Source organism: Dickeya sp. NCPPB 3274 (assembly GCF_000406205.1).
Classification (GTDB): domain Bacteria; phylum Pseudomonadota; class Gammaproteobacteria; order Enterobacterales; family Enterobacteriaceae; genus Dickeya; species Dickeya fangzhongdai.
Map to the genome: position 1 here is coordinate 396,869 of NZ_CM001979.1, position 57,671 is coordinate 454,539.

51 protein-coding genes, 1 tRNA gene, 1 pseudogene and 1 CRISPR repeat array (1 of these 54 cut by a window edge) are annotated in these 57,671 nt (G+C 56.6%); of the genes and pseudogenes, 33 read left to right on the plus strand and 20 right to left on the minus strand.

Annotation, left to right across the window (positions count from 1 at the left end):
* Positions 1-307 precede the first annotated feature (307 nt).
* Genes DXX3274_RS02480 through DXX3274_RS02490 form a run of 3 tightly spaced genes read right to left on the minus strand, consistent with a single transcriptional unit; the run spans position 308 to position 3,143 of the window.
* On the minus strand, positions 308-1,522 hold the full coding sequence (locus DXX3274_RS02480) for an MFS transporter (RefSeq protein ID WP_042858387.1): 1,215 nt from the start codon (positions 1,520-1,522) through the stop codon (positions 308-310).
* Positions 1,523-1,531: 9 nt separating this feature from the next.
* The gene (locus DXX3274_RS02485; RefSeq protein WP_042858389.1) at positions 1,532-2,827 is read right to left on the minus strand and encodes a dTDP-4-dehydrorhamnose 3,5-epimerase family protein; all 1,296 of its coding nucleotides are present in this window, start codon (positions 2,825-2,827) and stop codon (positions 1,532-1,534) included.
* A gap of 52 nt (positions 2,828-2,879) precedes the next feature.
* Positions 2,880-3,143 (minus strand): hypothetical protein, encoded by a 264-nt coding sequence (locus DXX3274_RS02490; protein ID WP_042858390.1) that lies wholly within the window; start codon positions 3,141-3,143, stop codon positions 2,880-2,882.
* 943 nt (positions 3,144-4,086) lie between these two features.
* On the opposite strand from DXX3274_RS02490, the gene DXX3274_RS02495 reads away from it, so the two are divergent.
* From DXX3274_RS02495 to DXX3274_RS02545, 11 genes are all read left to right on the plus strand, one after another.
* Positions 4,087-6,831 (plus strand): CRISPR-associated helicase/endonuclease Cas3, encoded by a 2,745-nt coding sequence (locus DXX3274_RS02495; RefSeq protein WP_050569788.1) that lies wholly within the window; start codon positions 4,087-4,089, stop codon positions 6,829-6,831.
* 548 nt (positions 6,832-7,379) lie between these two features.
* Entirely contained in the window at positions 7,380-8,915 is a 1,536-nt protein-coding gene (casA, locus tag DXX3274_RS02500; RefSeq protein ID WP_042858391.1) for a type I-E CRISPR-associated protein Cse1/CasA, read from the plus strand.
* Positions 8,908-9,573: a type I-E CRISPR-associated protein Cse2/CasB gene (gene casB, locus DXX3274_RS02505; RefSeq protein ID WP_042858392.1), complete on the plus strand. Its 666-nt coding sequence runs from the start codon at positions 8,908-8,910 to the stop codon at positions 9,571-9,573. Before casA ends, casB begins: the two co-directional genes overlap by 8 nt.
* Entirely contained in the window at positions 9,570-10,631 is a 1,062-nt protein-coding gene (gene cas7e / locus DXX3274_RS02510) for a type I-E CRISPR-associated protein Cas7/Cse4/CasC (RefSeq protein ID WP_042858394.1), read from the plus strand. Before casB ends, cas7e begins: the two co-directional genes overlap by 4 nt.
* Positions 10,632-10,638: 7 nt before the next feature.
* Positions 10,639-11,373, plus strand: a complete 735-nt coding sequence (gene cas5e, locus DXX3274_RS02515; protein ID WP_042858395.1) for a type I-E CRISPR-associated protein Cas5/CasD — start codon at positions 10,639-10,641, stop codon at positions 11,371-11,373.
* Complete coding sequence (cas6e, locus tag DXX3274_RS02520; protein ID WP_042858396.1) at positions 11,373-12,020, plus strand: type I-E CRISPR-associated protein Cas6/Cse3/CasE; 648 nt, start codon at positions 11,373-11,375, stop codon at positions 12,018-12,020. Before cas5e ends, cas6e begins: the two co-directional genes overlap by 1 nt.
* Positions 12,021-12,033: 13 nt before the next feature.
* Positions 12,034-12,957 (plus strand): type I-E CRISPR-associated endonuclease Cas1e, encoded by a 924-nt coding sequence (gene cas1e / locus DXX3274_RS02525; RefSeq protein ID WP_042858397.1) that lies wholly within the window; start codon positions 12,034-12,036, stop codon positions 12,955-12,957.
* Positions 12,954-13,247, plus strand: a complete 294-nt coding sequence (gene cas2e, locus DXX3274_RS02530; RefSeq protein ID WP_012883104.1) for a type I-E CRISPR-associated endoribonuclease Cas2e — start codon at positions 12,954-12,956, stop codon at positions 13,245-13,247. Before cas1e ends, cas2e begins: the two co-directional genes overlap by 4 nt.
* A gap of 84 nt (positions 13,248-13,331) precedes the next feature.
* A CRISPR array of direct repeats spans positions 13,332-14,276; the repeat unit is 29 nt; unit sequence GTGTTCCCCGCGCCAGCGGGGATAAACCG.
* A gap of 142 nt (positions 14,277-14,418) precedes the next feature.
* The gene (locus DXX3274_RS02535) at positions 14,419-14,880 is read left to right on the plus strand and encodes a helix-turn-helix domain-containing protein (protein ID WP_038917616.1); all 462 of its coding nucleotides are present in this window, start codon (positions 14,419-14,421) and stop codon (positions 14,878-14,880) included.
* Positions 14,880-15,455 carry a putative toxin-antitoxin system toxin component, PIN family gene (locus tag DXX3274_RS02540; RefSeq protein WP_042858398.1) on the plus strand — a complete coding sequence of 192 codons (576 nt, stop codon included), beginning with the start codon at positions 14,880-14,882 and terminating at the stop codon, positions 15,453-15,455. Before DXX3274_RS02535 ends, DXX3274_RS02540 begins: the two co-directional genes overlap by 1 nt.
* Positions 15,456-15,680: 225 nt before the next feature.
* On the plus strand, positions 15,681-16,133 hold the full coding sequence (locus tag DXX3274_RS02545) for a YhbP family protein (protein ID WP_042861814.1): 453 nt from the start codon (positions 15,681-15,683) through the stop codon (positions 16,131-16,133).
* A 108-nt stretch (positions 16,134-16,241) separates the two neighbouring features.
* On the opposite strand, the gene nrdG is transcribed toward DXX3274_RS02545, so the two are convergent.
* Together nrdG and nrdD are read right to left on the minus strand one after the other, a co-directional pair.
* Positions 16,242-16,706, minus strand: coding sequence for an anaerobic ribonucleoside-triphosphate reductase-activating protein (gene nrdG, locus DXX3274_RS02550; RefSeq protein ID WP_038917620.1), 465 nt, complete (start codon positions 16,704-16,706; stop codon positions 16,242-16,244).
* A gap of 98 nt (positions 16,707-16,804) precedes the next feature.
* Positions 16,805-18,943, minus strand: a complete 2,139-nt coding sequence (nrdD, locus tag DXX3274_RS02555) for an anaerobic ribonucleoside-triphosphate reductase (protein WP_042858399.1) — start codon at positions 18,941-18,943, stop codon at positions 16,805-16,807.
* A 378-nt stretch (positions 18,944-19,321) separates the two neighbouring features.
* Here nrdD and DXX3274_RS02560 point away from each other — a divergent pair, with 378 nt between their 5' ends.
* The 8 genes and pseudogenes from DXX3274_RS02560 to DXX3274_RS02590 all read left to right on the plus strand — a co-directional run bounded on the left by DXX3274_RS02560 (position 19,322) and on the right by DXX3274_RS02590 (position 26,992).
* Entirely contained in the window at positions 19,322-20,230 is a 909-nt protein-coding gene (locus tag DXX3274_RS02560; protein ID WP_042858400.1) for a homocysteine S-methyltransferase family protein, read from the plus strand.
* Between the two features lie 138 nt (positions 20,231-20,368).
* Positions 20,369-21,910 (plus strand): ABC transporter substrate-binding protein, encoded by a 1,542-nt coding sequence (locus DXX3274_RS02565; protein WP_042858402.1) that lies wholly within the window; start codon positions 20,369-20,371, stop codon positions 21,908-21,910.
* A 10-nt stretch (positions 21,911-21,920) separates the two neighbouring features.
* Entirely contained in the window at positions 21,921-22,925 is a 1,005-nt protein-coding gene (locus DXX3274_RS02570) for an ABC transporter permease (protein ID WP_042858404.1), read from the plus strand.
* Between the two features lie 27 nt (positions 22,926-22,952).
* On the plus strand, positions 22,953-23,774 hold the full coding sequence (locus DXX3274_RS02575) for an ABC transporter permease (protein WP_042858405.1): 822 nt from the start codon (positions 22,953-22,955) through the stop codon (positions 23,772-23,774).
* Positions 23,767-25,362: an ABC transporter ATP-binding protein gene (locus DXX3274_RS02580; RefSeq protein WP_042858407.1), complete on the plus strand. Its 1,596-nt coding sequence runs from the start codon at positions 23,767-23,769 to the stop codon at positions 25,360-25,362. The genes DXX3274_RS02575 and DXX3274_RS02580 overlap by 8 nt, the downstream gene beginning before the upstream one ends.
* A 112-nt stretch (positions 25,363-25,474) precedes the next feature.
* Positions 25,475-25,952: pseudogene (locus DXX3274_RS22575) on the plus strand (Hcp family type VI secretion system effector).
* Positions 25,953-26,015: 63 nt separating this feature from the next.
* On the plus strand, positions 26,016-26,615 hold the full coding sequence (locus DXX3274_RS02585; RefSeq protein WP_042858409.1) for a pesticin C-terminus-like muramidase: 600 nt from the start codon (positions 26,016-26,018) through the stop codon (positions 26,613-26,615).
* The gene (locus DXX3274_RS02590; RefSeq protein ID WP_042858410.1) at positions 26,612-26,992 is read left to right on the plus strand and encodes a DUF1311 domain-containing protein; all 381 of its coding nucleotides are present in this window, start codon (positions 26,612-26,614) and stop codon (positions 26,990-26,992) included. The genes DXX3274_RS02585 and DXX3274_RS02590 overlap by 4 nt, the downstream gene beginning before the upstream one ends.
* 124 nt (positions 26,993-27,116) lie before the next feature.
* Here DXX3274_RS02590 and DXX3274_RS02595 read toward each other — a convergent pair whose 3' ends face one another.
* The 7 genes from DXX3274_RS02595 to pyrB form a co-directional block, all read right to left on the minus strand.
* Positions 27,117-27,851 carry a proteasome-type protease gene (locus tag DXX3274_RS02595; RefSeq protein ID WP_042858411.1) on the minus strand — a complete coding sequence of 245 codons (735 nt, stop codon included), beginning with the start codon at positions 27,849-27,851 and terminating at the stop codon, positions 27,117-27,119.
* A gap of 28 nt (positions 27,852-27,879) precedes the next feature.
* On the minus strand, positions 27,880-28,701 hold the full coding sequence (locus DXX3274_RS02600) for a transglutaminase family protein (protein ID WP_042858412.1): 822 nt from the start codon (positions 28,699-28,701) through the stop codon (positions 27,880-27,882).
* Entirely contained in the window at positions 28,698-29,627 is a 930-nt protein-coding gene (locus DXX3274_RS02605) for an alpha-E domain-containing protein (protein WP_042858413.1), read from the minus strand. The genes DXX3274_RS02600 and DXX3274_RS02605 overlap by 4 nt, the downstream gene beginning before the upstream one ends.
* The gene (locus DXX3274_RS02610) at positions 29,621-31,060 is read right to left on the minus strand and encodes a circularly permuted type 2 ATP-grasp protein (protein ID WP_042858414.1); all 1,440 of its coding nucleotides are present in this window, start codon (positions 31,058-31,060) and stop codon (positions 29,621-29,623) included. Before DXX3274_RS02610 ends, DXX3274_RS02605 begins: the two co-directional genes overlap by 7 nt.
* Before the next feature lie 248 nt (positions 31,061-31,308).
* Positions 31,309-31,695: a 2-iminobutanoate/2-iminopropanoate deaminase gene (gene ridA, locus DXX3274_RS02615; RefSeq protein WP_042858416.1), complete on the minus strand. Its 387-nt coding sequence runs from the start codon at positions 31,693-31,695 to the stop codon at positions 31,309-31,311.
* Positions 31,696-31,808: 113 nt separating this feature from the next.
* Positions 31,809-32,273: an aspartate carbamoyltransferase regulatory subunit gene (gene pyrI / locus DXX3274_RS02620; RefSeq protein WP_042858418.1), complete on the minus strand. Its 465-nt coding sequence runs from the start codon at positions 32,271-32,273 to the stop codon at positions 31,809-31,811.
* A 16-nt stretch (positions 32,274-32,289) separates the two neighbouring features.
* On the minus strand, positions 32,290-33,225 hold the full coding sequence (gene pyrB / locus DXX3274_RS02625) for an aspartate carbamoyltransferase (protein ID WP_038662949.1): 936 nt from the start codon (positions 33,223-33,225) through the stop codon (positions 32,290-32,292).
* 408 nt (positions 33,226-33,633) lie between these two features.
* On the opposite strand from pyrB, the gene DXX3274_RS02630 reads away from it, so the two are divergent.
* The 3 genes from DXX3274_RS02630 (at position 33,634) to DXX3274_RS02645 (ending at position 37,598) form a co-directional block, all read left to right on the plus strand.
* Positions 33,634-34,101: a YhcH/YjgK/YiaL family protein gene (locus DXX3274_RS02630; protein WP_042858419.1), complete on the plus strand. Its 468-nt coding sequence runs from the start codon at positions 33,634-33,636 to the stop codon at positions 34,099-34,101.
* A gap of 569 nt (positions 34,102-34,670) precedes the next feature.
* A complete protein-coding gene (locus tag DXX3274_RS02640; RefSeq protein WP_050569789.1) occupies positions 34,671-36,095 on the plus strand; it encodes a PTS transporter subunit EIIC in 1,425 nt (474 codons plus the stop codon).
* Positions 36,096-36,161: 66 nt separating this feature from the next.
* A complete protein-coding gene (locus tag DXX3274_RS02645) occupies positions 36,162-37,598 on the plus strand; it encodes a 6-phospho-beta-glucosidase (protein ID WP_042858421.1) in 1,437 nt (478 codons plus the stop codon).
* A 178-nt stretch (positions 37,599-37,776) separates the two neighbouring features.
* On the opposite strand, the gene argF is transcribed toward DXX3274_RS02645, so the two are convergent.
* Positions 37,777-38,799 (minus strand): ornithine carbamoyltransferase, encoded by a 1,023-nt coding sequence (gene argF, locus DXX3274_RS02650; protein ID WP_042858422.1) that lies wholly within the window; start codon positions 38,797-38,799, stop codon positions 37,777-37,779.
* A 162-nt stretch (positions 38,800-38,961) separates the two neighbouring features.
* Between argF and rraB the strand changes: the two genes are divergently transcribed.
* Complete coding sequence (rraB, locus tag DXX3274_RS02655) at positions 38,962-39,390, plus strand: ribonuclease E inhibitor RraB (protein WP_042858423.1); 429 nt, start codon at positions 38,962-38,964, stop codon at positions 39,388-39,390.
* Between the two features lie 75 nt (positions 39,391-39,465).
* Here rraB and DXX3274_RS02660 read toward each other — a convergent pair whose 3' ends face one another.
* Entirely contained in the window at positions 39,466-39,969 is a 504-nt protein-coding gene (locus tag DXX3274_RS02660; protein ID WP_042858424.1) for a GNAT family N-acetyltransferase, read from the minus strand.
* A 345-nt stretch (positions 39,970-40,314) separates the two neighbouring features.
* On the opposite strand from DXX3274_RS02660, the gene DXX3274_RS02665 reads away from it, so the two are divergent.
* The 4 genes from DXX3274_RS02665 to DXX3274_RS02680 all read left to right on the plus strand — a co-directional run bounded on the left by DXX3274_RS02665 (position 40,315) and on the right by DXX3274_RS02680 (position 44,541).
* On the plus strand, positions 40,315-40,902 hold the full coding sequence (locus DXX3274_RS02665) for a helix-turn-helix domain-containing protein (RefSeq protein WP_042858425.1): 588 nt from the start codon (positions 40,315-40,317) through the stop codon (positions 40,900-40,902).
* A 27-nt stretch (positions 40,903-40,929) separates the two neighbouring features.
* Positions 40,930-41,412, plus strand: coding sequence for a GNAT family N-acetyltransferase (locus DXX3274_RS02670; RefSeq protein WP_042858427.1), 483 nt, complete (start codon positions 40,930-40,932; stop codon positions 41,410-41,412).
* Between the two features lie 282 nt (positions 41,413-41,694).
* The gene (locus tag DXX3274_RS02675; protein ID WP_042858428.1) at positions 41,695-42,762 is read left to right on the plus strand and encodes an alpha/beta fold hydrolase; all 1,068 of its coding nucleotides are present in this window, start codon (positions 41,695-41,697) and stop codon (positions 42,760-42,762) included.
* Positions 42,763-42,918: 156 nt separating this feature from the next.
* A complete protein-coding gene (locus tag DXX3274_RS02680) occupies positions 42,919-44,541 on the plus strand; it encodes a methyl-accepting chemotaxis protein (protein WP_042858429.1) in 1,623 nt (540 codons plus the stop codon).
* Positions 44,542-44,697: 156 nt separating this feature from the next.
* On the opposite strand, the gene DXX3274_RS02685 is transcribed toward DXX3274_RS02680, so the two are convergent.
* The 3 genes from DXX3274_RS02685 to pepA form a co-directional block, all read right to left on the minus strand.
* Positions 44,698-47,568, minus strand: a complete 2,871-nt coding sequence (locus DXX3274_RS02685; RefSeq protein ID WP_042858430.1) for a valine--tRNA ligase — start codon at positions 47,566-47,568, stop codon at positions 44,698-44,700.
* Between the two features lie 13 nt (positions 47,569-47,581).
* Positions 47,582-48,031, minus strand: a complete 450-nt coding sequence (locus DXX3274_RS02690) for a DNA polymerase III subunit chi (protein ID WP_042858431.1) — start codon at positions 48,029-48,031, stop codon at positions 47,582-47,584.
* A gap of 114 nt (positions 48,032-48,145) precedes the next feature.
* Positions 48,146-49,654, minus strand: coding sequence for a leucyl aminopeptidase (pepA, locus tag DXX3274_RS02695; protein ID WP_013316104.1), 1,509 nt, complete (start codon positions 49,652-49,654; stop codon positions 48,146-48,148).
* Positions 49,655-49,937: 283 nt separating this feature from the next.
* Between pepA and lptF the strand changes: the two genes are divergently transcribed.
* The 3 genes from lptF (at position 49,938) to DXX3274_RS02710 (ending at position 52,402) form a co-directional block, all read left to right on the plus strand.
* Complete coding sequence (lptF, locus tag DXX3274_RS02700; protein ID WP_042858433.1) at positions 49,938-51,056, plus strand: LPS export ABC transporter permease LptF; 1,119 nt, start codon at positions 49,938-49,940, stop codon at positions 51,054-51,056.
* A 1-nt stretch (position 51,057) separates the two neighbouring features.
* A complete protein-coding gene (gene lptG, locus DXX3274_RS02705) occupies positions 51,058-52,128 on the plus strand; it encodes an LPS export ABC transporter permease LptG (protein WP_042858434.1) in 1,071 nt (356 codons plus the stop codon).
* 189 nt (positions 52,129-52,317) lie between these two features.
* Positions 52,318-52,402, plus strand: a tRNA-Leu gene (locus DXX3274_RS02710).
* Between the two features lie 93 nt (positions 52,403-52,495).
* On the opposite strand, the gene DXX3274_RS02715 is transcribed toward DXX3274_RS02710, so the two are convergent.
* The 3 genes from DXX3274_RS02715 to DXX3274_RS02725 all read right to left on the minus strand — a co-directional run bounded on the left by DXX3274_RS02715 (position 52,496) and on the right by DXX3274_RS02725 (position 54,273).
* Positions 52,496-53,215, minus strand: coding sequence for a methyltransferase domain-containing protein (locus DXX3274_RS02715; protein WP_084478672.1), 720 nt, complete (start codon positions 53,213-53,215; stop codon positions 52,496-52,498).
* On the minus strand, positions 53,199-53,483 hold the full coding sequence (locus tag DXX3274_RS02720; protein ID WP_042858436.1) for a YjhX family toxin: 285 nt from the start codon (positions 53,481-53,483) through the stop codon (positions 53,199-53,201). The genes DXX3274_RS02715 and DXX3274_RS02720 overlap by 17 nt, the downstream gene beginning before the upstream one ends.
* 451 nt (positions 53,484-53,934) lie before the next feature.
* Positions 53,935-54,273, minus strand: a complete 339-nt coding sequence (locus DXX3274_RS02725) for a hypothetical protein (protein WP_042858437.1) — start codon at positions 54,271-54,273, stop codon at positions 53,935-53,937.
* A gap of 547 nt (positions 54,274-54,820) precedes the next feature.
* Here DXX3274_RS02725 and DXX3274_RS02730 point away from each other — a divergent pair.
* The 3 genes from DXX3274_RS02730 to DXX3274_RS02740 all read left to right on the plus strand — a co-directional run.
* Positions 54,821-55,624, plus strand: a complete 804-nt coding sequence (locus DXX3274_RS02730) for a hypothetical protein (protein ID WP_042858439.1) — start codon at positions 54,821-54,823, stop codon at positions 55,622-55,624.
* A 357-nt stretch (positions 55,625-55,981) separates the two neighbouring features.
* On the plus strand, positions 55,982-56,827 hold the full coding sequence (locus tag DXX3274_RS02735; RefSeq protein ID WP_042858440.1) for a DeoR/GlpR family DNA-binding transcription regulator: 846 nt from the start codon (positions 55,982-55,984) through the stop codon (positions 56,825-56,827).
* Positions 56,827-57,671 carry the 5' portion of a substrate-binding domain-containing protein gene (locus tag DXX3274_RS02740; RefSeq protein ID WP_042858441.1) on the plus strand. 136 nt of this gene lie beyond the right edge of the window, so only the first 845 of its 981 coding nucleotides appear in the window; it begins with the start codon at positions 56,827-56,829; its stop codon lies off the right edge, out of view. The genes DXX3274_RS02735 and DXX3274_RS02740 overlap by 1 nt, the downstream gene beginning before the upstream one ends.

A 57,671-nucleotide genomic window follows, 5' to 3' on the forward strand; every position in this document is an offset into this window, starting at 1 on the left:
GTATTTTAGTCCAATGAACCCGTACCACACTGAAATCAGGTACGGGTTTATCAACGTTGATAGTGTGGGGGCTCTCTATACCCGTCATACTTCAAGTTGCAGGTGCGTTGGCTGCGTTACTCGGCCCATTTCATGGGCCCCGCCCCTTCGGGGCCGCTGCCAGCAGCGTTCAAATCGGCTTACGCCAATTTGTCACTCACCCCAGTCTCTTACTTGAGTAAGCTCCTGGGGATTCGCTCGATTGCCGCCTTCCTGCAACTCGAATTATTTAGGGTATGGTCGTGGGGGTGTTCATACACAACGCTATTTAAGTAGCTTGGGGAGCATCTGGTTTCGCTTCGGGTAACATCATCCTTCTATATAGAAAAAATCCGGCTCCTGAGGAAATAACGATGCCGATAGCCATTAAAAGATAAACAAACTGTGTTGAATCGCCTGCGATATATAAGAGCAGACCGATAAGCGGGAGCACCGACTGGTTTAATAAAACGATCAATGACGATGTACTGGCAAACATGGCTGGATTGATAACTTCAATACGTATCATGCGACAAATATTTCCAGTAAAGACTTTACCTATAATTGATAATGCATAACAACCAATAAAGACGATAAACGATCCCTTAAATGCTATCAGTGATATTGAGCTGGAAGCTATAATCATAACAGCAAGCAGTAAAAGCACTTTCCTGCCGATTAGCGGTCTTAAATAACTGTAAAAATAAGTGCCTAAAACCCCGCAGAGACCGGCGGCAACATCTATCAAACCGAAATATTTGACGGGAAGGTTCATCCCCCTTTCAATTAAGGCCGCACCGCTTGATTCAACCAGACCATCAAACATGTTATTACCTACTGCCAAAAAAATGGTAAAGATAAGTATCGGTGTTGAAAGAAGATAGAATGCACAGTCTTTTATGCTATTTTTACTATCATTTGGCGCGGTTGCATACTGTTTAATATCAATGGCTGAAGAACTTAGGTTTTTCTTTTCGAGGAAAAAGAAAACCGCGTTCATGATATAAAATACACAGGGTAAGATGAGTGCTATCCTGAATCCGTAGTCAATTAATAACATACCCATAAGCGGGCCGACTATCATGCCTAAAAAATCCATTCTTGAAATCAGGTTGGCGTGATGTTCTTTAGCCTTACTGAGTGATGACACTAATTTTTCGTATGTAATAATCGTTTGGGAATTACCAATTGATATAATGCTCCCAATGATTCCAAATGAGACAGCTATCATCAAGTTGGATGAGAATTCTGTCAGTGCCAGAAAAACGCATCCCGCTGATTTAATGACATCAGACATGATAGATAATGGACGAATGCCCAGTTTATCAATAAACGTCCCGACTAACGGAATAATAATTACCCTGGGTAACCACCATAGGGCATATGATAATCCTGCATATCCAATACTTCCGGTAAGTTGATAGACAATAACGGGCGTCAGAAAAACCATCAGTCCATCTGCTGTTAAAACTAAAAACAACATAAAAAAGAATGGGGCGTTCATAGGTGACCTTTATACTTTTTCCTTTAAGAGGACCTTAACATACTTTCCTGAGCTTTCATCAAAAACAATGACAGACTTTGGCGTGTTATGTGTGGGTTTTTCACGAGCAATTTCCTTTTGTTGAGAAACCAGAAATTCATAGTACGCGGCATCAGCCTCTACATCATTCACGCTGTAGCTCATGTATTCCCTGTTATTGATTGGCCAGTCGATAACATCATGACCGGGGATATACTCTTTATCGTGATGGAGAAATATGATGGGCCGGTTGACGGTAATGATATTCGCCATGTTGAATAAAGCATGTGCAACCCCACAGGGTATGACTAATTCTACATTAGGGTGAGGTGTGAATGTTAATTCCTCTTCAACGAAAAGAGTGCCAGAACCTTTCCTCATATCAACCAGTTTTAATATGATTTCATGATCCATTTTGCCTAAAAAGGTTAGATGATCCTCCTGACCTAAATGTAAACCATAAGAATCAAAATCATAGTGCTCATTACCATGCTCAACAATATACATTGGAGACTTTCTGGTTAGCGGTACAATACAGCTCTCTTTTCCGGTTTTTATCGATGGAATTTCTCTGAATTCGACACCAATAATTTTCGATTGAGGCAGTTTTACTGTTGCGCTATCGTCAACTTTTTCTCTGATCCTTAGATTGATTTTACTTCCATCATCTAATATAAATTCTCTGGTTTCTGAGTGTTGGAATTTGTGTTTTTTAAGGTTTTCTTGTTGAAACTCCCCGATACGATAATAGACAATGCTGGCTGCTTCCTCGGTCATCGGGTGAAACCCAGGCACCTCTGCTGGAGAAATATCTTCAGGGATGTTTATCACATCATTTCCTGGCGACCAGCTCAGGTTAGCACTGGATAATATGTCAAAATCTGGAAGGAAGAGTGTATATGAATTTAGCGTGAAGATATTTTCCAAATTATGGAAAGTATGAGCGACACCAGGCGGAATGATGAGGGTCTTTGAGGACGATGGGTTGATGTTAAATGTTAAGGCTTGCCTGAATGTCGGCGAGTCCACCCGGCAATCAATAAACTTAGCCAAAATGACCTGGTTTTCATTTCCCAGGAATGTGAGTGTATCTTGTTGTCCTAAATGAATACCATATTGTCCATATTTAAACTCACTCTCACCGTGAAATACGATATTTATTGGGTAGGTTGTTGCAAAAGGTACGACAAATGAATCCGATTTACCATTATTAACTCTCCAGCGAGGAACCCAACGGAGTCCATCGATAGTTATTTTCTGGTTAATCGCATCAATTTCATTGTTCATTTAACGGCCTCTCCAATAAAATCGGGGCAATCATAAAGATTGCCCCTGGTCATCAGATATTCACGATTTCAACATCGTACCCGGCACTTTTAGCGCTTTTCATCAGCTCGCTGAGGCTGCTGGTATTCAACTGTGCATACTTATCGTCTGCCGGCGCATTTTTGATGCCAGCTAAATAAGCGAGTTTATCAAAAGCAGCCGATGCGGTTGCTTTCGTCTGTAAAAGCATATCGGTAAAACTATTACCCTCTACATCGTTGCTATTAACCATTTTCGGTGTTTTATACAGACTCGCGATTTCGTTAGCTTTGCTCATAAAAAACCTCACTTCCTATTGAATGGTTTTAATAAATGCAGGTGAATTGTTAATGAGATGTATTGCAATATCATCTCGATAGCATGAATATCATTAGTTAAGTTAAACTGTCAACGAGGAAAGTAACGAATAAGAAAAAATGATTAAAATCAGTTTATACGAATTTTGATATGTAAATAATGTAATTACGTTATATGCAATGATTTTTTTTGTGATTAGATTTTGTGTGTCGATTTTCTTATCATAGTGGCAATATGACGTTGATCAGAAACAGCATTATATACCCTAAATAATTCGAGTTGCAGGAAGGCGGCAATCGAGCGAATCCCCAGGAGCTTACTCAAGTAAGTGACTGGGGTGAGTGACAAATTGGCGTAAGCCGATTTGAACGCTGCTGGCAGCGGCCCCGAAGGGGCGAGGCTCATGAAATGGGCCGAGTAACGCAGCCAACGCACCTGCAACTTGAAGTATGACGGGTATATCATTTCTATGACTCACCCACAGTGAGTAAAACGGTTGATAATTCGCCTTGAATTTCGGATTTACCTCCCGCCAATATTGTGTTTATGGATTTTGTACGCCGTTCAGGTGTTCGCCATACGGATGAACCGAGTTGGACTTTACTTGCTGCCAGGTAAACCGCATCAAAAAGCGAGGGGGGATCGTTTTTGATATTGGCAGGAAATGTGCTACGGCATTAGCACTGAGTTTTGTGGGTAGCTCTCGGGCTGAAGAGTGAGACCCGTGAAATGGGTTGAATAACGCAGTCAACGGAGCCGAAAAAATAAGCATGAAAGATATAACTTATAGATATTATTACTTCGATAAGTAAATTGACGGTTTTGTTAAGTCGCTTTTTTATTTATAAAAATTATCTTGTCACCGCCTATTTGTTTTCCATACTTAATAAATAGTCACGTGTTTTTAGTGGTGAGGTAAGCCGATGCCCGAGGCAGTCCATTCGGAACTGTTGTCTGAGTCCTATTTTCGTTACTGGGGAAAAGCCCGAACGTTTTCCAATAACGAAAACGGCGCGCCTTATCATTTATTGCCTTATCACTGTCTGGATGTGGCGGCCTGTGGCTATTGGCTGGTGAAAAATAACCGTTTTCATGTCCGTGACCATTTGCAGGCGTTGGGACTGGATGAAGAGTGCGCCGCATTATGGCTGGCCTGGTTTCTGGCCTGGCACGATATCGGCAAGTTCGCCCGTGGTTTTCAACAGCTCTACCAGAACCCTGCCGCGCCGCTGGTGCGTGGGGCGGGGCAGGCTTATTCAATGCGCCATGACTCGCTGGGGTTGTGGTTGTGGCGTTTTAAGCTGCATGACAACTGGCGAGAGCAAACGAACTGGTTGCCCGCCGCATCCCGACCGGAAAAACTGCATTACGCGATGGATATATGGTTGCGGCTGGTATGCGGCCATCATGGACAGCCGCCGCTGGAAGAGGACAAAGGTGCGCTGGCTTTCCATCCTGACGATATTCTGGCCGCACAGGCTTATCTGACCGATCTGCACTCCGTGTTTCCTGAACTGACGGCATTTCCCGATGGTTTTAGCGACAAAAACTGGCGTGTGTTGTTGCAACAGAAAAGCTGGCCGCTGGCAGGCAGCGTGGTACTGGCGGACTGGCTTGGCTCATCGCAGGACGATTTTCCCTACCGAGCTGATCCGACGCTGACGCTGGCGCAATACTGGCGGCAATGCGCGTTGCCGCAGGCCGAGCTGTCGGTTTCTCGTCTGCCAGCGGCCGCTATGGCTGCGCCGTTTAAGGGAATGCGCAACCTCTTTCCCTTTATCACCCGGCCGACGCCGTTGCAGCAGCAGGCGATGACGGTCGAGATTGATACGCCCGGCCCGCAGCTGTTTGTGCTGGAGGATGTCACCGGGGCGGGCAAAACCGAAGCCGCGCTGGTGCTGGCGCACCGGCTGATGAGCGCCGGTCGCGGCGACGGGCTGTATGTCGGCCTGCCGACGATGGCGACTGCCAATTCCATGTACCGGCGGTTGGCGAAGGCGTATCGCGCCTTGTTCGACGAAAGGGATGCGCCATCGCTGATGTTGGCGCACGGCGCGCGCGACATGGTGACGGATTTTCGCCTGTCGCTATGGGGGCCAGCGCAGGCGGGGCAGATGCGCTACGGGCCGGATAACGAAGACAGCGCCAGCGCCGCCTGCAATCAATGGTTTGCCGACTCGCGCAAGAAAGCGCTGCTGGCGGATGTCGGCGTCGGCACGCTCGATCAGGTGCTGATGGCGGTGATGGCGTTTCGCCACCAGTCGCTGCGGCTGCTGGGGCTGGGCGGAAAAATTCTGCTGCTGGATGAGGTGCACGCCTACGATGCCTACACCGGCCGTCTGCTGGAAAGCCTGCTGACCTTCCACGCCAGTCAGGGCGGCAGCGCGATTATTCTCACCGCCACGCTGGCGGCATCACAGCGGGAACGGCTGGTGCAGGCGTTTTGCCGGGGGATGCAGCAACCGCCCGGCCGTCTGGCGGAGCAGGCCGGGTATCCGTGGTTTACCCAGGTTAACGCGCAGGCGCTGCGGGAGTGGCCGGTGGAAACCCGCGCCGAAGTCCGGCGTACGGTGGCGGTTGACTGGTTATCCCGCCAGTCGGAAGCCCTCGCGTTGATTCGCAAGGCGGTGGCTGCCGGGCAGTGCGTCTGTTGGATTCGCAACACGGTGGATGAGGCCGTCGACGCCTGGCTGCAGTTGCGCCAGTGCCGCGAGATAACGCCGGACGATGTGCTGCTGTTCCACAGCCGGTTTGCGTTTTGCGACCGCATGGTGATTGAAGACACGGCGGTTGAGCGCTTCGGCAAACACAGCACAGGCGCGCAACGGCGCGGCAAGGTGCTGATCGCCACCCAGGTGGTGGAGCAGTCGCTGGATATTGATATGGATGTGATGATAAGCGATCTCGCGCCGGTGGACTTGCTGATTCAACGTGCCGGTCGCCTGCAACGCCATATTCGCCGGGCAGACGGTAGCGGTAAACAGCCGAACGATACCGCACCGCTGAGTGATGAGCGCACTCCGCCGGTGTTGTGGATTCTGGCACCGCAATGGCAACCCGAGGCCGGTTCTGACTGGCTGGGAGTTGAGTTGAGCGGTACCGGTGCGGTGTATCAGCATCATGCGGTGTTGTGGCGCACACAGGCGATATTGCGAGAACGCGGCGCGCTGCGCATGCCGGAAGAGGCGCGTTTGCTGATAGACAGCGTTTATGAGCAGCGCATACCGGCTCCGGCGGCGCTGGAAGAGCGTGGTTATCAGGCTGAAGGGAAAAGTCTGGGTGACCGTACCATCGCGTCGCAGTCGTCGCTGGCGTTTGAGCTGGGGTATTGCGCCGCCGCCGGTCAGCGCGGCTGGAGCGATGACGCCGAGCTGTTCACCCGCTCAGGCGAGGCATCGCAGGATGTCTATCTGGCCTGGCGCACTGACGGCGATGATTCACTACCACGACCCTATGCCGGCGAGGGGGAATTTGGCTGGGAGAAAAGCCGCCTGTCGGTGCGCCAGCGCTGGTGGCAGCAGCATGAAAAACAGTGGCCGACCTTACAGGGCGACGCGCTGGAGCGCTTCCGGCAACACCTGCACCGCCCCGGCGCCGAATTGCTGTTGCTGGCGCCGGGTGAAGCGGCAGATTACTACCATGCAGATATGGGACTAGTTGCACGGTAGTCAGTGCATGATGAATTTGATAGCCAAGTAATCAGATTGTTGAGAACCCTTCTGGTTGCGCGCCATAGCCTTTTGTGGCGTATCAAAACTGTGCTGAGGTGGGCGACTTCGCCGGGTGAGCCGCATGGACGCGGCGAAAGTCCGTGTCGCGCTGGGAGCGCGTCACGGGCGGCCCGGACAGCGAAGTCGAACGCCGAAGGTAGCGCGTAGCGCCACAGTTTAGCCACCAGCCAGAGGTCAAGGAGAGGCGGCGTTTGAGCCTCTCCTTGTTGGGCGTGCGACGGGGTTGCAAAGGAACAACCCGGTTATCACGCACGAAACGTTTCACTGTTCCGACATAAATTTGTCTGTAATACGACCATGGAGCTGTGTGTCCACAGCCTCAAGGTAATACGACTGTTTTTCCACAGTCTTTTTACTGCGTTAGCAGTTTTGTCCACCGGGAAACATCGGTGCCACTGGCGCGAACTCTGGCCGCGCCGGGGCAGAAAACAATAACAGGAATCATGACGACCTCATGGATGAGGCCTTACTGAAGAGGTAGGTTCATGTTTTCACTGATTGATACACCCTGGTTACCCGTAGTGGGCGCGGACGGACACCGCACCCACATTTCTCCACGGCAATTGGCCGACGACCGGATTATCGATCTGGCGTGTCCACGGCCCGATTTTCAGGGCGCGGCCTGGCAACTGCTGATCGGCCTGTTGCAAACCGCCTATGCCCCATCAGATGAGGAAGACTGGGAGGACATCTGGCGCGACGGGCTGGGCGCAGACTGGGTGCACGCGCTCGACTCGCTGGCGCCGGCGCTCAATTTTGGTGCCGACAAGCCCGCGTTTATGCAGGATTTTTCCCCGCTGGATGCCGACAACAGCCCGATTTCCGGTTTGCTGATCGATGCGCCGGGCGGCAATACCCTCAAGCTTAACAAAGACCACTTCGTCAAACGCGGCACGGTGAACGCCATCTGCCCGCACTGCGCCGCGCTGGCGCTGTACACGCTGCAAACCAACGCGCCGTCGGGCGGGGTGGGGCACCGGGTCGGCGTGCGCGGCGGCGGGCCGATCACCACCCTGCTGATGCCTTACGACGCGCAAAATCCGGTGCCGCTGTGGCGCAAACTGTGGGCTAACGTCACGCCCGGCGAACGCGGCGAGTGCGTGGCGGCGGTATTCCCCTGGCTGGCGGCCACCCGTACCAGCGAAGGCGATAAAGATAAGGTGACGCCGGAAAACGCACACTGGTTGCAGGCGTTCTGGGGCATGCCGCGTCGTATTGAACTGGATTTCGGCCACACCGAGGCCGGGCATTGCGACCTGTGCGGCGATAAGTCGGACCAGCTGCTGACGCACTACCGCACCAAAAACTACGGCGTACAGTACGAACACTGGCAGCACCCGCTGACGCCGTATCGCCTGTCGAACAAAGACGGCATGTTGCTGTCGGTAAAAGGCCAGCCGGGCGGATTGTCGTACCGCGACTGGCTGGGGCTGGTGATCGGCTCGCAGGACGCGCTCAACCAGACACTGCCCGCCCGCGTGGTGGGCCTCAACCAGCAACGGGCACCGTTGCTGCACAAGGTCGGGCTGTGGTGCTTCGGCTACGACATGGACAACATGAAGGCGCGCTGCTGGTACGAACACCATGTGCCGGTGTGGAAAGAGCTCCCCCCGGCGGTGCACGATTACCTGCCGCTGGGCTTGCAGATGGCCCACGAGGCTCAGCAACTGCTGCGCCAGTCGGTGAAGGCGGCCTGGTTCCGACGGCCGAAAGAGGTAGGCGGCGATTTCAGTATTATCGACGTGTCGTTCTGGCAGGAAACCGAACAGTTTTTCCGCCAGCTTTACCGTTCCATCGCCAGCGGCAAGTGCGCCATCAGCGCGCTGAAAGCCTGGCAGAACCAGCTCTACTTATACCTGATCGGCACCTTCGACCGGCTGACGTTCGGCAACCCGGACCAACAGGGCGACCTGACGCAGGCGGTGAAAGCACGCAGCGACATGGTGAAACTGTTCTACGGTCAGAAATCGATGAAGCAGTTTAAACAAATGCAACCTCAGGAGGAGGCGGTGAATGGGTAATACCGCAACGCTGCTGGTGATAGACGCATCGGCGGCGGCGAAAATCAGTGCCTGGTTTTACGCATTACAGAACCGGCATAACGACAACTACAACGGGCGGGCGGAGCGAGCGGCGTTGCGGCGCGCCGCCGCCCCTTATGGCGCGCTGACCTGTCCGGGATTTCAACGGATTGCGCGGATAATGGCGTCGCAAATCGGTGATAAGGAGCATCGCCTGCTGGCGGTGGCGATATTCGCGGCGGTGGCGGCTCATGCGGACGAGCATAACGGCAAGAAAAGTTTCGCTGCGCAACTGGGGGAAAAGGTCAGTGCCGGCAGCGACCGGCGCTACCTGTCCGAGCTGCGCTTTGAGCGCCTGCTGCGGGCGCAGACGCCGGAGGAGCTGTGCCGCCTGCTGATCCGCGCCGTCACGATCCGCGGCAGCGACGGAGTGAATCTGCCGTCGCTGGCCGACGGCATTCTGCTGTGGATGGACGAATGGTACGACCGGCAGCACAACCTACCGGCACAACCCAATCCGTTAAAACGCAACGCGGTGCGCTGGGCTTGCGAATACAACCAGACGTCGCTGGAACCCGCGCCGGATGACCCGCCGTCAGCCCATACCCCCAACGAACCGACCGGAAATCACCCGACCGACAACAAGGAACCGGCATGACCACCTTTATTCAACTGCATTTTTTGACCGCTTACGCACCAGCCAACCTGAACCGGGACGACACCGGCCGCCCGAAAACCGCCATCGTCGGCGGGGTGGAGCGGTTGCGGGTTTCATCCCAAAGTATCAAACGCGCCTGGCGCACCTCCGAGGTGTTTGAAACCGCAGTGGGCGAGCACATAGGCAAACGTACCCGCCAATTGGGGCGAGTGGTGTATAAGGCGCTTACCGACGGCGGCGTGGCGACCAAAACCGCAGAAGACGCCGCGAAGAAAATTGCCGGGCAGTTCGGCAAGCTGAAAAAAGAAGAGAAAAACAGCCCCGATCCGCTGGAGAAGTTCGACATCGAACAACTGGCGCACGTCAGCGTGCCGGAGCGGGCGCGGGTGGATCAACTGGCGGATGCGCTGATTGCCGAATCCCGCGAACCCAACAGCGAAGAGCTGAAACTGCTGCGCAAAGAGGTGGCGAGCGTCGATATCGCGCTGTTCGGCCGTATGCTGGCGTCCAGCCCGGAATTTAACGTGGAGGCCGCCTGTCAGGTGGCGCACGCGCTGGGCGTCAGCGCGGTGACGGTGGAAGACGATTTCTTCACCGCGGTGGATGACCTCAACACCGGCGAGGACAACAGCGGCTCCGGCCATATGGGCGAGCAAGGCTTTGCCTCGGCGCTGTTCTATCAATATATCTGCATCGACCGCGACCGGCTGCGGGAAAACCTCGGCGGTGACGAGGCGCTGGTGCAGCGCACGCTGCGGGCGCTGGGGGAAACCGCGCTCACCGTGTCGCCTACCGGCAAGCAGAACAGTTTCGCCTCCCGCGCGTATGCCTCTTACGTGTTGGCGGAACGGGGCTCGGCGCAACCGCGCGCGCTGTCGGTGGCGTTTTTCAAACCGGTGCGCAGCGCCGAACCGCTGGAAACGGCGATTAGCGCGCTGAAAAACCAGCAGGAGAAGTTCAATCGCGCCTACGGCGCCGACGGCATGACCGACTATGTGCTGGATGTGGAAGCCGGAGCCGGCAGCCTGCCGCAACTGTTGGATTTCATCAGCCAGTGAGGGCGGCATGACTGAGTATCTGGTGTTTCAGCTTTACGCGCCGCTGGCGTCCTGGGGGGAACCGGCGGTGGGCGAGGTGCGCCATACCTCGCCGGTGCCCAGCCGTTCCGCGCTGCTGGGGCTGCTGGCGGCGGCGCTCGGCATCCGGCGCGACGACGAAGAACGGCTGACGCAATTCAACGCCCACTACCGCTTCGCGGTCAGGCCGCTTTCCCGCCGGGAGGGCTGGCTGCGTGACTACCATACCGTGCAAATGCCGCGTGAAGAACGCAAGCGGGTGCGCCACACCCGTCGCGATGAGCTGTGTTCAGACCCGGCGCAAGGGCTGGAAACGCTGCTGACCGCCCGCGAATACCGCTGCGACGCCTACTACCACGTGGCGGTGAGCGCCACCGACGGCGCGCCGGTCACGCTCGCGCACCTGGCCGACGCGCTGCGCACGCCGGTGTTCCCGCTGTATCTCGGCCGCAAAAGCTGCCCGCTGGCGTTGCCGCTGGCGCCGCACCTGTTCAGCGGCTCGCTCCCTGAGGTATGGCAACAGGTTGACGGGGCGCCGTTGCTAAACGACCCCGATCTGCGGTTCATCAACCAGCCGGACGGCACCTGCTACTGGGAAGCGGGTGAGGATGTGGCGGCGGACGGGGTGATGCAGGTGTTGCGCGACGACCAGCCCGCCAGCCGTCGGCGTTGGCAATTTACCACGCGGGTACAGTATCGCGGCGTGCTGAAAGGAGGTCAGTGATGTTCTTTTCCCGGGTGACGCTGCAACCGGCGGCGCTGTCATCGGTGATGGCGGACAAGTGGCAGACCTCTCCGGTCTACGCCAGCCATCAGTGGTTGTGGCAACTGTTCCCGCAGGAAGCGCAACGCGGTTTTCTGTTTCGGCAGGACGACCATGCGACGCTTAGCCGCTATTACCTGCTCTCGGCCTGTGCGCCCCGGCAGGATCACAACCTGTTTGTGGTGGAAACCAAACCCTGGCAGCCACAGCTGAGCGTCGGGATGCAACTGGCGTTTTCTCTGCGCGCCAATCCGGTGGTGACGCGCCAGCGTCAGCGGAGTGATGTGCTGATGGACGCCAAATACCACGCCAAAGCGCAAGGGGCGGACAAGGCGGAGATCTGGCCGCGCCAGCAACAGGCCGCCGCTGACTGGCTGGCGCGTCAGGGCGAGCGCGGCGGGTTTGAGGTGAACGCCTGTCGCGTTGACGGTTATCAGCGTCATCGGCTGTATAAACCGCAGCAGACCGCGCCGGTCAGCTTCAGTTCGGTGGATTTCGACGGCCTGCTGCGTATCACTGACGCCGGGCGTTTTGCCCAGGCGGTCAGTCAGGGGCTGGGCAAAAGCCGGTCGTTGGGGTGTGGGCTGCTGCTGTTGCGACGCGCCTGAACGGGAGGGCTGAATGTCGTTTGTTCCGCTTAACCCGCTGCCGCTAAAAGACCGTACCTCGATGATCTTCCTGCAATACGGGCAGATTGACGTTATCGACGGCGCTTTTGTGCTGATCGACAAAAACGGTGTGCGCACCCATATCCCGGTCGGCTCGGTGGCCTGCATTATGCTGGAGCCGGGCACCCGCGTTTCCCACGCGGCGGCAAAGCTGGCGGCTACCGTCGGCACGTTGCTGGTGTGGGTGGGCGAGGCCGGGGTGCGGCTGTACGCCGCCGGGCAGCCGGGCGGGGCGCGTTCCGACCGGTTGCTGTATCAGGCGAAGCTGGCGCTGGATGAAGAATTGCGGCTGAAAGTAGTCAGACGCATGTTTGAGCTGCGTTTTGGCGAACCGGCGCCGAGTCGACGCTCGGTGGATCAACTGCGCGGCATTGAAGGCGCGCGGGTACGCCAGACCTATAGCCTGCTGGCGAAGCAGTACGGCGTGAAATGGCAGGGCCGCCGCTACGACCCGAAAGATTGGGAACGCGGCGACAAGGTCAACCAGTGCATCAGCGCCGCCACCGCCTGCCTGTACGGCATTACCGAGGCGGCGGTACTGGCGGCAGGCTACGCGCCCGCCATCGGTTTTGTCCACAGCGGCAAGCCGTTATCGTTTGTCTACGATATCGCCGACATCATCAAGTTCGAGGGCGTGGTGCCTAAAGCGTTCGAGATTGCCGCCCGTAATCCGCTGGAACCGGATCGCGACGTGCGGGTGGCGTGTCGCGATATTTTCCGCAGCCAGCAGACCTTGGCCAAACTGATTCCGCTGATTGAAGACGTGCTGGCCGCCGGTGAGATAGAGCCGCCACAGGCGCCGCCGGACGCGCAACCGCCCGCCATTCCCGAGCCGACGCCGTTTGGCGACGCCGGTCACCGGGGGCATGGCGGATGAGTATGCTGGTGGTGGTCACCGAGAACGTGCCGCCGCGCCTGCGCGGTCGGCTGGCGGTCTGGCTGCTGGAAGTGCGCGCCGGCGTATATGTGGGCGACACCTCGCGTCGGGTGCGGGAAATGATCTGGCAGCAGGTAGTGGAACTGGCGGAGCAGGGCAACGTGGTGATGGCCTGGGCCACCAATACCGAATCCGGTTTTGAGTTCCAGACCTTCGGTGAAAACCGTCGGATGCCGGTGGACCTCGACGGACTGCGGTTAGTCTCATTTCACCCTGTTGAAAATCAATAGGTTAGCGTTCTTTAACAACCGGGTAAAATCGGTGGAATTTTCCTGCCTTTAAAATGCCTTATAAAACAGGTATATACTTTTAGAGTGTTCCCCGCGCCAGCGGGGATAAACCGGTCGGTCCCCGTGGTAATTTCACCAGGTTCAAGTGTTCCCCGCGCCAGCGGGGATAAACCGCCTCCATAGTGCGCACGCTGGGTGATGCTGACGTGTTCCCCGCGCCAGCGGGGATAAACCGACGATATCCGCAGGCAGTTCAGCAGCAGATTGGTGTTCCCCGCGCCAGCGGGGATAAACCGTCCCCGATCTCAAGGCAGGCGTGTGATTGCGCGTGTTCCCCGCGCCAGCGGGGATAAACCGTGGAGAGCATGAGAGTGGGCTATAGCGAGCAGGTGTTCCCCGCGCCGGCGGGGATAAACCGCAACACTAGAGGTCGCGTCAGCGGAAATCGGGGTGTTCCCCGCGCCAGCGGGGATAAACCGTAAAGGCGTTAGTTTCATTATTCAATTCCTCTGTGTTCCCCGCGCCAGCGGGGATAAACCGAATCAATGGTTTGAATATTTTTATTAGTTGACGTGTTCCCCGCGCCAGCGGGGATAAACCGGAGCTGGATTGCGTCGTGCTGCTACTGACACAGTGTTCCCCGCGCCAGCGGGGATAAACCGCGGAGTTGCGACACAAGGCCGGTGGAGAGCTGGTGTTCCCCGCGCCAGCGGGGATAAACCGTCAATTAACTTACCCAGTCCGTTGAGGCGGAAGTGTTCCCCGCGTCAGCGGGGATAAACCGTGGATGGTGTGAAGTACAAGGTCACTGCCGAACGTGTTCCCCGCGCCAGCGGGGATAAACCGACGGCGCAAGCCCTGATGATCTGCTGGCGGGCGTGTTCCCCGCGCCAGCGGGGATAAACCGGCGAGCGTTTTCAGTCACTACTCATTGCATCAGTGTTCCCCGCGCCAGCGGGGATAAACCGTCCTTGTAGTCGCCGGTTCGACTGGCCCAGATGTGTTCCCCGCGCCAGCGGGGATAAACCATGCACCTCTGCGCTGCGGTTGCTTGTCGAACTTGGTGTTGTTTCGTTTATTTCGTTTGCTGTGCTTTTCGTTTATTTCGTATAGTCTGATTGCAACCGTTACGGTTATCACTAGACCTCAAACTGAAAATGGAATACCCAAAATGACAAACTCAATTCTTGATAGCCTGAGCCTTCCGGCACCAGGGGAGATTGAGGCGGCTGTTCGTGGACAAAGGGAGCTTGCTGCCTATCTCTCCACAAAGATGGAGACACAAAAAATCTCGATTCAGGACGCAGATAACAACACTCGTCAGGTCGAATTGCCGACGTCGGCACTGACATTATTGATGTCGATTTTAGGCGAGCTGGCTGTGGGTAACGCGGTTCAGGTTGTTCCTGTTCATGCTGAATTAACGACACAGGAGGCAGCCAACATTCTGAATGTTTCACGCCCTCACATGGTGAAGCTTCTGGAGGATGGGAAACTACCTTTTCATAAAACCGGTCGCCACCGCCGTGTGCTTTTCGCTGACCTGATGGACTATAAACACCAAAGGGATAATGAAAGCAGTAGAGCAATGCAGGCGTTGGCAGATCATAGCCAAGAGCTTGGATTGTACTGATGACGCATACACCTTATCCTGTCGTGCTAGATGCGTGCGTAATATATCCATCTCTCCTGCGGGATTTATTAATCCACTTAGGACTAACAGGGCTGTATCAGCCTAAGTGGACGGCCATCATCGAGGATGAATGGCAACGCAATCTACTGCTGAATAGACCTGATTTAACCCCGGAGCAAATCTCGCGGACACGCGAGCTGATGAATCAGGCTATTCCTGATGCGATGATTACTGGGTTTGAAGCGATCATTCCCGGCATCACGCTCCCTGATCCTGATGATCAGCATGTGGTTGCGGCCGCCGTTCGCAGTAACGCTGAAATTATCGTTACGTTTAACCTGAAAGATTTTTCCCATCCCGAGATCGATAACTTTGGCATTGAAGCGCTACACCCGGATGATTTCATCACAGACCTGCTCGATTTGAATCAGGCGCTTGTGTTATCCGCGGTAAGTAGGCAGCGTCACAGCATGAGAAAACCGCCTAAATCGGTCGATGAGTATCTTGATACGTTACTCCGGCAGAGCTTACCGCAAACAGTAAAAGAATTGAGTAAATTCCGCGCCCTGATTTAGCCTGTCTGGTGACCGTAGCGGACAATCTAATACACTGGTCAAACCACCAAAATTTCCCTTTCTGTGAAGACGTTATCCGTTTTTTCTATCAATCTCGGGCAAAATACCGGCGCAGCAGGTCTGTATTTTGCCCGGGAAGTGGCATTATGTGCAGTTCGTGATAACAGGGACTGATGCTATCCGGTCAGGCAAGGATTAACGATGTTCTACCGGGAGAGAGAGGCCGTGCAGGCAGAGAATACCCTGGGAGTCATTTCCCGCTATCTGAAGAAATTGCATGTGCTGACGCTGTGTGTCAGCGACGATGACGATTTATGGTGTGCTAACTGCTTTTATGTGTTTGATGATGAACAGATCGCCTTTTATCTGATGACGGAGCCGGATACGAGGCATGGCGAGATCATGCGGCGGTGCCCGCAGGTGGCAGGCACGGTCAATGGTCAGCCGAAGAGCGTGCTGCTGATTAAAGGCGTGCAGTTTCTGGGCGAGATCAGCCGGTTGACCGGCGATGAAGAAGCGCAGGCGCGCAGCCGCTATAACGTTCGCTTTCCGATTGCCCGCAGCAGCGGCGCGCCGGTCTGGAAGCTGTCGCTCAATGAAATGAAGATGACCGATAACGCGCTGGGGTTTGGGAAAAAGCACCTTTGGCGGCGTGATACGGTGGCGGAAACGATGTAATCGATGTCGGTTTTCCTGCCGGTTTTCCATATATGTGCCGTTTTCATCTAACGGTATCCGCGTGGTGCGATGTCTGCGCCACGCGGTTTGTCTGCGCCCGTCGCCGGCTTAGCGCAGATGGTGAATCACCTGATTGCGGCTGCCGCGCCATATCAGCGTCAAATCCCGCTGTTCCTGCACGAACCGGCCGTCCACCAGCACGTTGATCAGATCCACTATGTCGCGCTGTTCCGGCGTCAGCTCATCCAGTCGATAACCGGTCCACATCCAGATATTCTTACCGGGGCATTCGTCATGCACCCGTTTCACCAGCCGCAGGATATCGGGCACGTTTTGCGGGTGCAGCGGGTCGCCGCCCGACAGCGACAGGCCCTGCAACGGTACGTCGGTGTTTTGCAGATCGGCGATGATGCGATCTTCCATTTCCTGCGTGAAAGGGTGCCCGGAGTTCACTCGCCAGGTACTCTGGTTATAGCAGCCGGCGCACTGGTGCTCGCAGCCTGCCACAAACAGCGTACAGCGCGTTCCCGGACCATTGACCACATCCACCGGGTAGTATTGATGGTAGTTCATAGCGATTACCGTCCAAAAGGCCGCCCGCCGGGCGGCATCAGCCTAACGCCGCAGTCGTGCATGAGGCCGCGCGCCCAAAGGGAGCGCGGCGCAGACTGTCAGCCCAGTTGTCCGCTGGCAAGGTGTTTTACCCGGCGTTTGACCTCTTCCTGCTTGCCGGCGTTGAACGGACGCGCATCCGGGCTGCCCAGGTAGCCGCACACCCGCCGGGTCACCGAGACGCGCGAGGAGTCGTGGTTACCGCACTGCGGGCAGGTAAAGCCTTTGCTGGTGCAGTCGAATTCGCCGGTAAAGCCGCACTCGTAGCACTCGTCGATCGGCGTGTTGGTGCCGTAATAGGGGACTCGGGTATAGCTGTAGTCCCATACGTCTTCCAGCGCCCTGAGGTTGTGCTGCAGGTTGGGATACTCGCCGTAACAGATAAAACCGCCATTCGCCAGCGGCGGATAAGGGGCCTCAAAATCGATCTTCTGGTACGGATTGACCTTTTTCTCCACGTCGAGATGGAAGCTGTTGGTGTAGTAGCCTTTGTCGGTGACGCCGGCCACGACGCCGAATTCAGCGGTATCCAGACGGCAGAAGCGGTCGCACAGGTTTTCGCTTGGCGTACTGTACAGGCTGAAACCATAACCGGTCTCTTCCTTCCAGCTTTCGGTCGCGGCCTTCAAACGGGCGACAATCGCCACCGCTTTCTGCCGCAGGGTTTCATCATCGAACACATGAACCTGATTGCCGAACAGGGCGTTGATAGTCTCATGAACCCCGATATAGCCCAGCGAAATGGAAGCGCGGCCGTTCTTGAAAATCTCGGCGATATTGTCGTCCGCCTTCAGGCGTACTCCGCATGCCCCTTCCATATAAAGTATAGGCGCTACACGGGCTTTTACATTTTCCAGTCGCGCGATACGCGTCATCAGCGCCTTTTTCGCCAGTAGCAGCCGCTGGTCCAGCAATTGCCAGAAGCGGGCTTCGTCGCCGTGAGCTTCCAGCGCGATGCGCGGCAGGTTCAGGCTGATGACGCCCAGGTTGTTGCGGCCGTCGTGGATCTGTTCGCCGTTTTCTTCGTATATCCCCAGGAAACTGCGGCAGCCCATCGGCGTCTTGAACGAACCGGTGACTTCCACCACCTGGTCGTAATTGAGAATATCCGGGTACATGCGCTTGCTGGCGCACTCCAGGGCCAATTGCTTGATGTCGTAATTCGCATCGCCCGGTTTGTGGTTGAGACCGTCACGGATGGCGAACACCAGTTTCGGGAACACCGCCGTCTTGTGGTTTTTGCCCAGTCCGGCGATACGGTTGCGCAGAATAGACTGCTGAATCAGCCGTGACTGCCAACTGGTGCCAAGCCCAAAACCGAAGGTGACGAACGGCGTCTGGCCGTTGGCGGTGTGCAGGGTGTTGACTTCGTACTCCAGCGACTGGAAAGCGTCGTAGCACTCTTTCTCGGTACGGCTGAACGCGTAGCCTTCGGCGTCCGGAATCTGCCATTCGCGCGCCACGGCGCAGTGCTTCTCGTGGCTGGCGGTGACGAACGGCGCCAGAATTTCATCGATACGGTTGATGGTGGTGCCGCCGTAGATATGGCTGGCGACCTGCGCGATGATCTGCGCGGTGACCGCGGTGGCGGTGGAGATGGACTTGGGCGGCTCGATTTCCGCGTTGCCCATCTTGAAACCCTGCGTCAGCATGCCGTTGAGGTCGATCAGCATACAGTTGAACATGGGGAAGAACGGCGAATAGTCGAGGTCGTGGTAATGGATCTCGCCGCGTTCGTGAGCCAGCACCACGTCGCGCGGCAGGATGTGCTGTTTGGCGTAATGTTTGGCGACAATCCCCGCCAGCAGGTCGCGCTGGGTGGGGATGACCTTGCTGTCCTTGTTGGCGTTTTCGTTGAGCAGGGCGACGTTGCTTTGCTCCACCAGTCCGCGGATTTCCTGATTCAACCGCCCCTGACGCTCACGAGCCACATCGCGATCGTGGCGGTATTCGATATAGGCACGCGCCAGCTGCTTATATTTGCCGGACATCAGCAGGTTTTCCACCACGTTCTGAATCTCGCGAATATCAACGCGCGCTTTTCCCTGCACCTGCTGAGCGACGGCGCCGGCGACGGTGGCACAGTAGTCCGCATCATCCACGCCGGCAGCTTTTGCCGCTTTGATGACTGCGTCATTGATTCGGTTTTCGTCAAAAGGTACCTGACATCCGTCCCGTTTAATCACTACTGGTTTCATGTTGTTCCTCGGTGTTCTTCCTTTGTTGATGTTATCCACAGGCGGAAGCCGCGGCTGACAACGGATGCGGAGGCTGTGGATGTTCTTGTGGATAAACACAATATGTAGGTTCTTGTAAAAGGATAGACACTATATATTGAATTCGCCTGGGAGGGGACCCGGTTTTATTGCGCCGAAATTGACCTGGCTCAAGGAAATTCCAGCATCGTAGATAAATCAGTCTTGTACAAATAACGCACAAAAGTGACCGGGCGTGATGGAGCCCCGCCATCACTGGCTTGACGACAGTCTGTGCTTTTTGGCTATCAAGGCATCTAGACATCCATATAGGGTTTTTGTATGGTGGCGGGAAATTTTTTTACGCAATAAGGAAAGACGATGGCAGACAACGTTCTGATTCTGGACGGGGGAATGGGGCGTGAACTGGCACGCATCGGCGCGCCTTTTCGTCAGCCGGAGTGGTCGGCGTTGGCGCTGATGGAATCGCCGCAGCATGTGCGTCAGGTGCACGACAGCTTTATTGCCGCCGGCGCGCAGGTGATTACCACCAACAGCTACGCCGTAGTGCCTTTCCATATCAGCGAGGCGGTGTTCAACGCGCGCGGTCAGGCGCTGGCGGCGCTGGCCGGGCAGTTGGCCCGTCAGGCGGCGGATGCCGCCGCCCGCACGGTGCGTGTCGCCGGTTCGCTGCCGCCGGTGCTGGGTTCTTATCGTCCGGATCTGTTCGACGCCGCCGCGGCGACGCCGATTTTGAAAACGCTCATCGACGCCCTGAATCCCTACGTGGATGTGTGGCTGGCGGAAACCCAGAGTTCGCTAGCGGAGGTGACGCTGGTGCGCGAGCTGCTGGCGAACGATCCGCGCGAGCTGTGGCTGTCGTTTACGTTGCAGGATGTACTGGATGCCGACGGCCACGCCCGCCTGCGTTCCGGCGAAACCGTGGCGGCCGCGGCGCAAGCGGCTGCCCGCCTGCATGCCGCCAATGTGCTGTTTAACTGTAGCCGGCCGGAAGTGATGGCACCGGCGGTGGCGCAGGCGAGCGCGGTGCTGCAAGCGCAGTCCGCCAATATCGGCGTGGGCGTGTATGCCAACGCCTTCGAGCCGGAAGATAACCAGCGCGGCGCCAACGAAGGGCTGAGTCGCTTACGCACCGACACGCACCCGGAAGGTTACCTGCAATGGGCGCAGGAATGGGTGGCGCAGGGGGCGTCGCTGGTCGGCGGCTGCTGCGGCATCGGCCCGGAGCACATCGCCCGTCTGGCGCAGGCATTTCACCGTCAGTCCTGATGGCGGCGAAAAATATAACGATATGTCCCCTAAATAATTCGAGCTGCAGGAAAGCCAACGCACCTGCAACTTGACGTATGACGGGGATAATAATCATCCGTATTCATAATGGATGAACACTCACGAAGGGAACACAGCATGAATCGTCGTCATTTTATCAAGAGCGCCTGCGCCCTGTCTGTCGCCGCGGCCGCTACCGGCTGGCCGTTGAGCGCCGCCTGGGGGGCACAAGCCGGTGAACAGCCGAAAAAGGGCGGTCACCTGATTGTCGGGGTGGATAACGCCTCCAGCACCGACCGCCTCGACCCGGCGTTCTGGTTCGAGACTTATATGTACTTCGTGGGTTCCCAACTGTTCAACAACCTGCTGGAACTGGATGAAAAAGGCGAACTGACGCCGTCGCTGGCCGAATCCTGGGACAGCAAAGACGGCGGCCGCACCTGGGTGCTGCACATCCGCAAAGGCGTGCAGTTCCACGATGGCCGTGCGCTCGGCGCCAAAGACGTGATCTACTCGCTCAACCATCATCGCGGCGAGAAATCCAGCTCGTCGGTGAAAGGCTATCTGGACCCGGTAATCGCAATGGACGCCACCGGCAGCCATGAAGTGACCATCCGTCTGAGCGAGCCGAACGTGGAATTCGTCGCGCTGCTGAGCGACGTACACTTTGCCATTACCCCGGAAAACGAGAGCTTCGACAAAGGCATCGGCACCGGCGCCTTTATTCTGGAGAGCTTCCAGCCGGGCGTGCGCACTCTGGTGAAACGTAACCCGAATCACTGGAACAGCGAGCGCGGCCACGTCGACTCGGTCGAAACGCTGGCGATGAACGACTCCACCGCCCGCGTGGCGGCGCTGGTCAGCGGCTCGGCGCACATCATTAACCGCGTTAACCCGCGCATCGTCGGCCGTATCCAGAACATGCCGACCCTGCAACTGCTGCGCTCGCGCGACAGCCAGATTTTCACTTTCCCCGGCCTCGGCAATGTGGCGCCGTTCAACACCGAAGACGGCCGACTGGCGCTGAAATACGCCATCGATCGCCAGCAGATCATCGACACCGTGCTGGGCGGCTACGCCAGCGTAGCCAACGACAACCCGATTTTCCCGTCCAACCGTTACTTCGCCAAAGACATTCCCCAGCGTCCGTACGACCCGGAAAAAGCCAAATGGCACTGGCAGAAAGCCGGTTTCAGCGGCCCGCTGACGCTGTCGGTCGCCGATGCCGGTTTCCCCGGCGCGGTGGACGCCGGCCAGCTGTATCAGGCGTCTGCGCAGAAAGCCGGTATTCCGCTGAATGTGGAGCGCGTGCCGGACGACGCTTTCTGGGACAATGTGTGGATGAAAAAACCGTTCGTCTCCTCCAACTGGTCGGTGCGCCCGACCGCCGATGCGCTGTTGTCGCTGGTATTCACCAGCCAGGCGCCGTGGAACGAGTCCGCCTGGAAAGACGCCGGGTTCGACCAACTGGTGCAGGCGGCGCGCGGTGAAGTGAACGAAGAAAAGCGTCGTCAGATCTACCACGACATTCAGGTGATGCTGGTGGACAAGGGCAGCGAAATCATCCCGCTGTACGCTGACGCGCTCGATGCCTGCAGTAATAAGGTGAAAGGGCTGAGCGCCATTCCGGGCTTCCCGCTGAGCGGCAACCGCGCGGCGGAAAAAGTGTGGCTGGCCTGAGGCGGGTAACGTGACGATTCTTCACCGATGGACCGATCTTCACCGATGGACCGAGCGCTACCCGTTGCTGACGCTGATTCTGCGGCGTCTGCTGGCGGGTGTGGCGATGATCGCGGTGGTATCGGTGCTGATTTTCGCCGGTATCCAGCTGTTGCCGGGCAACGCCGCCACCGCCATTCTGGGACAGACGGCGACGCCGGAAGCGGTGCGGGCGCTGAATGCTCAACTGGGGTTGGATCAGCCGGCGGTTTCCCGCTATCTCGGCTGGCTGTGGGGCGTGCTGGGCGGCGATTTCGGCCACAGCTTCACCAGCCGTCAGAGCATTGCGCCGGTGCTGGCCTACCGGCTGGAAAACACGCTGTTTCTGGCCGGCTGCACGGCGGTGATTGCGGTGCCGCTGGCGCTGCTGGTAGGCTTTCTGTCGGTGCGTTATCAGGGCAGTTGGCTGGACAGGCTACTGAACCTGTTTACCCGCGTCGCGGTGGCGCTGCCGGAGTTTTTCTCCGGCTACCTGCTGATTCTGATTTTTTCCATCACCCTGTTCTGGCTGCCGAGCAACAGCAGCGTCAGCGATGGTATGCCGCTCGGCGCGCATCTGACCGCCATCGCGTTACCGTGCCTGACGCTGGTGCTGGCGGTGCTGGGGCACATGAGCAACATGACCCGCGCGGCGCTGATCGGCGCTCAAAACGCGGCCTATGTCGACACGGCGTTGCTAAAAGGGATGTCGCCTTCCGCTATCCTGCTGCGCCACGTGCTGCCCAACGCCTGGGGGCCGATCATCAACGTTATCGTGCTCAACCTGGCGTATCTGATGGTGGGGGTGGTGATCGTCGAAAGCGTGTTTGTCTACCCAGGGCTGGGGCAGTACATGGTCGATAGCATCAGCAAGCGCGACATGCCGGTGATTCAGGGCTGCGCGCTGGTGCTGGCGACGATTTACATCCTGCTTAATCTGCTGGCGGACGTGGTATCGCTGATGGCGAATCCGCGTTTGCGCCATGCCCGGCGGTAATGCCGTCAACCGAATGGATATCCGTACATGCCTGCTGTGAAACCTTCCGTGGCGTTCGGCCTGCTGGGGCTGAGCCTGTTTATTGGGGTGGCGCTGTTTGCGCCCTGGATTGTGCCTTACCCGGCCGACAAGGTGGTCGGCGGCGCCTGGTTGGGGCCGATGCCGCAGGTCTGGTTCGGCACCGACAATATCGGGCGCGATCTGTTCTCCCGTTTAGTCTGGGGCACCCGCACCTCGCTGGCGGTGACCGCGCTGGCGGCCGCACTGGCGTTTGTGCTGGGCACCGGGCTGGGGTTTCTGGCCGGGGTATGCGGCGGCTGGGTCGACCAACTGATTTCCCGCGTTAACGACGTGCTGATGGCGATCCCGACGCTGATTCTGGCGCTGGTGGTATTGGCGATGCTGCCGAAAAGCACGCTGATCATCATTCTGGTGCTGGGCGTGCTGGAAGCCACCCGCGTGCTGCGCGTTTCGCGCGCGCTGGCGGTGGATATCGCCACGCAGGAGTTCATCGAAGCGGCGCGCATGCGCGGCGAGTCGATGGGCTGGATTCTGTGGCGCGAAATTTTGCCGAACGCGCGCAACACGCTGGTGGCGGAGTTCGCGCTGCGTTTCATCTTCATCCTGCTGTTTCTGTCGGCGTTGTCGTTTCTGGGGCTGGGGATTCAGCCGCCGACCGCCGACTGGGGCGGGCTGGCGCGCGACAACAAAGACGGCATTCTGTTTGGCGTGTGGGCGGCGCTGGTGCCGGGGGCGGCTATCGCCCTGCTGGCGGTGTCGCTCAATGTGGTGGCCGACTGGCTGCTGAGCCGCGATGGGCGTAACTGGCGCGGAGGCCGTCATGAGTGAGTTGCTGCGGGTTGAACAGCTGCGCGTCACGGCGGGCGGACGGGCGCTGGTGCAGGACATCAGCTTCACTCTCAATAAAGGCGAAGTGCTGGGGCTGATTGGCGAGTCCGGCGCGGGCAAGTCCACCATCGGCCAGGCGATTCTCGGCCACTGTCGTCACGGTATGCGTATCGACAGCGGGCACATCTGGTTTCAGAACGGCGATAAAAGCAGCGACCTGGCGGCGTTATCGGAGCGGCAGTTACGACGGGTGCGCGGCGCGCGCATCGCGTATGTGGCGCAGTCGGCCAGCGCGTCGTTCAACCCGGCGCAGCGCATCGGCGAGCAGGTGATTGAAACGGCGGTACGCCACGGCGTGCTCTCGCGTCAGCAGGCCATCGCGCGGGCGATCGAACTGTTTGCCCAGCTGTCGCTGCCGGAACCGCAGATCTTTTTCCAACGCTATCCGCATCAGGTGTCCGGCGGGCAGTTGCAGCGGGCGATGATCGCGATGGCGATGTGCGCCGGCCCCGATCTGATTATTTTCGACGAGCCTACCACCGCGCTGGACGTCACCACCCAGCTCGGGGTGCTCAACGCCATCGATGATATTATCCGCCTGACCGGCGTGGCTGCGCTGTATATCAGTCACGATCTGGCGGTGGTGGCGCAAATCAGCCACCGCATCATGGTGCTGCGTCACGGCCGTCAGGTGGAAACCGGCGACACCACGCAATTGCTGGAAAAGCCAGCCGAAGCGTACACCCGCGCGCTGCTACAGGCGCGCGGCGAGCCGAAAACGCCGCAACCGGCGACCGGCGACATGTTGCTGGATATCCGCCATCTTGATGCCCGTTACCAGCAACAACCGGTATTGCAGGACGTGTCGTTGCAACTGGCGCGCGGACGCACGCTGGCGGTGATCGGCGAATCCGGCTCCGGCAAGTCGACGCTCGGGCGTACCCTGTGCGGGCTGCTGGCCCCGGCGGGCGGCGAGATTCGGTTGAGTGGCGACGCCTTGCCGCCGCGACTGGCGCAGCGCACTCGCGCCCAGTTGCAATCTGTCCAGATGATTCACCAGCACCCGGATACCGCGCTCAACCCGCGCCTGCCGATCGGCGTGCAGATTGAGCGGGCGATGGTGTGCCTGACCCAACTGGACGCCGCGACGCGACGTTCACGCGTGAACGATCTGCTGCATCAGGTTGGGTTGCCGCCGGAAATGGCGCAGCGTTATCCCACCGCGCTGTCCGGCGGTCAAAAACAGCGGGTATGCATCGCCCGCGCGCTGGCGGCGCAGCCGTCGCTTATCGTCTGCGACGAACCGACATCGGCGTTGGACCCGCTGGTGGCGCGCGACGTGCTCTCGCTACTGCGCCAGATCCAGCAGGAAACCGGCGTCGCCTACCTGTTCATCACCCACGATTTACACGTGGTGCGGGAAGTGGCCGACACCGTGGCGGTGCTGCGCCAGGGCCGCATTATCCGACAGGGACCGGTGACGCAAGCGCTGTCGCCGCCGCTGGACGATTACACACAGCAACTGCTGCTGGCGGTGCCGGAAATGCGCTGCGGCTGGCTGCGGGAAGTGATGGAAAAGGGGCTATGATTAGCTGTGATTATCAGGTTCTGTTTGCCTTGCGCGCTATATGTTCAAGGATATACTTGGGGTGATCTTTACATGGACTTTATGATGATCTAAGTGAACAAGGAGTATTTTTATGTCACATCTGATTTATTTAACGCTAGAGGGAAACCAGCAAGGATTAATTTCTTCTGGTTGTTCAACCTTTGATTCTATTGGAAATAGATATCAAAGTGGGCATGAGGACCAGATACAAGTATTAGGCTTAAGTCACTCTATAACCAGAGATGATAATATTGCTCATCATCCTATACAACTAATTAAACCGATAGATAAGTCATCACCATTACTTGGTATGTCTATTACTTCTAATGAGAAACTCACTGCTAATTTTTTTTTATAGAACGAACTCGGCTGGGCAATTAGAAATTTTCTATGAGCTGAAGTTAATAGATGCCAGAGTTGTGGATGTATCATCTTCCTACCCTCACTCCATTAATAGTAATGAAACTCTGCCATATGAAGTGATTAGATTGAAGTACAAGTCAATAGAGTGGTCACATAAAACAGCAGGGACATCAGGGTATAGTATATGGAATGATGATTGTGAATAATATTTCATGGGCTCAATCCTGATGTTTTTTAATTAATAAAGGATTTATATAGAGGGAGAGGGAATGGATATCAAAGAAGGCCTCTTTACCTTCAATGCTGAGGGTGATGACATTCCTAATAGTCTCTATTTTTCAAGAAAGATCCATTGGCCTGGTAATCCGTCTATTTGCAAGGATATAGCATCTGGAGTGACGATAGGAAGAGGATTCGATCTTGGTCAAAGAACTCAAACTGAGTCATATTATCACCTTATGAGTGCAGGTATTCCACAAGATAAGGCAATTCTGATCTCAGAAGGAGCAGGGATGCATGGATGTGAAGCATCAGCGTTTGTTATGCAAAACAGAGATAAAGTTGGCGAAATAACGCACTCTCAGCAAGCTAATCTGTTTAAACTATCATTTTCTATGTATATTACAAGAGCTAAAGGTTTTTATAATAAGTATAAAAATTCCAATGCCGTCTCTTGGGGAGATATGAATAGCAGAATAAAAAATATATTTATTGATATGATTTATCAAGGTGCGATGAGAGTTAGATATGTCTCTTCTTTTGAGAGAAACGATCCTGAAGATGTTATTCTGCTTATAAATAAAACACCCAGTTTGTCTGCTTATGATAAAAGTAGAAAAAGAATCGTCTATTTAAAGGAGGGGCAATGAAATTTATAATTTTTGTTGTTTTATTTTTATCATTCTCATCTCAGGCAAGTGATATTCAATCCTGTTATGACAAAAAAGTGACGGCGTATATTCAGAGTTGCATGGAGGCTTTAGCTCATGATGAGAATAAAAAATATCATGATGAATATGATCGTTTCATCAAAAGCATTCATCGTGAAGATTTGACTAATTATAATGATTTTGTTGAATCGACTAATAGCACTAAAATTTTTTGGGAAAAATATATTGCCAGTGAGTGCCAGGCTGAAGGGTTGTTAAACATCAAAGACTCTCCAGCTTACGCTATCGCTTATAATGAGTGCATGATTAAAGCTTACAGAATCAGAGTGACTTTTTATAAAAATTACCCATTCTGATTTTTTAATGCAATATACCTCGACCCAAAATAATTTGAGTTACAGGAAAACCAACGCACCTGTAACTCAAATTATTTAGGGTCGAGGGGCAATCTTTGAATACTCCTCGACAACAACGTACACCTTATCCCTGCGCCGGAAACGGCGGCAGTTGACGGAAGGTATTCAGTAGTCCTTCCGACCAGGCTTTGCGGATGGCGATGAAGTAAGGGTTGTTTTCGGTGATGCGGTGCTGTTCGCCGGCATCGAAGCTGCCGGTGCGATAAATCATCACGTCCAGCGGCAGGCCGACCGACAGGTTGCTGCGCAGCGTGGAGTCGATGGAAATCAGCGCGCAGCACATCGCCTGTTCCAGCGAGGTGTCCGCCGTCAGCACCCGGTCGATAATCGGTTTGCCGTACTTGCTTTCGCCGATCTGAAAGTAGGGGGTGTCGACGGTGGCTTCGATAAAATTGCCTTCCGGGTAGATGTGGAACAGCCGCGGCGTTTCGTCGCCAATCTGCCCGCCCAGCAGCAGGTTGCAGCCGAAATTGGTGCTGCTGCCGTTTTGCTGGGCCTGGCTGTCGCGGTGAATGACCTCGCGCACGGTTTCGCCCACCAGCGTGGCGGCGTCGTACAGCGTGCTGACCTGCATCAGGTTCGGCGTGTGCTGGTCTTGAATGCGGGCGTTCAGCAGGCTGATGATGCTCTGGGTGGTGGCGAGATTGCCGGCGGACTGCAGCACCAGCACCCGTTCGCCTTCCTGACGGAACACATGGAGCTTTCTGAAGGTTGCGATGTGGTCGACCCCCGCGTTGGTGCGGGAGTCGGAAGCGAAAACCAGACCGTCAGACAGACGCATGGCCACACAGTAGGTCATACAACACCTTTTGATTAAACAGTGCTCACTATTGCTGTTGTTGCACCTGCTGCTGTCGCTCAAACAGGCTCACTTCAGCCTCGGAAAACATCTCTTCACAACCACCGCCGAGGCGGCTGCCGCGCACCGGGCAGGCATCCAGATAATCCATCCCCACCGCCAGCCGCAAGTGCTGATTGAGCCGGCGGGTATTGTTGGTGATATCAAAACTGTGCCAGCGCTCGTTCAGCCAGGCCTCGGCCCAGGCGTGCATCGCCACGTGCTCGGTATCCCGGCTGTAAACGTAGCCGCTGACGTAGCGCGCCGGAATGCGCAGGCTGCGACAGCAGGCCAGGAACACGTGGGTGTGATCCTGACACACCCCTTTGCCTTTGGCAAAAGCCGCCGCCGCGGTATCGTGCACCCGGGTGGCGCCGGGAGTATACGGCATTTTCAGCCGTAGTTCCGCCATCAGCGTTTCCAGGCTGCCCGCCGGGTCGGCCTCGCGGTAATAGCGCCGGGCAAACTCGCGGATCGGCTCGTCCGCCTCGGTCAGCTCGGTGACGCGCAGGAACACCAGCGGCGACAGCGACTCGCTGCTCTCCTCGGGCTGCTCTTCTCCATTATCGGCGATTTCCACCACGCCCTGAGCGTGGATCAGAATGTCGTGATGAGGATGGTCCAGCGTCAGTACGTGCATCAGGTTGCCGTAGGCGTCGGTGGTGGCGACCGCCGAGGCCGGCAGCGTCAGCTTCCAGTCGCGGATGCGCTGGCGGGCGGAACTCTGCGGCGTGAGCCGCAGGTACTGGGTGCTGAACTTCACTTCTTCATCGTAACGGTAGTGGGTCAGGTGATTGATGGTGAGTTTCATAGCGCCTCCAGATAGGTGTGACGGATGCTGTCAGCCAGTTCATTGATTTTGATGAGGAAACGACTGAGGTAATGTTGCAGGTCGTCGGCCAGTACGTCGTCGATCGAGCCGAAGCGCAGCTCCACGTGCAGCAGGTGGGCCAGCCGCTGCGGGATGCGCGCCCGTTCGCTGCCGATCATCTCCAGCTGTTGTACCAGATCGCCCACGCAGGCGTGCAGCGAGCGCGGCACGTCGTTGCGCAGCACCAGCAATTCGGTGACGGTTTCCCGGCTGATGGGCTGGCGATAAATACTGTGGTACGCCTCGCGGGCGCTCACCGCGCGCAGCAGGGTGTCGAGCCGGTAGTATTCACGCACCGGGTCCGGGTCGTTGTTGAGTTGCTGATCCTTGACCGCCAGCAATTGCGCGGTAGCGAACGCCCGTTCGATCAGGGTGCCGATGCGGATAAAACACTGGGCGTCGTTGCGCAGCAGGGTGCCGAACATGGCGCCGCGAAACAGGTGCGCACGCTCTTTCACCCAGTCGAAAAAGGCGTCGATGCCGATCTTGTCCACCCCGGACTGCCGCAGGTTACGGATGTCGATGCGGGTGGTGTTGATGCATTCCCACACTTCGGACGACAGGCTGCCGCGCACCGCGTGGGCGTTATTCCACGCCATTTCGATGCAACTGTAGATGCTGCTGGGGTTGTGGCTGTCCAGCGCAAAGAAGTTCAGCAGGTTGTTCATGGTGAAGCGGGCGTAGCGCTGCTGAAACAGCTCGTGAGTAAACGTCAGGTTGAGCGGCAGCGACAGGTCATGCTGCTGCTGGTTGTGACGCGGCATCATCGACAGCTTGTAGGTGACGTCCAGCACGCGCGCAAAACTCTCCGCCCGTTCCAGATAACGGGCCATCCAGTACAGTTCGCTGGCGGTACGGCTTAGCATGATTCGTCCTCCTCCATCACCCAGGTGTCCTTGGTGCCGCCTCCTTGCGAGGAGTTCACCACCAGCGAGCCTTCGGTCAGCGCCACGCGGGTCAGCCCGCCGGGCACCAGCCGGATCTCCTCGCCGTACAGCACGAACGGGCGCAGGTCGATATGGCGCGGCGCCAGTCCTTCCTCGACAAACGTCGGGCAGGTGGAGAGCGCCAGCGTGTCCTGAGCAATATAGTTGCCGGGGTTGGCCAGCAACCGCTGGCGGAAATCCTCGATTTGCTGGCGGGTGGATTTGGGACCGACCAGCATGCCGTAGCCGCCCGCGCCGTGAACCTCTTTCACCACCATGCTGTCCAGATGAGCCAGCACGTAGCTGAGATCGTCGGGCTTGCGGCACTGCCAGGTGGGAATATTGCCGAGAATCGGCTCTTCGGACAGGTAAAAGCGGATCATCTCCGGCACGTAAGGGTAGATGGATTTGTCGTCCGCCACGCCGGTGCCGATGGCGTTCGCCAGCACCACGCCGCCGGTGCGGTACACCGACAGCAGCCCCGGCACGCCGAGCATCGAATCGGCGCGGAACGCCAGCGGGTCGAGGAAGGCGTCGTCGAGGCGGCGGTAGATCACATCCACCCGGCACGGGCCTTCGGTGGTGCGCATATACACCGCGCCTTCTTTGACAAACAGGTCGGCGCTTTCCACCAGTTCTACCCCCATTTGCTGGGCGAGGAAGCTGTGCTCGAAATAGGCGCTGTTGAAGCGGCCCGGCGTCATTACCACCACCGTCGGGTCGTCGACGTGGGTGCTTTCCCGCAGCGTCTGCAGCAGGTAGCTGGGGTAACGCTCCACCGGCGCGATATGCTGGCTGGCGAACAGGTCCGGGTAGAGCCGCATCATCATTTTGCGGTTTTCCAGCATATAGGACACGCCGGACGGCGTGCGCAGGTTGTCTTCCAGCACGTAATAGTGGCCGTCGCTGTTGCGCACCATGTCGATGCCGGTGATGTGGGCGTAGATATTGTTATGCAAGTCGACGCCCTGCATGCACGGTTGATACTGCTCGTTGGCGAGCACCTGTTCGCGGGGCACGATGCCGGCGTTGAGAATGTGTTGCTGATGGTAGATGTCGTAGAGGAAGGCATTGAGGGCTTTGACGCGCTGGCGAATGCCAAGGTCAAGCATACGCCATTCATGGGCCGGAATAATGCGCGGCACGCTGTCAAAAGGAATCAGGCGCTCGGTGCCGCCTTCTTCGCCATACACATTAAAGGTAATCCCCACCCGGTGGAACAGCAGTTCCGCCTGTTCTTTCTTCTGGCGGATAGCGTGCTGGTCGGTCTGTTGCAACCATTGCCAGTAGGCGTCGTAGTGCTGGCGTTGCCCGCCTTCTGCGCTGAGCATCTCATCGTAGTAAGGCGCGGTCGGAAGCGTCATTTTTATCATTGTCGTCCCCTGCATTCCGCTTGATGGAAGATACCGTGAAAAATGCAGAAAGCATGCCAGCGTGGTAAATGAGGTGCTTATTGCTGACAACGGGGAAAAACTGCACTTCGCTGGTGCAAATGACGACGAACGTTGCGCTATGGCGGGGTGATGCAGTGAAAATAACGAGAGAGAATGGTGCGATGGCGGGGCGGGCGCACCGGCGTGAAACACCCGGCGCGCGGTACAACGCGGCCGGGTAACTGACGTTAACCGCGAACCGCGATAGCTTCGATTTCGATTTTCACATCTTTCGGCAGGCGGGCCACTTCCACGCAGGAGCGAGCCGGGAACGGCGCGTTGTGCTCGGAGAAGAAGGCTTCGTACGCAGCGTTAACCGTGGCGAAGTCGTTCAGGTCTTTCACGAACACCGTGGTTTTGACGATGTTGCCCACTTTCAGACCGGCCGCTTCCACGATGGCTTTCACGTTTTCCAGCGACTGACGGGCCTGTGCGGTGACGTCGTCCGGCACCAGACCGGTTTTCGGATCCACCGGGATCTGGCCGGAGGTGATGATCATGCTGCCCAGGTCAACACCCTGAACATAAGGGCCGATGGCGGCCGGAGCCTGTTCCGTACTGATAATGCGTGACATGTTTTCTCCTGATTATGTCTGAAATGATGCGACTCCCGCATTATTCCAAAAAGCCCGCCGTCAGGCCAATACCGCAATCCGATAGGCGGCGTTTTCCTGACGGCAACCGCGTATCAGTGGCTGTTCAGCACTGCCTGACGTTCAAACTCTTTCTCGCAGTATTTGCATTTCAGCTGCACGTCGTCGCCGCGCTGTTTCACGCCGAAGGCGGAGTTGACCGGCTCGCTGCGGCTGATGCAGTTGCTGTTGGGGCAGGTCAGTACGCCTTCGATGTGCGACGGCAATTGCGGGTGCAGCTTGCGCACCACTTCGTAGTTGTCGATCTGGTTAACGGTAGCCTGCGGCGCGTACATCGCCAACTGGTTGGCCTGTTCTTCGGTCAGGAAGATGTTTTCGATCTTGATCAGATCCTTGCGGCCCAGGTGGTTGGACGGCAGGTTCAGGCCGATGGTGATGCGCTGGTCGGTGGCGGTCAATTTGAACAGCGTCAGTAACTTGAAGCCCACCTGCGCCGGAATATGGTCGATCACGGTGCCGCGTTTGATGGCTTCTACCTGTAATTTATTGTCGTGAGTCATGTTGTATGCTCCTCTCTCACAGAACCAGTTCGCTGTTCAGAACCAGCGCCAGCAGAGCCTGGCGCGCGTAAATACCGTTGCCCGCCTGCTGGAAGTAGTAGGCGTAAGGGGTACTGTCCACGTCGGTGGTGATTTCATCGATGCGCGGCAGCGGGTGCAGCACTTTCAGGTTGTCGCGGGCGCTGCCGAGGTCGGCGGCGCGCAGGATAAACTGCGACTTGATGTTGATGTACTCCGACGGGTCCAGCCGTTCTTTCTGCACGCGAGTCATGTACAGAATGTCCAGTTGCGGCGCCACTTCCTCAATGCTGGTGTGCAGGCTGTAGGGGATATCTTTCTCTTTCAGCATATTGAGGATGTAATCCGGCATCGCCAGCGCGTCCGGGGAGATGAAGTAGAAGCGGTTGCCGTCGAACTTGGCCAGCGCCTGAGTCAGCGAGTGTACGGTGCGGCCGTATTTCAGGTCGCCGACCATGGCGATATTGATGTTGTTCAGACGGCCCTGGGTTTCCTGAATGGTGAACAGGTCCAGCAGCGTCTGGGACGGGTGCTGGTTGGCGCCGTCGCCGGCGTTGAATACCGGCACGCCGCCGGAGAATTCGGTCGCCAGTCGCGCCGCGCCTTCCTGCGGGTGGCGCATTACGATGGCGTCCACATAGTTGCTGATGACCGAAATGGTGTCCGCCAGGGTTTCGCCTTTCTTGCCGAGCGAGGTGTTGTTGCTGTCGGCAAACCCGACCACCGACGCGCCCAGCCGGTGAATGGCGGTTTCAAACGACAGACGGGTACGGGTGGAGGCTTCAAAGAAACAGCTGGCAATCACTTTGTGCTTCAGCAGTTCCGGCTGCGGACGGGCTTTCAGGCTGGCCGCCACCTTGAGCGTCAGTTCCAGATCGTCCCGGCTGAGATCGTTGATTGAGATGATGTGTCTTTTATATAGCGGATTGACCATTTGGCTATGCTCCCCTCGGTTAGGCCCGGTAAACAAACGGTATGACGGCGGCGACAGGCAAAAAAAAGCCCCTCAACGAGGGGCTTTTTTTACGAATCTGTCAGGCAACGGAAGGAAAAACGCTGTCATGCCGCCAACAGGCAGTTGCGGTTCGGCACTCACAAAAACAGCAGCGTCAGACATGATCCCTCCGGCAAATTGTCCGGAATTATACGCGCCGAAGAGGTGAATTCAAGCAGAAAAACGCTGTCTTTTCGCGATAGGCAATCGGTTGCGGTTGATTGTTTCATAGTAAGAAGAAACGCATCGTTCGGATCACTTTTTTACTATCGCTGGCTGGCGACCCGATGCCGACAGGAGTATAAGGAATCAAAACGTTGTTTCAGTTTATTTATTTAAGGAGCGATCATGATTACCGGTAATGTCGACCATCTGGAACTGGTTCCCTATCTGCCCGTTAAACTGCGCGAGGCGATTGAGTATGTGAAGCAGCATATCAACGCCGATACTCCGCTGGGTAAGCACGATATCGACGGCAATAAAGTGTTTGTGCTGGTGTCGAACGACAGTACGGATCTGTTTGAGAAACGCCGCGCCGAGTATCACGCCAAATACCTGGACATCCAGATTGTGCTGAACGGCACCGAAGGCATGACCTTCAGCAACCTGCCGGCGGGCAAACCGGACGTGGACTGGCTGGCGGACAAGGACATCGCGTTCCTGCCGGCTGGCGAACAGGAAAAACAGTTTGTGCTGCATAAAGGCGACTTCGTGGTGTTCTTCCCCGGTGAAGTACACAAACCGCTGTGCGCGGTCGGCGCCCCGGCCCACGTGCGCAAGGCGGTTGTGAAGATCGACGCCTCGCTGGTGCTGTAATCTGTTATTTTATGCTTTCATATTGCCGACAAACCCTTAAGTGCAAGATGATGGGTTTTTCCGGCGTCAAAAACTGTGCTGAGGCGAGCGACTTCGCCGGGTGAGCGACAGGACGTCGCGAAAGCCCGTGCCGCGTCGGGAAAGCGTCACGGGCGGCCCGAACAGCGAAGGCGAACGCCGAAGGTACCGCGCAGCGGCACAGTTTAGCCCCCAGCCAGTGGTCAAGGAGAGGCGGCGTTTGAGCCTCTTCTTGTCGTGCGTGCGATAATGTGGAAAAGGAACAACCAAAGTCATCACGCACGAAATTTCTCACCGTTTTTGCATAAAATCGCCAGCAACAAGCCAATACGGCTGTTTGTCAACGGCCCACCTTTGTATTTTGACAGACCTCGTTTTTTCTCCTGATATCCCTTCTGTTAGCAGCGTATCGGATGTGATCCCGCCCGTAAAACCGACGTAAGGTTTTATGAAACCGGTTGCAGTAATAATGGCTTTCATGCAGTCTGAAACCGGTTTCAGTTGTGGTCGATCGACGAAGTGGTTACCAAATACCAACATAAGGTGGCGCCATGTCAGGGATCCGAGATTACGCGAAATTAGCGCAGAGCATTCTGCAGGAAGTGGGTGGTCAACCGAATATCGTCGATTTTTCCCGCTGCGCCACCCGGCTACGCCTGATACTGGCGCAAACGCCTGATAACGCGAAAGCGCGGATTCAGAGCCTGCCCGGCGTGATTGGCGTGGTGGAGAGCGCCGGTCAGTTTCAGGTGGTCATCGGCGTACATGTGGCAGAAGTGTACAGCCAGATGGCGGCGTTGCTCGGCGAGGGCGCGAAGCGCGGCGAAGAGCCTCGTCGACGCGTGCTGGATACGGTGATCGCCACCATGTCGGCGGTGTTCGCGCCGATTGTGTATATTCTGGCGGCGGCAGGGATACTGCAGGGCATACTGATCGTTATCCAGCAGTTCTCCGCCGGTTTTGCGCTGACCGGCACCTATCGCGTGCTCAATTTCATGTCCTGGACGCCGTTTGCCTTTCTGCCGGTGTTTATCGCCCTTACTGCTTCCCGTCATTTCCGCTGCAACATTTATATCGCGGTGCTGTGCTGCTGCGCGCTGATCAACCCGGAATGGACGGCGATGGCGGGGAAAATCGCCGCCGGCGAATCGATCACTCTGTTGGGGCTGCCGCTGGCGAAGACGGTGTATACCGCGTCGGTGTTGCCGCCGCTGTTTCTGGTGTGGGTGCTGGCGTGGGTGGAACGCCGGGTGGAAAAGCGATTGCCGGATATCGTCAGCGCGCTGTTTACCCCGCTGATCTGCTTTGTGATTGTGGTGCCGCTGACGCTGCTGTTGATCGGCCCGGCCAGCACCTGGGTCGCCACCGGGATCGCCGCCGGCTACAACGCGTTGTTCAATGCTTTCCCGGCGCTGGCGGCCGCGATTATTGGCGGCGTGTGGCAGATCATTGTGATCTTCGGCGTGCACTGGGGCATCACGCCGGTGGTGGTCGCCAACTTTGACCTGAACGGTTACGACTCGTTTCAGGCGTTCCAGACCGTCGCCGTGGTCGCCCAGATGGCGGCCGCCTTTGGCTGTTTTTTGAAAACGCGCAACCGTGAACTGAAAGCGCGTTCGATGTCGGCGGGGGTGACGGCGATTTTCGGCATCACCGAACCGGCTATTTACGGGGTGACGTTGCGCTACAAGAAACCCTTTATCTGCGGCTGCATCGGCGGTGCGGTGGGCGCGGTCGTCGCCAGCCTGTTCGGATCGCTGTATTACGCCTATGCCGCATTGCCGGGCGTGCTGACGGTGATCAACGCCATCAACCCGTCCGCACCGATGTCGTTTATCGGCGAGCTGGCCGGCTGCGGCGTGGCAATCGTGTTGACTATCGGGCTGGTGATGATAGTGGGGTTTGACGATCCGGTGGAGGAGCCGGCCGCGGCGCCAGCGGAGGCGGCGCCGACCCGGACCAGCACATCGGTTTGATATAACTGTGAATATTGAGTGCCTTGCCGTCGGCGTATGACGGCATTTAAAGAGGAGGTGGAGAGTATGAGTCAATTACCCGCAGGGTTCTTATGGGGTGGCGCGGTGGCTGCGCATCAGCTGGAAGGCGGCTGGAATGAAGGCGGCAAGGGCGTCAGCGTGGTCGATGTGCTGACCGCCGGCGCGCACGGCAAACTGCGGCGCATCACCGACGGCGTGATTCCCGGCGAGTCCTACCCGAACCATGAGGCAATCGATTTTTATCATCGTTATAAGGACGATATCGCGTTGTTTGCGGAAATGGGCTTCAAATGTTTTCGCACCAGCATCGCCTGGACGCGTATTTTCCCCAACGGCGACGAAGCGGAGCCGTGCGAGGCGGGGCTGAAGTTTTACGACGACCTGATCGACGAACTGCTCAAGCACGGTATCGAGCCGGTATTGACCCTCAGCCATTTCGAGATGCCGCTGCATCTGGTACAGCAGTACGACGGCTGGATGAGCCGCAAAACGCTGGACTGCTTCGTGCATTTCGCCGCCACGGTGATCGAACGTTATCAGCACAAAGTGAAGTACTGGATGACCTTCAACGAGATCAACAACCAGAAGAACGTATCGGCCGAGATTTTCGGCTGGATGTGTTCCGGAGTGAAGTTCCCGCAGAAGGAAAAACCGGAAGAGGCGATGTATCAGGCGGTGCATCATCAGTTTGTCGCCAGCGCGTTGGTGGTGAAAACCGCGCATGACATCAACCCGGATATAAAAGTGGGTTGCATGTGCTCGTTTGTGCCGTACTACCCGTATTCCTGCCATCCGGAAGACGTGATGCTGGCGGCGCGTTCGATGCATGACCGTTTCTACTTCTCCGATGTGCACGTGCGCGGCCACTATCCGGCCTATGCGAAACGCGAGTGGGCGCTCAAGGGCTACCACATCCATATGGAGCCGGAGGACGAGCGGATTCTGCAGGAAGGTAAGGCGGACTACATCGGCTTTAGCTACTACATGTCGAACGTGGTGAAACACGATGTGCAGAACGATATTGACGCCAGCATGGACGGCAGTTCCGAACATTCGATTGCCAATCCGCACCTGAAAGCCAGCGACTGGGGCTGGCAGATCGACCCGACCGGGCTGCGCTATGCGCTGGTGACGTTGTATGAACGTTATGAAGTGCCGCTGTTTATCGTAGAAAACGGGCTGGGCGCCGTCGATAAGCCGGATGCGAACGGCGTGTGTCAGGATGACTACCGTATCGATTATCTGCGTTCCCATATTGAAGCCATGAAGGCAGCGGTGTGGGAAGATGGCGTCGACCTGATGGGTTATACGCCGTGGGGCTGCATCGATCTGGTGTCGTTCACGACTGGCGAAATGGCGAAGCGTTACGGTTTCATCCACGTCGACAAGCACGACGACGGCACCGGGACGTTGAAACGTACGCCGAAGAAATCCTTCCATTGGTACCAGCGGGTAATCGCTTCGAACGGCGAAGAACTGTAAGCCGGGGCAGAACTGCTGGGATATGTGACTGGGCCGATAGCGTTGGTTTATCCGGCCCATACGCTGAGCCAAATCATCTATACCCGTCATACTTCAAGTTGCAGGTGCGTTGTTCAACACGCCAGCGTGTTGTCCTGCAACTCGAATTATTTAGGGTATATAGATTTGGCTCATATTCTCACTGCTTAATTTCGACGCTCTGGCTTAATGTCGCCACCATCACCGCTTTGATGGTGTGCATGCGGTTTTCCGCCTGATCGAACACAATGCTGTGGGCGGATTCAAACACATCGTTGGTGACTTCCATGCCATTGTGCAGGCCGTACTGCTCCGCCATCTGTTTGCCGAGCGTGGTCTGGTCGTCGTGGAACGCCGGCAGGCAATGGAGGAATTTCACCTGCGGGTTGCCGGTAGCGGCGATCATCGCGGCGTTAACCTGATACGGCCGCAGCAGGTCGATACGCAGCTGCCATACTTCTTTCGGTTCCCCCATCGAAACCCACACATCGGTATAGATGAAGTCCACGCCGTTCACCCCGGCCGCCACGTCTTCTGTCAGCGTGATCGAACCGCCGGTTTTGGCTGCCGCCGCCTGACACTCCGCCACCAGACCGGCATCCGGCCAGCAGGCTTTCGGGGCGATTAATCGCAGATCCAGCCCGGTGATGGCGGCGGCTTCCAGCATACTGTTGCCCATATTGTTGCGGGTGTCGCCCACGTAGGCCAGCTTCATGCCCGACAGCGATTTACCCGGCAGGTGCTCCTGCATGGTCAGCAGGTCCGCCAGTAACTGGGTCGGGTGGAATTCGTTGGTCAGACCGTTCCAGACCGGCACGCCGGAAAACTCGGCCAGCGTTTCCACCAGCACCTGGCCGTAACCGCGGTACTGGATGCCGTCGTACATGCGGCCCAACACCCGGGCGGTGTCTTTCATTGATTCTTTATGACCGATCTGGCTGCCGCTGGGGCCGAGGTAGGTGACTTGCGCGCCCTGATCGTATGCAGCAACTTCGAAAGAGCAACGAGTGCGGGTCGAATCTTTTTCGAAGATGAGTGCGATGTTTTTACCTTGCAGGTGGCGGGTCTCGGCGCCGTTTTTCTTATTGGTTTTGAGGGCGGCGGCGAGAGCCAGAAGGCTGCTGATTTCAGCCGGCGTGAAATCCATCAGCCGTAAAAAATGGCGCTTGTAGAACGGGTTCATCGTTGTCTTCTCCATGTGGCTCAACACTGAAGGTTGAATTAAAATTCACTTTATATGTGTAAATATTCAAATTCAAGTGCCGCATTCAAACTTTCTGGTGGAGAGAGAGGCTAGCCTGTGGGAAAATAACCCTATCTTTGCCGCTTTTATGAGGACTGAGACATGGCAAACCGCGAACTGCTGGAAGAACAACGTGAAGAGACCCGTCTGATCATTGAGGAATTGCTGGAGGACGGCAGCGATCCCGATGCGCTCTACACCATCGAACACCATTTCTCAGCCGAGAAGTTTGAAGATCTGGAGAAAGTGGCGGTGGATGCGTTCAAGCTGGGTTACGAAGTTACCGACGCCGAAGAAATGGAAATGGAAGACGGCGTGGTGTTGATGTGCTGCGATGCTATCAGCGAGGTGGCGTTGAACGCTGAGCTGATCGATCAGCAGGTGGAGCAACTGCTGGCGCTGGCCGAGCGTCATGGCGTCAATTACGACGGCTGGGGTACCTATTTTGAAGACCCGGACGGCGAGGATGAGGACGAATTCGGGGAAGACGAAGACTTCTACGATGAGGATGACGACGGCAAGCGTCACTGATTCTCGTGTTATCTATCGCCCGGCAACCGCCGGGCGATGTGTTTTCTGCGCGGCACAATGACTGCGCTGGCACCCTTACAGCGTTTTCAGCATCCTGACTTCACAATCCACATGACCAGTGCTGCCCATGGCGTGCGGGATATGCTCGAAGCCGAGTCTTTCATACAGGCGGATAGCGCTGGTCAGGTGCGCGGTGGTTTCCAGATAGCAGCGGCGAAACCCCTGCTCGCGGCCAAACGTCAGCGCCAGTTCCGCCAGTTGCCGGGCGATGCCCTGGCCGCGCGCCAGCGGCAGAAAATACATTTTTTGCAATTCGCAGATATCCGACTCGCCGCCAGACAACGGGGCCAGACCGCCGCCGCCCACTACTTCGCCGTTGCATTCCACCACCCAGTAAGCGCTGGCGGGGCGACAGTAGAGCTCGAACAACTGGTCCAGGTCCGGGTCGGACACGGTATATCCCTTGTCGGCCGTCAGGCCGAATTCAGCGGAAACCCGGCGTATCACGCTGGCAATCGCCGCGTTATCCGCGGCCGTGATCGGGCGGGTCAGCAATGGTGTGGACGCTGAAGTTGTCATGTTGCTCACTCTTGTCGGCAGAATCCTGTCAGGTCGAAAACGTCGGTAATCGGTTGGCGTTTCCCGATGATACGTGCTGTCGGTGATACGTACTGTCGTTTACACGTATCACCGATTATACGTACCGAGGCGTCGGCTCAAAACCCCGTTATTGATAAAGACGCACAACGAAAAGCGCAACAGTGGATCAGCGCCGCAGTAATCGCTCGCCAATGACGCGGCTCCCGCTGTTAAACATGCGCCCGGCATAATAACCCGTTCCCACCGCGTTTCGTTCTGAACATATCTTGATCTATTTTCTCATTTATGAGATTTTTTATCAAAATTGACATTTCAGGAGACGCGATGGAACCTTCCATTTCTGAAACCGATCGTCTTTCCGAAACCGATCGTCGGCTGGCCGGGCGGCTGGCGGCGCTGCGACGTGAGCGCGGCTGGTCGCTGGACGAACTGGCGCAGAACAGCGGCATCAGCCGCGCAACCTTATCCCGGCTGGAACGCATGGAGTCCAGCCCGACGGCGGCGTTGCTGGGCCGTCTGTGCGCGGTGTACGGCTGTACCTTATCGTGCCTGCTGGCCGAAGTGGAAACCCAATTGCCGCAGAAGCTGAGCGAAGCGCAACAACCGGTATGGATTGACCCGGAAACCGGGTTTGTCCGGCGCAGTATTTCTCCCCCTTCCGCCGGGTTTCGCGCCGAAATGATCCACGGCGAGTTGCCGGCCGGCGCGCGTATCGATTACAGCGCGCCGCCGTTGGCGGGCCTGGAGCATCACCTGTATGTGCTGGATGGTCAGTTGGCTATGACGCTGGAAGGCGTGGCGCACACGCTTGGCCCGCGGGACAGCCTGCGTTATCGCCTGTATGGCGCGTCCGGTTTCCATAATCCCGGTCCGGGCCCGGTTCGTTACCTGATTGCTATCTGCACCCCCTGATCTTTTTTTGCAACGGAGCTGATGATAATGACCAACACATCCCCGCGGGATCCGCTGGTGATCCGCAACGATGACCTGACCGGCGAGGCCACGCGAGCGCTGGTGGCCTTGCACCTGGCGGGTATGCACGATAATTCGCCGCCGGAGCAGGTGTTTGCGCTGGACTTGTCCGGTTTGCAGGCACCGGACATCACGTTCTGGAGCGTCTGGCGCGGCGAGCAGATCGCCGGTATCGGCGCGCTGAAAATGCTGCCGGACGGCAGTGGAGAACTGAAATCGATGCGCACCCATCCGCGGTGTTTGCGTCAGGGCGTGGCCGCGTGTCTGCTGGTCCATATTCTGGCCGAAGCGCGTCGGCGCGGCTTGCGCCGCCTGAGTCTGGAAACCGGCAGCGGTCCGGCATTTGAACCGGCATTGACGCTGTACCGCAAACACGGTTTTGTGAATGGCGAGGCGTTTTCTGAGTATACGGCCAGTGAATTCAATCAGTTCCTGCATCTGCCGCTGTAGATGGCGGCTTGGTTTATCTCTTTACCTCCGCGCACAGGCGACAATATCGGCAACCGGAGGGTAACGGCGGGCATGTTTTGCGGTTAGCGGCGTGTGCCTGAACAGAATCGGGACACGGATTATTTCATAAGTATTGTTCAGGACTAAATTATATGCCGTGATAACTAAAATTGGCGGCATATAATTATTTTTTCAATGATTAGCAGGCGAGCATTATTGGGATATTTTACAGGAAATATTAACATCAGGGTCCCCCGCCTATGATTACGGAAGAGTTGTTCTATGGTTAATCGCTTGTTGTCTGGACTGGCTGGTCTGGTTTTTCTGTTTGTTTTATCCCCTTTTTCGACTGCACAAACGCTACAACCACAAGAAGGAAATTGGGCCGCGCCTGAATTCCGATTCCATACCGGAGAAACAGTCAACAATCTCCGTATTCATTATTACACGTTGGGCGACAGTAAAAAGCCGGCCGTATTATTGCTGCACGGCACTAATCAGCCGATCAGCGCTTTATTGGCCGCCGGTTTTGGCGGCGAATTATTTGGCCCCGGCCAGCCGCTGGACGTCAGCAAATATTTCATCATCATTCCGGAAAGCATCGGTTCCGGAAAATCCGCCAAGCCGTCTGACGGCCTGCGTACTAAATTCCCGCAATATAACTACGATGATATGGTGCTGGCGCAATATCGTCTGCTGACCGAAGGTCTTGGCATTAAGCATCTGCGTCTGGTGATGGGATATTCGATGGGCGGCATGCATACCTGGATGTGGGGCGAAAAATACCCGGACATGATGGATGCGCTGGTGCCGATGGCGTCGCAGCCGAACGAACTCTCGGGCCGCAACTGGATGCTGCGCCGTATGCTGATTGAAACCATCAAGCGCGACCCGGCATGGAAAAACGGCGATTACGCTAGCCAGCCGCCGTCGTTGCAGACCGCCAACATCATGTTCAGCATCGCCACCACGGGCGGTACGCTGGCCTACCAGAGCAAAGCGCCGACCCGCGCTCAGGCGGACAAACTGGTGGACGAGCGTCTGGCCGCGCCGGTAACCAGCGACGCCAACGACTTTATTTATATCTGGAATTCCTCGGCGGATTATAACGCCTCGCCGGAATTAAACCGCATCAAGGCGCCGCTGTTGGTGATTAATTCCGCCGACGATGAGCGTAATCCGGTTGAAACAGGAATACTGGAAAGTGAACTGAAAAAGGTGAAGCAAGCCGAGCTGTTTTTGATCCCGGCAAGTAAAGAAACCAGCGGTCACGCCACCATGATGTCGGCGAAGTTTTACAAGAATAAGCTGGGTGAATTCTTGGCCGCGGTTCCGCCACATAATAAATAACGGGAAGTGATAACACTGGGCCGACGACGACTACCCAATGATGTCTATACAATAACGTCGGCCTTTCCCTTTCATGATATTTTCTTTTCATTTTTGTTGCGGTTTACGTGTGAGCTGAAGCTCATGGTTTTTCATTACCAAACAACAGGGACAATTATGTTTCGTAAGATAAAGATCCGCACAACGCTCAGTATTATGGTGTTCTCTCTGGCGGTGCTGTCATTGATTGTGGGCATCCTGGGGCTGGTGGCCGTCCAGTCGGGTAATAAATCTTTTGCGCATGTGGATAACGTGGTGCTGCCAGGGCTGGTGGCGCTGAATGAAAGCTCGGAATTGTTATTGCGCGCCCGTCTGGATTTACGGTTGTACGAGTCGTTGATGAGCAACGGGGATAAGGATGCCGCCACGGTGGCGCTCAAGCGCGCCAGAGGCAAAATCGATGACGCCGGCAAGAAGTGGCAGGAGTACCTGACTTATCCGCAGTTCGAACAGGAAAAGGCCATTTCTTCCGATATGGCGACCAAACGCGACACCCTGATGAATGAATTCATCAACCCGGCGTTTATCGCGCTGGAAGCCGGTAATCTGGATGAGTATCGCCAGCGGGCGGGTAAATCCACTTCGCTGTACGCCAATTTTGACGGCGCGGCGAAAAAGCTGGTGCAGTACAAACGTCAGAGCATTGACGAGGCGTACAGTGATTCTAATGCGCGCGTTAGCCGTATGCAGGTCATTCTGACGATCGTCATTGTGTGCGCACTGGTGCTGGCGGCGTTGGCCTGGTCGATTCTGACCAATCTGGTGGTAAAACCGCTCAATCAGGCGATTACCGTGTTTGACCGGATTGCCGAAGGCGACCTACGCGCGAAAATTGAGATTCGCGGCAATAATGAAATCGCCCAGCTGTTTGGCGCGGTGCAGCATATGCGCGACGGGCTGGAAGATATGGTGCTTGCGGTGCGCAACGGCACCGACGCCATCAGCACCGGCGTTGAGGAGATCGCTTCCGGCAACATCGACCTGTCCAGTCGTACTGAGCAGCAGGCCGCGTCGCTGGATGAAACCGCCGCTAGTATGGAACAGATTCTGGCGACGGTGAGCAACAACGAAGACAACACCCGCAAGGCCAACGATCTGGCGAAGAAAGCGTCGGATTCCGCATCCCGCGGCGGCGACGTGGTGACGGAAGTGGTGGATACCATGCGTTCTATCCAGCAGAGTTCGTCCCGCATTTCCGACATCGTGGGCGTTATCGACGGTATCGCTTTCCAGACCAACCTGCTGGCGCTGAACGCGGCGGTGGAAGCCGCGCGCGCAGGCGAGCAGGGCAAAGGGTTCGCGGTGGTGGCGTCCGAAGTGCGCACGCTGGCGCAGCGCAGCGCCACGGCCGCCAAAGAGATCGGCAACATGATCGATAACTCGCTGGGCCGTATCGAAAAAGGCGCCGGGCTGGTGGAAGTGGCCGGTAAGACGATGGATGAGATTCTGTCGGATGTCCGCAAGTTGGCGGATATCATGGGCGAGATCATGCTGTCTTCCGGCGAGCAGAGCCGGGGCATTTCGCAGATCAATATCGCCATCAATCAGATGGACGGAGTGACCCAGCAGAACGCCAGTCTGGTGGCGGAAGTGGCGACCGCCGCCAGCTCGCTGCAGGCGCAGGTGACGCATCTGCAACAGTCGATCGCCAGCTTCCGTCTCGACAATGAGACGCAGCCGGTGCTGGGCGGCAGCCTCAGTGCGCAGCCGCCGCGTGTGGCGCTGGTCGGCGCGCGGTAACCCACGTCAGATATAAATGAGCACCACATCAATAGAAAAGCCCCGCGATGAAAAGCGGGGCTTTTTACTGTCAGCTTTAAACCCCGTAGGGGAGGGGCTGATTATTTAATCAGTCAAGACCGACGCAGCGTTTATCTGCGCCGGCCAATGACCTGATTACAGTGCGGCGATGGTGGCTTGTTGTTCCAGCAGCTTGGCTTTGGCGACCGCGTAACCGTCGCGTTTCTCACGTTCTTTGGCGACCACCGCTTCCGGTGCGCGCGCGACAAAGCCCTCGTTGGACAGCTTGCTGTCGATGCGGCTGATTTCCAGTTCGAGCTTCGCCACTTCTTTTGCCAGCCTGTCCAGCTCGGCCACTTTGTCGATCAGACCCGCCATCGGGATCAGCAACTCGGCGCCATCCACCAGTTTGGTGACGGATACCGGGCCTTTGTCGCCAGCCGGCAACAGCGTGATGCTCTCCAGACGCGCCAGCGTCTGAATAAAGCCGAGGTTGTCCTGCACGCGGCGGGCGGCATCGGCGGAGGCATCACGCAGCAGCAGCGTCAGCGGCTTGCTGGGTGCGATGTTCATTTCGGCACGGATGTTGCGCACCGCGACGATCGCCTGTTTGATCCACTCCAGGTCGTTGAACGCCTGCTCGTCGTCCAGCGCAGCGTCAAAGGCCGGGAACGGCTGCAGCATAATGGTGTCGGCAGTCACGCCTTTCAGCACTTTTACCCGTTGCCAGATGGTTTCGGTGATGAACGGAATGATCGGGTGCGCCAGACGCAGCAGCGCTTCCAGCACGGTGACCAGCGTATGGCGGGTGCCGCGCAGTTCCGCGTCGCTGCCGCCGGTCATCACCGGTTTGGTCAGTTCCAGATACCAGTCGCAGAACTGGTTCCAGGTGAACTCGTACAGCACGTTGGCGGCCAGGTCGAAACGGTAGCCATCCAGCGCGTCGCGGTAGGTTTTTACCGTGCGGTTGAATTCCGCCAGAATCCAGCGGTCTGCCAGCGACAGCACTTTCTCCCCGCCGTTTTTTCCGTCGGTGGTAAAGCCGCAGTCTTGCCCTTCGGTATTCATCAACACGAAGCGGCTGGCGTTCCACAGCTTGTTGCAGAAGTTGCGGTAACCTTCCAGACGTTTCATGTCCCAGTTGATGTCGCGGCCGGTAGACGCCAGCGCCGCCAGCGTAAAGCGCAGCGCGTCGGTGCCGTGCGGCTCGATGCCGTTCGGGAACTGTTTTTCGGTGCGCTTGCGGATTTTTTCCGCCAGCTGCGGCTGCATCATGTTGCCGGTGCGTTTTTCCAGCAACGCTTCCAGCGAAATACCGTCCACCATATCCAGCGGGTCAATCACGTTGCCCTTGGATTTGGACATCTTCTGGCCTTCTTCGTCGCGGATCAGGCCGGTCATGTACACGGTGTGGAACGGCACCTGCGGCTTGCCGTCTTCATCCTTGATGAAGTGCATGGTCAGCATGATCATGCGGGCAATCCAGAAGAAAATGATGTCGAAGCCGCTGACCATCACGCTGCTCGGATGGAAGGCTTTCAGTTCCGGCGTCTGCTCCGGCCAACCCAGGGTGGAGAAGGTCCACAGCCCGGAGGAGAACCAGGTGTCCAGCACGTCTTCGTCCTGACGCAGCGTCACATCGGCGCCCAGGTTGTTGCCGCGGCGCACTTCGGCTTCATCGCGGCCGACATAGACCTTGCCGTTGTCGTCGTACCACGCCGGGATACGGTGACCCCACCACAGCTGGCGGGAGATACACCAGTCCTGAATGTCGCGCATCCAACTGAAGTACATGTTTTCGTACTGCTTCGGCACGAACTGGATACGGCCGTCTTCCACCGCTTCGACGGCCGGCTTGGCCAGCACGCCGGCGCGCACGTACCACTGGTCGGTCAGCATCGGTTCGATGACTACGCCGCCGCGGTCGCCGTACGGTACGGTCAGGTCGTGCGCTTTGATTTCTTCCAGCAGGCCCAGTTCGTCAAAAGCGGCCACGACTGCTTTACGGGCGGCAAAACGTTCCAGCCCGCGGAAAGCGTCCGGAATTTCGCTGCTGTAGGCGGTGCTGGCTTCACCGTTGGTGCTGAAGATTTCCGCTTCCTGACGGATATCGCCGTCAAAGGTCAGGATGTTGATCATCGGCAACTGATGACGCTTACCGACTTCGTAGTCGTTGAAATCGTGCGCCGGGGTGATCTTCACGCAGCCGGTGCCTTTTTCCATATCGGCGTGTTCGTCGCCGACGATCGGAATGCGGCGGCCGACCAACGGCAGGATCAGGAATTTGCCGATCAGATCCTTGTAGCGCGGATCTTCCGGGTTTACCGCGACGCCGGTATCGCCCAGCACGGTTTCCGGACGGGTGGTCGCTACCACCAGATAATCTTTGCCGTCAGCGGTTTTAGCGCCGTCCGCCAGCGGGTAGCGCAGGTGCCACATGGAACCTTTGACGTCGCGATTTTCCACTTCCAGATCGGAAATGGCGGTGCGCAGTTTCGGGTCCCAGTTCACCAGGCGTTTGCCGCGGTAGATCAGGTCTTCTTGATACAGACGGACGAACACTTCCTTCACCGCGTTGGACAAACCGTCGTCCATGGTGAAGCGCTCGCGATCCCAGTCTACCGAGTTGCCCAGTCGGCGCATCTGACGGGTAATGGTGCCGCCGGATTCCGCCTTCCACTGCCAGATTTTATCGATGAACGCTTCACGGCCGTAATCGTGGCGGGTTTTGCCCTCTTCGGCGGCGATCTTGCGTTCCACTACCATCTGGGTGGCGATACCGGCGTGATCGGTCCCGGCCTGCCACAGGGTGTTTTTACCCTGCATGCGCTGGTAGCGGATCATCGTATCCATAATGGTTTGCTGGAAAGCATGGCCCATGTGCAGGCTGCCGGTGACGTTGGGCGGCGGGATCATGATGCTGAAGCTTTCTTTGCTGGTGTCGCCGTTGGGCTTGAAGTAGCCCTGTTTTTCCCAGTGCTCGTACAGCGGCTGCTCAATGTCGTGTGGGTTGTATGTCTTTTCCATTATGCTCAAAAAGTCAGTGAGTTGGCGGCGTCGCCGTGGTCAATTGGAAGCCGACGCTGCGATAGGCCTTGTAGCGGTCGCGCGCCAACTGTTTCAGAGATTCTTCGTAAGGGACGAAGTCTATCACTTCATGGAAAGCGGTGGCAAAATCTGCGAACTGCGGCTGCAGGCTGATCAGCAGGTCGCGCGGCGCGTTGCCGCGCTTCTGCGGCCATGCCAGTTCCACTGGCGCGCCTTGTCGCGGCCCTTCTCCCGCCAGATTATGCGGCACGAACGCGTGAGGTTCGCGTTGCCACAACGCCTCGTCCAGCCTTAATGCCTGCTGCTCGTCCTCGCAGGCGATCAGCACTCGCTGGCCGGCACGCCAGCGCGCCGCCGCCAGGGAGCAGGCCAGCGCCTCGCAGGCGTTCAGTTCGCCGCTGGGGCGGTCGTGATCAATAAGATAGAAGGTCGCGTTTTTCATGGTGCTCCGCATACCGATGAGGGTCACAGACAGAATAACAAATCCCCGCAAGCGCGGGGATCAGGCCGGAAGGGGATGAATGCGCCACCGGCCGGCGGTGGCGATTGCCGATGATTACTCGGCGTCATTCAACCCGGCGCGGTTCAGCAGGAACTGCGACAGCAGCGCCACCGGGCGGCCGGTCGCGCCTTTGGCTTTGCCGGAACGCCAGGCGGTGCCGGCGATATCCAGATGCGCCCAACTGTACTTGCGGGTAAAGCGCGACAGGAAACAGGCGGCGGTGATCGCCCCGCCTGGACGGCCGCCGATATTGGCCATATCGGCGAAGTTGGAGTCCAGTTGTTCCTGATACTCATCGCCCAGCGGCAAGCGCCAGGCGCGGTCGCCCGCTTGTTCCGACGCGCCCAGCAGTTCGTGCGCCAGCGGATTGTGGTTCGACATCAGCCCGGTCAGGTGATGCCCCAGCGCGATGACGCAGGCGCCGGTCAGGGTGGCGACGTCAATCACCACGTCCGGCTCGAAGCGCTCGACGTAGGTCAGGGTATCGCACAGTACCAGACGGCCTTCGGCGTCGGTGTTCAGCACTTCCACCGTCTGGCCGGACATGGTGGTCAGAATGTCGCCGGGACGATAGGAACGACCGTCGACCATATTTTCGCAACCCGCCAGAATGCCGATGATGTTGAGCGGCAACGCCAGCTCCGCCGCCACGCGCATCACGCCATAAACCGAGGCCGCGCCGCACATGTCGTACTTCATTTCGTCCATGCTGTCGGCCGGTTTAATGGAGATGCCGCCGGCGTCAAACGTCAGGCCTTTGCCTACCAGCACGATCGGCTTGCTGTTGTTGTCCGGGTCGCCCTTGTATTCGATCACCGACATCAGCGATTCGTTCTGCGAGCCCTGTCCTACCGCCAGATAAGCGTTCATGCCCAGTTCTTTCATCTGCTGTTCGCCGATGACGCGGGTGGTGACCTGACTGTAGCCGTCGGCCAGCTGACGCGCCTGCGAGGCCAGATAGGCGGCGTTGCAGATGTTGGGCGGCATGTTGCCCAGATCCTTGGCCGCCTTGATGCCGGAGGCGATCGCCAGACCGTGCTGGATGGCGCGCTCGCCGGAGGTCAGCTCGCGGCGGGTCGGCACGTTGAACACCATCTTGCGCAACGGGCGACGCAACTCGACCTTGTTGGTCTTCAGTTGATCAAAGGTGTAGAGCGTCTCTTTGGCGGTTTCGACCGCCTGACGTACTTTCCAGTAGGTGTTACGGCCTTTTACATGCAGTTCGGTCAAAAAGCAGACTGCTTCCATCGAGCCGGTTTCATTGAGGGCGTTGATGGTTTTCTGGATCACCTGCTTGTACTGACGTTCATCAAGCTCGCGCTCTTTGCCGCAACCAATCAGCAAAATGCGTTCGGAAAGGATATTGGGTACATGGTGCAAAAGCAGGGATTGCCCGACCTTGCCCTCCAGTTCGCCACGGCGAAGTAGCGCGCTGATGTAACCGTCGCTGATTTTATCGAGTTGTTCTGCGATAGGGGACAGCCGACGCGGTTCAAACACGCCGACGACAATGCAGGCACTGCGTTGTTTTTCCGGGCTACCGCTTTTTACGCTGAACTCCATGTACTCTCCTGAATCTTTAAAGACAACGGCGGGATCTACGGCTAGAATGTGACATTCCGTAATATTTTCCCGCCGTTGCGTTAACATAACCTGTGTTAATCTAAACGACGTAGCGAATCTGTGCAGAAGATACTCAGCAGGTTCTGATAAACATCCCATAAACAGGGATGTTTTAATAAAGCTTTAGCTACGAAGGTTGCCACAAATGAGTGTAAATGGCGAGTTAGCGAAAAAACTATCGACTTTCCTGCAAAAATACAAGTTTTCACAGGCGTAATTAAGCGTGATCATCATTCGATATCTGGTACGGGAAACCTTTAAGAGCCAGGTGGCCATTCTGTTTGTCCTGTTGCTGATTTTTTTCTGTCAGAAACTGGTGCGGATACTGGGCGCTGCCGTGGACGGCGACATCCCGACGAATCTGGTTTTGTCCCTGCTGGGGCTGGGCGTGCCTGCGATGGCGCAACTGATTCTGCCGTTGAGTCTGTTCCTCGGGCTGCTGATGACCTTCGGGCGGCTCTACGCTGAAAGCGAAATCACCGTCATGCATGCCTGCGGGCTGAGCAAAGGCGTGTTGCTCAAGGCCGCGCTGTTGCTGTCGCTGCTGACGGGGGCTCTCGCCGCCGCAAACGTGCTGTGGTTGAGCCCCTGGTCGTCGCGCCATCAGGATGAAGTGCTGGCGGAGGCGCGCGCCAACCCGGGCATGGCGTCGCTGGCGGAAGGCCAGTTCCAGCAGACGCAGGACGGCAACTCGGTGCTGTTCGTCGGCAAGGTGAACGGCGGCGACTTTGAGCGGGTCTTTCTGGCGCAGTTGCATCCGCGCGAGAACACCCGGCCGTCAGTGGTCGTGGCCGATCGCGGTACGGTTGCGGCGCGCGGCGACGGATCTCAGGTGGTGACGCTCAATAAAGGCACCCGTTATGAAGGAACGGCGATGCTGCGTGATTTCCGCATTACCGATTTTATCAATTATCAGGCCATCGTCGGTTATCAGCCGGTCGCGGTCGATCCGAGCAATGTCGAACAGATGAGCCTGAAGATGTTGTGGCATTCTTCGGATATTGCCGCCAGAGCCGAGTTCCACTGGCGGTTGACGCTGATTCTGTCGGTGCTGGTGATGGCGGTGATGGTCGTACCGCTGAGTGTAGTCAACCCGCGTCAGGGCCGGGTGCTGAGTATGCTGCCTGCGATGCTGCTGTATCTGGTGTTCTTCCTGTTGCAGAGCTCGCTGCGTTCGAACGCCAGCAAGGGCAAGCTCGACCCGATGGTGTGGATGTGGCTGACCAATCTGGCCTATCTTGCGCTCGCCATTATCCTGAACCTGTGGGACAGCGTGCCGGCGCGTAAAATGCGCGCCAGCCTGAAATCGGGCAGTCGTCAGAAAATAAAAGGAGCGGCCTGAGATGTTTCGCGTACTGGACCGCTATATCGGTAAAACCATTTTCAACACCATCATGATGACGCTGTTCATGCTGGTGTCGCTGTCCGGCATCATCAAGTTTGTCGATCAGCTGCGCAAAGTAGGGCAAGGCAGCTACTCGGTGGCGGGCGCCGGGGTGTATACCCTGCTTAGCGTGCCGAAAGACATTGAGATCTTCTTCCCGATGGCCGCGCTACTGGGCGCGCTGCTTGGGCTCGGAACGCTGGCTACCCGCAGCGAACTGGTGGTGATGCAGGCTTCCGGTTTTACCCGGTTGCAGATTGCCGGCTCGGTGATGAAAACCGCCATTCCGCTGGTGCTGCTGACCATGGCGATTGGTGAATGGATGGCGCCGGCGGGCGAGCAGATGGCCCGCAACTACCGTTCTCAGATGATGTACGGCGGCTCGATGCTGTCGACCCAAAGCGGGATGTGGGCCAAAGACGGTAACGACTTTGTCTACATTCAGCGGGTGGCGGGAGAAAATGAGCTGGTCGGCGTCAACATCTATCACTTCGACAAACAAAGCAAACTGCTGTCGGTTCGTTATGCCGCGTCGGCGGTGTATGAGAACGGCGCCTGGAAGCTGTCTCAGGTTGAAGAGTCCGACCTGCGCGACAGCAAGCAGATTGGCGGCAGTCAGACGGTAAGCGGCGAATGGAAAACCAACCTGACGCCGGACAAGCTCGGCGTGGTGGCGCTGGAGCCGGACGCGCTGTCGATTCGCGGCTTGTATGATTACATCACTTACCTGCGCCAGAGCGGGCAAGAGGCCAATCGCTACCTGCTCAATATGTGGAGCAAGTTGTTCGCGCCGCTGTCCGTGGCCGTAATGATGTTGATGGCGCTGTCGTTCATCTTCGGCCCGCTGCGCAGCGTACCCGCGGGTATGCGAATCGTGATCGGCATCAGCTTCGGTTTTCTGTTTTACGTGCTGGATCAGATCTTCGGTCCGCTCAGTCTGGTGTACCACATTCCACCGGTGCTGGGTGCTCTGTTGCCGAGCGCGTTGTTCCTGTTTATCAGCATCATGCTGCTGCTGAAACGGCGCTGATTTACCTTTTCCACCAAACGGGCGGGCTGCGGCTCGCCCGTTTTTTTACCAGATTACTCTGCCATCCACCGTTATCGTCCCGACAACGGCGATTTTTTCAGCGCTCGCAACGCCATACGACGGATTGGGGTTGCGCCGTGCCCGCACCACGGTATAATCCACCACGTTTTCCGCAAAGTACTACTTCGTGCCGAAGTGGCGAAATCGGTAGACGCAGTTGATTCAAAATCAACCGTAGAAATACGTGCCGGTTCGAGTCCGGCCTTCGGCACCAAAATTCAAAAATCAAGCCACCTTTAGGTGGCTTTTTTTGTGTCCGCCATCGTCCATTAGCGTTCATATTTGGCTATTAAATAAACTTTTAATCTTATTTTTTCCGTCCCACGATTTGAATAATGTTGAAATACTCTCCGGCTCCCGCCTTCATGATGGGAACCATCATTTCCTGAGCAAGCGTGCATTCCATAAAGTCATCCCACGCCTGCTGGCATGAATCCATTTCGCGCGGCATGGTAATTTCTATGCCGGATTCTTTTTCCCATAACGCTTTCCACCAGTTACAGGAATAAAAATACCAGTCCGGTGTCCAGAAAGGTTTGACTACCTCGGGTAAGTTGCCTTCTGAGTAGTCCTGTATAAACCCGGGTACGGCAACCGCTATCAGCCCGCCTTTTTTCACAAAAGGCAGCAGTTTCGCCAGCATGCCGTCGTTGCTGCCAAAGTACTGCCAGGCATCCACGCTGATGATCATGTCAAAGTATTCATCAGCAAAGGGGATCTCCTTCGTTACGTCTACCCGCAGGGGGAAAATTTTAGAATCAACGCTCAGACTGGCGAACCGCTGTGCGTTTTCGGTCGGGGAAATCCATAAATCGGCGGCAAACACCGTCACGTCGTATTTTTCCGCCAGCAGGATGGACGAAATTCCTTTCCCGCAACCAAGGTCAAGGATACGCATGCCCGGCGCGATGGGGAGCATATTGGCCATTTCTTCCGTAATGCGCATGGCATTCGGCCCCATCATGGTGTCCAGCAGAAAAGCTTTGTCATAGCTATCGGTAAAAGGGGTATTAATAGGCATATTCATCACCTGTACCTGAACGGTTGTCCGGTTGGGCGCGAACGGTGTTCAGCCCAGTGGGGTTGATGCGGTACGGCTGACCATTGACGGAGTTGATCAGTTTTTTGGTTTTGAGCTTTTTGAAGACGGCGAGCGTGCAGTCACTGAGCAACAGCCCTTCGCGGCTATAACATTCAACGGAAGTGATGCGCCCGGAAGCATCGCGCACGTGCGCAATACAACCGCCTTTAGCGAGAACGTGTAAGGTACGTTGTTCCTGACGGGATAAATTCATACTGGAAACCTGTTAATCATCATGTGCAAAAACGAACCAACACCCGCAGATATTGGCGTAAAGTTTAAGCGCAGCGATAACCAGTCCGGCCAGAGAAGGTCGGGAAGCTGATTATCTGATGATTACATTCTCCAGCATCAAAGCCTCGGTACGAGTTGAAAGGTCATTACGCTGTTAAGGCTAGCACACTTAGATTTTTTAAAAGTGCTCCCGCAGTAGAAATGTGATTTCTGATAATGTTATCCAGTGCGGTGTAAAGTCCCGTCCGTCAGGACGGGAATATAAGACGCGGTTTTAGGGCCAGAGAGTCGCTATATCATTCGTCATACCGCACCGCCACTGCCGGTTTTATTACTCACCGTGTTCAATGAATGCGACATCGCTCAACTCATCCAGACTCCGGCATCTATCGCAGTGTGCCGTCAACGGCTGTCAGGCCATGCTGGTGAACTTAAATAACGTAGTGTGGTATCAATTCACCCGCATGCGGCACCACTCGTGTGTGGCGCTCCGCCTGTTCGCAGATTTCCAGCAGCGCCGGGATCAGGTGCGCGGCGGCATTCAGGCTGGCGCCCAACTGGTAGCGCTGTTCGGGTTCGATGTCGGCGCCGTTTTGCAGCCGATCGCCGAGTTCGTGAAGCCCGTGGCACAGCCCGGCGACGGATTCAGCGGCGATAGCGCCAAGGTCACACAGTTGAACCTCATCAAGCTGATGGAACGGCAGGCTGGCGATCAGGTCGCGGAAAATGTTGATGCTGCTGTCAGTGGGTGTGGCGTGGGTGTCCGTCATGGTTAAGTCTTCCATTGCTAGATAGTTATGTCATCACGCCTTCAGGTTCCAAACTAAAGGTGTGACCCAGACAGGGTTGGAACACCGGATCTAGCGACCGGCCAACCTTGCGGTTGCCCTGCCTGAGCCACGGATAATGAGTGTGCACGCAGCCCCTGAAAAAACAAAGCGTTTTCCAGTTCTAGATATTCGGGGTTCCACGCCCGGCTGCGGATGTTGCCGCAGCACAGACACTCTATGCCAGCGGCTAACCGGGTGAAAGAGGCTGGATGGATTTACAGTGGCGTTGCGATACGTTTTGGAATGCGCCTCGCAAAATGTAGTTATGCAGTGAGTGTGTACTTGCTGGTGCCTTGCCGCTGCAAGGGAAATGTATCCTTCTCTGAGTCGTTTGTTATGTTTCTTTTAGGGTCTGACGATTTTTTATTTTGAAGCGCTGATTTGCCGGAATACCCCATTCCTCCCCCGCTTTTCCCTATTTGCCACCAGAGGGATTTTCCCGTGCTGAATTATGGTGTGAAGACATTCATCTGTCGGGAGATACACCATGAAAGGCTACCATTTGAAAGAACAACATCGCCGGAAATCCTGGGTGCGTGATACCAACACCGATGCGGAAGCGGCATCGCTTAATTATCTGCCCGAATTGTTGAGTGCGCTGGGGCTGGCGATGCCGGTGCCGCCGTCGGTGATTACCCGCGACATTGAGGGGGAAACCTTTTTCGATATTCTCTATCGGTGTGATTTCAACGCCCGGCAAAACATCCATCAGATTGAGAAGATCTTCTCCGTGAAAGAAGAGTTTACGCCGGAGTGGGTGCCCGGCGCCGATCTGGCGCTGCCGGTGATCGCGCAGGAAGACCATGTATTGCCAGACAAACATTACCTGCTGTTGGGGCTGGATTTGTTTGCCGCCGTTGAACAAGGGGATATTTGTATCTCGCCGAAGGGCTGGGGCGACAATCATCTGACCGGCAAAGATATGTCGGCGAGCGATTTTCTGGAGCTCAAACCCCAGCCGGCCTGTCTCTACGCGGGGGTATTGCATGGACATGGCGGTCAGCCGCTGTCGCCGTCGCAACTGTTAGGCTGGCTTGAGCGGATGCGACAGGCGCACGGTCATCCGTCCTCGACGGTGGTGGTGCTGGCGCCGGTGGCTGAATCGTACGGTTTTTCCGGCTGGTTCGGTCTGTATCAGCGCAAAGGCGCTGCGGGGAGCGTGTTGCAGTGGCAAAACCTGTCAGCGTTGGTGAAAGACGTCCATTTCTGGGAAGCGATGAAGGAAACCGGGCTGGCGCATAATGTGTATGTTAGCGGTATGGGCGCCAATACGGCATATCGCGGCGAGTAGTATCGTTGCATTCTTCATGTCTTTTATCGGGGTGGTGTGCGCTGCCCCGCCTTCCGATGTTGTTCTTCCACGTTGTCCTCTCAAACCGGTCAAATCCACAGAAACGGTCACATTCGGGCAGGTTAATTTATTGCTACATTTATTAGCGTGCTTATGTTAAGGCGCGATGATGGCCGTTAAAACGGTACTTTTTTGTGATATTCATCACCTTTAAATCCGCCGGTGATGCAAATTTCATTTTTATTTTCCACCAGGATCACTGAATGCAGCCCCGCCATTTTCCTGCCCCCGGTCTTTTGCCCAGGGCACATTTTGTGTTCCCGCTATCCATTACCTTTATTCCCACAGGAGGTCGCCATGTTGCCGATTGAGCGTCAGCAGCGCATTGTCGAGCAAATAACCGTGCATGGTCGTGTATTGGTTTCAGAGCTGGTGAGGTTATGCCAGGTGTCGCAGGAAACCATCCGGCGGGATTTATCGCTGCTGGAAAAGAAAGGCGTGTTATTACGCAGTCACGGCGGCGCCGTTATCGCACAGCGCAGCCAGGGAAATGTTCCGAATATAACAAGCGGCCACAGCGAACAGGAGGCCACATTTCGTCAGCGCATGAATGAAAATGTGTCGCAGAAAATGCAAATGGCCAAACGCGCGCTGGATTTTATCAGCCCCGGCGATTGTATTTTGCTGGACAGCAGCACCACCTGTTGGTTTCTGGCGCGGCAATTACCGGATATTGAATTAACGGTATTAACCAATTCATTGCGTACGGTGCAAACGCTGGCGCCGAAAGGCAATATTCGCACCATTTGTCTGGGCGGGGAATATTCCGATCGCTATGAAGATTTTAGCGGCGTAGTGGCGGAGCAACCGTTAAAGGAGTTTTTAATTAATAAGATTTTCTTTTCCTGTAGCAGTCTGGGTAATGACGGTTATTTACGCGAGGGCAATGAAAATAGCGCCCATTTAAAACAACAAATGCTGCTGGCGTCGGAAAGGAAATATTTATTAATGGACGCCAGTAAATTTTCTCATCCGTCATTCGCTCGTATTTGTCATTACCGCGATGTGGATTTTCTGATTACCGACAGTTTGAAAGATAAAGCGCTTCAACAGGAACTGGCATGGAATGGCGTCAATATTATCGATTGCTCGCAACGGCCGTCCGCCATGCAGTTAATTAATAACTCGATCGGAGAAGCATAATGAAAAGAACCTTACTCGCCTGTACCCTGCTGGCGCTGTTCGCCGCTTCCGCCCACGCCGCCGATAAGCTGCGTATGGGGGTGGTGGTGAAAATCGGCGGCATTCCGTGGTTCAACGCCATGGAAGCCGGCATCAAGAGCGAAGCGGCCAAACGCGGCATCGACGCCTGGCAGGTAGGGCCGACCTCGGCGGACCCGGCGCTACAGGTGCGCGCCATCGAAGATCTGATCGCCCAGAAGGTGGACATCATCGGCGTGGTGCCGAACGACCCGAAGGTGCTGGAACCAGTGCTGAAACGCGCGCAGGAAGCGGGCATCAAGGTGCTGGTGCATGAGTCGCCGGGGCAGCAATACGCCGATTGGGATTTTGAACTGGTGGACGCCAAAACCCACGGCGAGAATCACATGAAAGCGCTGGCGGACTGCATGAAAGGCGAGGGCAAATACGCCGCTTACGTCGGCAGCCTGACGGTACCGCTGCACAACGCCTGGGTCGATTCCGCCGTGGCGTGGCAGAAAGCCCATTACCCGAAGATGCAACTGGTGGCGGACAAGTTCGGCGTCGGCGAGTCGCTGGATGATTCCATCCGCACCACCAACGAACTGATGTCCAAATACCCCGACCTGAAAGGCATCATCGCCTTTGGTTCTCAGGGGCCGATCGGCGCCGGGCGGGCGGTGATGGCGCGCAACAAGATTGACCAGATCTGCGTTATCGGTTCGTTCAGCCCCGGTCAGGGCCAGTCGCTGGTCAACCGCGGCGCCATCAAGGGCGGCTATATCTGGAACCCGATGACGGCGGGCGAGGTATTCGTGCGGCTGGCGGACATGATCCAGAAGAAGGA

Coding starts and splice junctions, on each gene's coding strand:
- DXX3274_RS02480 (WP_042858387.1), bottom strand. CDS start 1,522: ATGAACGCCCCATTCTTTTTTATGTTGTTTTTAGTTTTAACAGCAGAT.
- DXX3274_RS02485 (WP_042858389.1), bottom strand. CDS start 2,827: ATGAACAATGAAATTGATGCGATTAACCAGAAAATAACTATCGATGGA.
- DXX3274_RS02490 (WP_042858390.1), bottom strand. CDS start 3,143: ATGAGCAAAGCTAACGAAATCGCGAGTCTGTATAAAACACCGAAAATG.
- DXX3274_RS02495 (WP_050569788.1), top strand. CDS start 4,087: ATGCCCGAGGCAGTCCATTCGGAACTGTTGTCTGAGTCCTATTTTCGT.
- casA (WP_042858391.1), top strand. CDS start 7,380: ATGTTTTCACTGATTGATACACCCTGGTTACCCGTAGTGGGCGCGGAC.
- casB (WP_042858392.1), top strand. CDS start 8,908: ATGGGTAATACCGCAACGCTGCTGGTGATAGACGCATCGGCGGCGGCG.
- cas7e (WP_042858394.1), top strand. CDS start 9,570: ATGACCACCTTTATTCAACTGCATTTTTTGACCGCTTACGCACCAGCC.
- cas5e (WP_042858395.1), top strand. CDS start 10,639: ATGACTGAGTATCTGGTGTTTCAGCTTTACGCGCCGCTGGCGTCCTGG.
- cas6e (WP_042858396.1), top strand. CDS start 11,373: ATGTTCTTTTCCCGGGTGACGCTGCAACCGGCGGCGCTGTCATCGGTG.
- cas1e (WP_042858397.1), top strand. CDS start 12,034: ATGTCGTTTGTTCCGCTTAACCCGCTGCCGCTAAAAGACCGTACCTCG.
- cas2e (WP_012883104.1), top strand. CDS start 12,954: ATGAGTATGCTGGTGGTGGTCACCGAGAACGTGCCGCCGCGCCTGCGC.
- DXX3274_RS02535 (WP_038917616.1), top strand. CDS start 14,419: ATGACAAACTCAATTCTTGATAGCCTGAGCCTTCCGGCACCAGGGGAG.
- DXX3274_RS02540 (WP_042858398.1), top strand. CDS start 14,880: ATGACGCATACACCTTATCCTGTCGTGCTAGATGCGTGCGTAATATAT.
- nrdG (WP_038917620.1), bottom strand. CDS start 16,706: ATGAACTACCATCAATACTACCCGGTGGATGTGGTCAATGGTCCGGGA.
- nrdD (WP_042858399.1), bottom strand. CDS start 18,943: ATGAAACCAGTAGTGATTAAACGGGACGGATGTCAGGTACCTTTTGAC.
- DXX3274_RS02560 (WP_042858400.1), top strand. CDS start 19,322: ATGGCAGACAACGTTCTGATTCTGGACGGGGGAATGGGGCGTGAACTG.
- DXX3274_RS02565 (WP_042858402.1), top strand. CDS start 20,369: ATGAATCGTCGTCATTTTATCAAGAGCGCCTGCGCCCTGTCTGTCGCC.
- DXX3274_RS02575 (WP_042858405.1), top strand. CDS start 22,953: ATGCCTGCTGTGAAACCTTCCGTGGCGTTCGGCCTGCTGGGGCTGAGC.
- DXX3274_RS02580 (WP_042858407.1), top strand. CDS start 23,767: ATGAGTGAGTTGCTGCGGGTTGAACAGCTGCGCGTCACGGCGGGCGGA.
- DXX3274_RS02585 (WP_042858409.1), top strand. CDS start 26,016: ATGGATATCAAAGAAGGCCTCTTTACCTTCAATGCTGAGGGTGATGAC.
- DXX3274_RS02590 (WP_042858410.1), top strand. CDS start 26,612: ATGAAATTTATAATTTTTGTTGTTTTATTTTTATCATTCTCATCTCAG.
- DXX3274_RS02595 (WP_042858411.1), bottom strand. CDS start 27,851: ATGACCTACTGTGTGGCCATGCGTCTGTCTGACGGTCTGGTTTTCGCT.
- DXX3274_RS02600 (WP_042858412.1), bottom strand. CDS start 28,701: ATGAAACTCACCATCAATCACCTGACCCACTACCGTTACGATGAAGAA.
- DXX3274_RS02605 (WP_042858413.1), bottom strand. CDS start 29,627: ATGCTAAGCCGTACCGCCAGCGAACTGTACTGGATGGCCCGTTATCTG.
- DXX3274_RS02610 (WP_042858414.1), bottom strand. CDS start 31,060: ATGATAAAAATGACGCTTCCGACCGCGCCTTACTACGATGAGATGCTC.
- ridA (WP_042858416.1), bottom strand. CDS start 31,695: ATGTCACGCATTATCAGTACGGAACAGGCTCCGGCCGCCATCGGCCCT.
- pyrI (WP_042858418.1), bottom strand. CDS start 32,273: ATGACTCACGACAATAAATTACAGGTAGAAGCCATCAAACGCGGCACC.
- pyrB (WP_038662949.1), bottom strand. CDS start 33,225: ATGGTCAATCCGCTATATAAAAGACACATCATCTCAATCAACGATCTC.
- DXX3274_RS02630 (WP_042858419.1), top strand. CDS start 33,634: ATGATTACCGGTAATGTCGACCATCTGGAACTGGTTCCCTATCTGCCC.
- DXX3274_RS02640 (WP_050569789.1), top strand. CDS start 34,671: ATGTCAGGGATCCGAGATTACGCGAAATTAGCGCAGAGCATTCTGCAG.
- DXX3274_RS02645 (WP_042858421.1), top strand. CDS start 36,162: ATGAGTCAATTACCCGCAGGGTTCTTATGGGGTGGCGCGGTGGCTGCG.
- argF (WP_042858422.1), bottom strand. CDS start 38,799: ATGAACCCGTTCTACAAGCGCCATTTTTTACGGCTGATGGATTTCACG.
- rraB (WP_042858423.1), top strand. CDS start 38,962: ATGGCAAACCGCGAACTGCTGGAAGAACAACGTGAAGAGACCCGTCTG.
- DXX3274_RS02660 (WP_042858424.1), bottom strand. CDS start 39,969: ATGACAACTTCAGCGTCCACACCATTGCTGACCCGCCCGATCACGGCC.
- DXX3274_RS02665 (WP_042858425.1), top strand. CDS start 40,315: ATGGAACCTTCCATTTCTGAAACCGATCGTCTTTCCGAAACCGATCGT.
- DXX3274_RS02670 (WP_042858427.1), top strand. CDS start 40,930: ATGACCAACACATCCCCGCGGGATCCGCTGGTGATCCGCAACGATGAC.
- DXX3274_RS02675 (WP_042858428.1), top strand. CDS start 41,695: ATGGTTAATCGCTTGTTGTCTGGACTGGCTGGTCTGGTTTTTCTGTTT.
- DXX3274_RS02680 (WP_042858429.1), top strand. CDS start 42,919: ATGTTTCGTAAGATAAAGATCCGCACAACGCTCAGTATTATGGTGTTC.
- DXX3274_RS02685 (WP_042858430.1), bottom strand. CDS start 47,568: ATGGAAAAGACATACAACCCACACGACATTGAGCAGCCGCTGTACGAG.
- DXX3274_RS02690 (WP_042858431.1), bottom strand. CDS start 48,031: ATGAAAAACGCGACCTTCTATCTTATTGATCACGACCGCCCCAGCGGC.
- pepA (WP_013316104.1), bottom strand. CDS start 49,654: ATGGAGTTCAGCGTAAAAAGCGGTAGCCCGGAAAAACAACGCAGTGCC.
- lptG (WP_042858434.1), top strand. CDS start 51,058: ATGTTTCGCGTACTGGACCGCTATATCGGTAAAACCATTTTCAACACC.
- DXX3274_RS02715 (WP_084478672.1), bottom strand. CDS start 53,215: ATGAATATGCCTATTAATACCCCTTTTACCGATAGCTATGACAAAGCT.
- DXX3274_RS02720 (WP_042858436.1), bottom strand. CDS start 53,483: ATGAATTTATCCCGTCAGGAACAACGTACCTTACACGTTCTCGCTAAA.
- DXX3274_RS02725 (WP_042858437.1), bottom strand. CDS start 54,273: ATGACGGACACCCACGCCACACCCACTGACAGCAGCATCAACATTTTC.
- DXX3274_RS02730 (WP_042858439.1), top strand. CDS start 54,821: ATGAAAGGCTACCATTTGAAAGAACAACATCGCCGGAAATCCTGGGTG.
- DXX3274_RS02735 (WP_042858440.1), top strand. CDS start 55,982: ATGTTGCCGATTGAGCGTCAGCAGCGCATTGTCGAGCAAATAACCGTG.